The organism is Microcoleus sp. Z1_B2 (genome assembly GCF_036700325.1).
Taxonomy (GTDB): Bacteria; Cyanobacteriota; Cyanobacteriia; order Cyanobacteriales; family Microcoleaceae; genus Microcoleus.
Window position 1 is genome coordinate 1 of the sequence record NZ_JAUBOQ010000013.1, and the last position, 56,556, is coordinate 56,556.

The following is a 56,556-nucleotide window of genomic DNA, read 5'->3' on the forward strand; positions in this document are numbered from 1 at the left end:
AATAGCAGAGATATGCTGACAGCGCCGGGTGGTGTAAAAGATAGAGACTAAGTAACCCTTTAAAAGCCTAATGCCACAGAAAAATCTGATGGTGGGATGTAGGGGTAAAAGGAAAACTATCAAGCGGTATAAATCATCTCGTGATGCGATCTTACTGTATCCATAACCAGGATTACATCATTCAGGAGCCGTGTGCGGTGAAAGTCGCAAGCACGGTTTTGTAGGAGAGATGGTAGGGGACACTCTGCCATCGACTCTCTAACTACCAAAGAAAGTATAATGATAGAAATAGACACTGCGGCACAGATTTACACAGTAGAAAATACAGAAGAATTCGATCGCAGTAATGTCAATCAGCGATTAGATATTTGGCTGTCAAACCAGATACCGGACTTATCCCGATCGCGAATCCAAAGCCTCATATCACAAGGTAACGTCAAAGTCAACGACGAAACCTGCACCTCGAAAAAAATATCAGTAAAAACGGGCGATCGCATCCACCTCACTTTACCCGAAACCGAACCCACAAAGTTGCAGGCCGAAGCAATTCCCCTCGACATCCTCTACGAAGATGACAGCCTAATTATCATCAACAAACCAGCCGGATTAGTCGTCCACCCAGCCGCCGGACACGCAGACGGTACATTAGTCAACGCCCTGTTAGCGCACTGTCCCCTAGCAGAAATAGGCGGAGTTCAGCGGCCGGGAATCGTACACAGATTAGACAAAGATACAACAGGTGCGATCGCGATCGCCAAAACCGACATCGCCCACCAACACCTGCAAGCCCAACTCAAAACCAAAACCGCCCGCCGCGAATATTTAGGCATAGTTTACGGTGCTCCCAACACCGAAACAGGTACAATAGACCTACCCATCGGGCGGCATCCCACAGATCGCAAAAAAATGGCGGTAGTACCAGTAGAAAAAGGCGGTCGCCCCGCAGTTACTCACTGGAAAATCAAAGAAAGAATCGGCAACTATTGCTTAATGCACTATCAATTAGAAACCGGCCGCACCCATCAAATTCGCGTGCATACAGCGGAGATCAAACATCCCATTGTCGGCGACCCGATGTACAGTTCCAACCGTTCTATCGGCGTCAATTTAACCGGACAAGCCCTCCACGCATGGCGGCTGACATTGCAGCATCCCGTAACCGGAGAATTAATAGAGGCGATCGCGCCTTTACCCGATCAATTCAACACTTTGTTGAAAATATTGCGGTTGCGCTCTCACACTTGATATGTTAGGCAGTTAACACTGGTAATTTCTATGTCTAAATTTGAGAAACTTTGCAAAGCTTACGCCGCATCCCGGCAAGCATACCGCGAATCCTGCGAAGCTTGTCAGGATTTTAGTGACATTTTTATCACGCAAATGAGCGATTATTTGGAATGCCCGATTCAAAAGCAAAATCAGAAGTTTGATGACAATGGCATTCTGTATTTTGATGGTGCGATCGATGTTTGCGAAAATCCCGAAAATCCCCAAAATGGCGATCGCGAAACAGTCGAAATATCTTTGAGTGTTAACAAAGTTATTGACAATTTCATTGTCACCGTTTATCCTTGGGGTCACGAATTCAAGATTCTCATTGATGAACCCAGACACTTTGAAGAAGCTTTTGAATACATTTTTGATAGACTCCAATCTGCTTATACTGGCGTAAGTCTGTTACCGTCAGAACCTGATCCTTTACCTTTTTAATGACTAAAGGCCTTACTATAAACATTTTTCCCCCTGCCTTTTTTCTTGATTAAACTTCTTGCCTAAATTTTTGATGTAATAGGCAAACCGCAGATGGAATGAGAATTAAATAACTTCCACAATAACAATTAAAATTGTAAGTTATTTAATTCGCGATCCGATGAAGGCAGATGCACGCAGAGGAACGCAGATACATTTCAAGATAGGAGAGCAAAGAATAGCTTCAATTCAAGTCTAATATTTATCGGTTAAATCCTGTAGATTGCTCGTTGCCGAACTTCCTTTTTTCCCCAAAAATTATGAGCCCTGAGTTTTGGATTCCAAGTTTATCAAAAAACTCAAACCTCAAAACTCAAGACTCAAAACTCTCTCAGCCTAAAAGCCGATCGATTCAGTCGATCGCCCGACACAAATAATCGCATCAGGGCAGCATCAATTACCGGCGACGGGGAACCATCGTGTCGATATTGATATTAGCCAGAGGCACGCGCTGGGGCGGAGTAGCAGGCATGGGCATATTGCGCGCCATACCCAAATAGTTCGACGGATCGCCAGCTTTCGGCTGCTGTTCTTGAGGAACAAAACGGCGGACACTTGTTTGCCAGATGATTTGCGGGAAGCCAAGCTGCGAACGGTGGTATTCGCTGTAGCGGGGCGTCTTCAAGTTGAAAGGAGTTTCCCCTCCAACTCGCTGAGGCAAAATTCGGCGCTGCTGGTAAGGTATTGTGTCATAACCGAACTTATCCAGGTACTCTTCGCTATTGACCAACTCGTCAATAAAGCCTTGAGGCCCCTTATTGGCTACGACGATCGACCAAGCAATCTTTTCGCGCTCGCTGTACACATCCCGACCCAAAATGCGCTGCACGCACATTTCTACAAATCGGTAATTGCTGTTAGTTTGATAATTCCGCTCCAAGAAAGGAGAAGAAGTCGCCAAACCGCGAATAAAGTCCCGCACAGTAATTTGGCCGAACTTGAGTTGCGACTCCAAAGACGTTTGGCGGTTGCTCTTGAGGATTTGGTGTTCGCTGTAAATCTGGCGATATCCAGCCCAAATCAAATTTTCCATGTCTCCAGACGAGAGCACATTTTCAGTTGTGAAAATTCTCGGCTGCTCGTCGCTCCCCACTTCATAACCAGCAACGCGCTGGTTTTGGCTCTTGGGGGCGTAGCTTAATAAAGGAAGCGCCACGTTAAAATCTCCGTTATCTCAAATTTCAGAAATAGTTGACACCGTGAGCTGCCAGCAAAACGGATACAACTAACCAACATACAGATTAGGGGATTCCCGCAATCTAAATCTGATTTTCCTGAATTTTTGCAACAATCTGTAACATTTGTTGACTGTTGTCAGTGGGCAGTTGGCAGTGGGCAGTTGGCAGTTGGCAGTTGGCAGATTTTAGTCAACCGTAAACAGTCAACCATAAACAGTCAACCGTTCACAGTCAAATAAATTACCAACCCAGAGCCGAATAAAACTCGCTGCCGGCCACTTGATCTGCTGCTGCTTCTGATGTTGCATCCGAGTCTGGTTGCACCCGAATTTCGGTACAAAAAGTCGATGTGCTGAAACCGCCAAAGCGCTTTACGGTACTTGTCCGCATCCGCACGTTCGGATTAGCAAACCAGAAACGCTCGATCGAACTCATCGTCTCGTATTCGGTAATCAGCAGCAGCCCATCCTCATCATCCATCTCAAAACGGCCAGCCACCGGCACAATTTCCGCATAGCCCCGTTCGCGCAACATCAAGCCCTGTCGGGGATTTTCAGGATCGGGGACGATCGCGAACACGGTAGACCCTTTATGATTCTCATCATCCTTATCCCACGCCATCGAGCCGTGCCAAGTCACAAAAGCCCCCCCAGCAGCCCGGCTCGGATCGACTTCGTGCATCTTGCAAATCTCGGCCACTCGCGCGTCATCCGCACCCAGCGCCGTTACCTGAATATTTGAATCCCCAATCTCCGCTTGGCGGAAAGCGAGGTGGTGAGTGCTGCGCTGAGAACGCCACTCTCCAGCACTGCTTTGAAAAAACTCCATGGCATCCATACGAACTAGCTCCTTTGGCTTAGGCTTCCCTGTCTTTACGCCTTTTTATGATAAGGCTCCCCCCACTTAGATGTACTTTTGCTACACAAATTAGTCTCAAAATGTCTACTTTGGACATATTGTCAAGGGAATGTTATGATAGTTTACAATGTAGGAGACACAACAAATTCTGCGAAACGTCATTCCGATCAATCTCGCATCAATCTCAGCAAACTGGAGGAGCGATTTATGGATATGTCTACAACCAGCCTCAGCATGGAACAGCAGTTCAAACTGCAAGTGCTACGCGAAGAAGTCAAAAGGTTAAGCCAAGACCAAGCTCAGGAATACTTGCTCGAAGTTATGCGACAAAACATGGTTAAAGAAAACCTGTTAAAGCATTGGATGAAGAATATGTGAACCCTTCGATCATTTCTTCACAAAAATCAGTGGCTTGTATCTGCAAAAAGTGCGATCGACTCACATCTTGCACCATTGTCAAGAACAGGCAAGATGCCTGTTCCACAAAGAGTGAATTTTCTTGTGGAACAGGCATCTTGCCTGTTCCTAAAAAGCTTATTGAGAATGGTGCAACATCTCAGATTGAGCTTTTAATCATAAAATCCAGAATCCCGCTTTCTCCAAGAAAGCGGGATTCTCAATTGACAAAAGTTTTACGCGGGTTTTGTTGTCGCTACGATACTCAGCAAATTACAGCAGATTGCAGGTTTATGAGGTACACGGGGCAATCCCATGCCCCATGCCCCATGCCCCATGCCCCACGCCAGACTGTACCTCCTATTGCTAAAAACTGCTGTAAATGTTTTTAGTTTCAAGCGAGAGAGACGAGAGTTTTTGTAGCGACAAGTTTCAACCTGTCGGGGCTCAACCAAAACGGCCGCTGACATAATCTAAAGTAGACTCTTCCTTTGGACTTTGGAAAATTATCTCAGTCTTATCACACTCCACAAGATAGCCAAACCGCTTCCCATCGTCAGAAAGTTTAGCATTGAAAAAAGCAGTCAGGTCAGAAACCCTAGAAGCCTGCTGCATATTGTGAGTAACGATCACAATCGTATACTTCTCCTTGAGTTCCCGCATCAACTCCTCAATCTTAATCGTAGAAATCGGGTCAAGAGAAGCGCAAGGTTCATCCATTAACACTACATCAGGATTAATCGCGATCGCCCTAGCAATACACAAACGCTGCTGCTGGCCACCCGAAAGAGAAAAACCGCTTTGCTTCAACTTATCCTTCACCTCATCCCACAAATAAGCTTGGCTGAGCGATTTTTCCACCAGCTCATCCATATCTCCCTTATAATTGTTTACCCTCGCCCCGTAAGCAATATTGTCATAAATCGACTTAGGGAAAGGATTCGGCTTTTGAAATACCATCCCAATCTTGCGGCGCACCGCCACAGCATCAATATCAGGATCGTAAAGATTTTGACCGTGGTAATCAATTCTACCCTCTAAACGAAAACCGCTTACTAAATCGTTAAGGCGGTTAAAACACCGCAGAATTGTACTTTTACCGCAGCCAGACGGCCCAATCAAGGCAGTAATGCGATTTTTAGGAATCTCCATTGAAACATTTTTAACCGCGTGAAAAGCGCCGTAAAAAATATTGATATTTTCTGTCCGTAAAACTGTTTCCGTTTGGTGGTCTAAATCCATCATCATACAGCTAACTATCCTCTCAATTTGTACAAATTACCGCTGAACAACGATCTCAATTCCGGTAGATTGCTTATAATATCTTGGTAGGGGCGGGTTTACTGGAACTCGGGTTTCTATTGAATATCTTGGCGAACCCGCCCCTACAATAATTATATTTATTTAACCGAAAATGCTCTGACAACTGTCAACTGACAACTGTCAACTGACTAATAAACTTTTTGGCGAGTAGCCCAGCGAGAAAGAATACTCGTCAGCAAAACCATAAGCACCAAAATCAAAGATGCCGCCCAGGCCAATTCTTTCTGTGCCTTAAAAGGAACCGTTGCAAAGTTGTACACCAAAACCGAAAGACTCGGAGTTGGCTTATCAAATCCTCCCGGCCAAAAAGGCGAATTGAGCGCCGTGAAAATCAAAGGAGCAGTTTCTCCAGCAGCGCGGGCAATTGCCAGAGTCACACCTGTTAAAATAGCCGGAATTGCCGCAGGCAAAACCACCTGCAACACCGTCTGATAATTAGAAGCGCCCACACCAACCGACGCCCATCTAATATCTTGCGGGACGATTTGTAGAGCTTCGTCAGTAGTCCGCACAATCGTAGGCAACATCAGCACAGCCAGCGCCGCACCCCCTGCAATTGCCGAAAAACCTCCCATATTTACCACGAACAAACCGTAGGCAAATACCCCGGCAATAATCGAAGGAACGCCGCTGAGGACATTAGTAGCAAAGCGTACCCAGCGAGCTACTTGGCCGCTGCTGAATTCCGACAAATAAATTGCGGCCAATACACCAAAAGGAACAGCAATTAAAGAAGCAATTCCTACGGTCATTAACGTACCGACAATTGCATTAGCAATACCGCCTCCCGATAGTCCGGGCGGCGGTGGCAGCTTGGTAAACAAGTCTAAATTCAGGCGATTAAAACCTTGTACGGTGACATAGGAAAGCACTGCAAACAAAGGCAGCAGGGTGAGTGCCAGACCAGCTCCAGCCAGTACAGTCATCCCCAGACTAAACAGCGCTTGCGGGCTGTTTTTAACCTTCTTTAAACTGCCTATTTTCGATACCAAAGGATTCTCATCGGAGACGCTATTTGACATAAACTAAAATTATGTAGGAAATCGCGGCCAACTTCTAGTTGTACTTCGCTCTTACTTGAGAAACAATCCACTCTGCCAAAATATTAACAATCAGTGTCATAATAAACAGAATTAGCCCAGTGTACATCAGAGCTGATACTTGCAACCCGGAGGCTTCCGCAAACTGATTTGCCATCAGAGAAGCAATAGTATTTGCCGGAGCTAGCACAGAAAGACTTAACTGATTGGAATTGCCAATTAACAGAGTTGCGGCCATTGTTTCTCCCATCGCGCGACCGAGCCCAAGCATAATTCCGCCGACAATGCCGGAAAAAGCCGCCGGTACGAGCACTCTAAAAATGGTTGTCCAGCGAGTAGCTCCTAAACCGAGAGATGCTTGCCGCAATTCGGGGGGGAGACTTGCCAAAGAGTCGCGGGAGATAGCAGTAATAATGGGCAAAGTCATGACTCCCAAAATTACTCCGGCTGGTAACATTCCCGGGCCCACTGGCGGGGTGCTAAAAATCGGCAGCCATCCCAAAGTGCCGTTGAGAAACTTGCCGAGAGTGGTAATAATGGGAATCAATACAGCAATTCCCCACAAACCGTAGACTACGCTGGGAATGGCAGCTAAAAGTTCTACTAAAAAAACCAAAGCTGTACGCACTGGGAGCGGCAAAAAATCTTCACTCAAGAAGATGGCAGTCCCTACTCCTAATGGTACCGCAATTAGGAGCGCGATCGCCGAACTGACGATCGTCCCGTAAATCATCGGCAGCGCACCGTACTCTTCTTTAACCGGATTCCAGCTACTGCTAAACAGAAATCCCAAACCGTACTCTTGAATCGCAGGTAAAGCCCTGTAACCAACGGTGAGGGCGATTAGCAGCAAAATTACACCTACTCCTATGCCCAAAATCCGCGTGAGCCAGATAAAGCCTTGATCTAAGGATTTTTCTGCCCCAGAGCGCGATCGGCTCTCTGATTGAGCGCTGTGATTATCTGAAATCATAGAAAAAAAAACCAAATATATAGTAGCGGAAAATAGTCTGTTTCGGAAAAAGCTAGAAGGAAGCAGAAAGAAAGACGATAAATAAAATCAAAGAGGGGCGGGTTGATTAATCCCCTGACTTTTCAACAAATATTTCTGGTAAAACCTGACCCTTGTATGTTGAAAGAGGTAAATGGCGATTTACCGTTGGGTGGGGCGGGTTGATCAGATTATTGCTTTTAGGCAATTATTGTCGGTGAACCCGCCCCTACAGAAATATCTCTCTTGCTTTTTTCTTTTCCCTTTTTTCCAACAGTCAACAGTCAACAGTCAACAGTCAACAGTCAACAGTCAACAGTCAACAGTCAACAGTCAACAGTCAACAATTACTATTTGGCAACCTCAATCTTGTAGTCTGGGCTGATGCCGTCAGCGGCCGCGGCTACTTTTTCTTTAACGTTTTGGGGCAGAGGAACGTAGCCCAATTCAGGGCTGACCTTTTGACCTTCATTCAAGCCGTATTCAATCATGGCCTCGATTGCTTTGGCTTTGTTGGGGTCAGCAACTGTTTTGGGGATGAGCATCCAAGTGTAGCTAACAATAGGATAGGACTCTGCCCCTTCCGGATCGGGAATGAACGCCCGCAGATTCTCCGGTAGTACCACTGCTTCAAGGGTTTTGGCCCCCGCTGCGTCGTTGTAGACTACAAAATTGCCGGCTTTATTCTCCAGGGCAGCAAACTTGATATTGTTGTTCTTGGCGTAGCCGTACTCAATGTAGCCTATAGCGCCAACGGTTTGTTGAATAGAAGCTGTCACACCTTCATTCCCCTTGCCACCAATCTTACCGGCAGAAGGCCACTCTACTGTCTTGCCTTCCCCTACTTTTTCTTTCCATTCTGGACTGATGGCGCTGAGGTGTTTTGTGAATACGTCTGTCGTACCACTGCCGTCAGAACGGTGTACAACTGTGATATTTTGGTCTGGCAGTTTAGCGCCTGGGTTAGCTGCTGCAATTTTGGGGTCGTTCCACTTGGTGATGTTCCCCAAGAAGATATCTGTGTAAACGGCTCTTGGCAACTTCAGTTCGGGTACGTCTGGCAGGTTGTAGGCGATCACGATGCTGCCAGCCGACATCGGCAGCAAGAGCACGCCTTTGTCCGCTGGCACCTTCCCAATTTCCTCGTCACTCATGGCGGTGTCGCTGGCTCCAAAGTCTACCGTACCTTTGGTAAACTGTTCGACTCCGGCACCGCTGCCCACTGACTGATAATTGATCTGTAATTTGGGATTGGCTGTGTTGAAATCTTGAAACCAGCGCTGGTACAGGGGTGCTGGGAATGACGCGCCGGCACCCGTCAGGGCTACGTCTGAGGCTAGGGCGAGTTTGGTGTTTGCTGCTGTGCCGGTGGCTGCAACGGGGCTAGCTGCGGTGTCGCCGGGGGTGGGGCTGCTGCCTGTGGTTGTGGTCTCGCCGCCGCAAGCTGCTACACTGAGGGCGATCGCCATAGCGGAAATTGCAGTAGTCAAACGGTTTGGATTAATCAAGTTAAGACGAAAAAGCATAGGTATACAAAAGCTGCGATCGTTATATGGGTGTCCCGCATCAGCATAGCGCGCAAAAGTAAAGGTTAGGTTAAGAATCTTTACACTTAATCCCAATTTAATATTAATTAATATTATTAATGTTATTAATGAACTTGACAATTGTGACGTTATAAGATATATGGCAGAGAAATAGCTACGGAAACAAGCAGTCGATCGCCCGATCGCGAAAAATTCTCCATTAAATTATCACAAGATCGAAGCTTGAGAACCAGAAAACCATACAATGGTGGTTATTTTGATAGTAGTGCTAGGATTAAGAATTTAAAAGCTGCGGGCATTGAAGCTTGCATCTGACAAATACATTCTGAGGAATGCTGTTTGATGATATAGCAACCGCCCTGACGGTGAGGACGTTCTTAATTGCACAAACATAAACGGTCGATTGCAACTTCGGTCTTCCTTCTTTCTTCTGCTATAATGCCTGCTCCTATTGAATTAATCTGGGCTGTTATTGGTTTGCTCCTGACGATAGGAGGCACTTTTTTGCCTGCATCTGTCACAATCCCGATTGGGTTGTGGGACGATCGAGGACTTCAGGCGTACTCTTTAGGTGTTACCTATCAAATTGGAGCCGTTTTGCTAGTAGGCTGCATGGGGGGAAAAAATGCTGCGGCTCTCTCGCAAATTGCCTATTTGGCATTAGGATTAACTTTGTGGCCAGTTTTTTCTCAAGGCGGCGGCATCGGCTATCTCAAAGAAGCGAGTTTTGGGTATTTGCTGGGTTTTGTGCCTGGTGCTTGGGTGTGCGGCTGGGTGGCTTTTAAGGTGGCTTCGCGGCTGGAATCTATGGCTTTTAGCTGTTTGTGCGGTTTGTTCACAGTTCACGCGATCGGCTTAATTTATCTAATTTTTACTTACTGGCTGCCTCCAGCAAAAAAAACACCTTTATTCGATGAGATTCTTAAATATTCGGTTTATCCTCTGCCGGGACAATTGGCGGTAGTTTGTGCGATCGCAGTGTTGTCATTTACTTTGCGCCGCTTGATGTTTTATTGATTGGGTAATTGGGAATTGGGAATTGGTAATCGGGGATTGGTTGTTGTGTCAAATAAGGTTATACTATACATTGCCCAACGAGAGAGTCATCGCGCTGCGGCTGGGATTGCTTTCCTGCACTGCATTCTGCTCATAATGACACGTGAGATTGGAGTAAATTCTCTCATGCCCGATGCCCCATTTTCTATTGCTTAATTCATGCGTTTTAAAAGAAATCCCTTGTTCTGGGTTGCTGCTGTTATCAGTTTAGTTTTAGACCACCTGGCTAAGTTTTGGGTGGTGCAAAATTTTGAATTGACGGTTCCTCCGCAGACGCAGCCGCTGTTACCCGGAGTGTTTCACTTCACTTATGTTGTTAATACCGGTGCGGCTTTTAGTCTGTTCAGCAATGGCGGGGCGATTTGGTTGCGGTGGCTGTCTTTGGCCGTTAGTGTGGGATTGATGGTGCTGGCTTGGTTCGGGCCGCGAATTAACCGCTGGGAACAAGCTGGCTACGGTTTGATTTTGGGGGGAGCACTAGGGAATGGGATCGATCGATTTGTTTCGGGCCATGTTGTAGATTTTATCGATTTTCGGATCATTCGGTTCCCCGTATTTAATCTAGCCGATGTGTTTATTAATGCTGGGATTATCTGTTTGCTGATTGCAACTTTTCACAGTGCACCGCCGACTCCGAAAAGTCAGGACGATCGCGATTCTATTTCAGACTAACTTTCAACAAGTCAATCGATTTTCGATTTTCGATTTTCGATTTTCGATTAACCACCCACGGGCTGTACCGTTCTCAGGTTTATGGGATGCCGAGCTTTTTTTGCTTAGGCTCGCGAATTAAATAACTTACAATTTTAATTGTTCTTGTGGGATGGGCGTCCCGCCCGTCCACTCATGACGGGCGGGACGCCCATCCCACTTTCAAGAGTGGAAGTTATTTAATTCTCATTCCTTATCCGCTGATGAATCCGGCGGCCTCGCAACCAATTGTTTTCGGTCATTTGTCAGTTGTCTGTTACCAGAAGGTACAGGTGTCAACTTCAGGTTAGAGTCATTTATGAGCTATAATTAGATTTTTTATTGCTAAGGCTAAACTTGCCCGCGATCAAAAGCAATTTGGTCACAAACTCCCGGATTTATCCGTGGGATAAATTCCCTAAGCTGTCACGCATTTAAATTGCATATTCAGGGCGGGCGAGACGCCCACCCCACAAGAATTAGATTGTTTTTTGACATTCTATTTAAATGCACAACAGCTTAATCTAAAATCTAAAATCTAAAATCTAAAATCGGATGAATCCTAATCCATTTGCCCAAGAACGCTTACTATTTGCCCCAGCAACCCCCGATGCTGATGCTATCCCGACTATTTTTGCTTTTCCCAACGAGTACACGGTGGGTATTACCAGTCTCGGCTATCAGATAGTGTGGGCCACTTTGGCTGTGCGATCGGATATTGAAGTCAGTCGTTTATTTACTGATATCAGCGAACAACTTCCCCGAAATCCAGAATTACTGGGATTTTCGCTTTCTTGGGAACTAGACTATGTAAATATTCTAAATTTATTGGAATCTCTAGAAATTCCGATTTGGGCGTCACGACGAACTGATAATCATCCGATCGTCTTCGGGGGTGGCCCGGTTTTCACGGCGAATCCAGAACCTTTTGCCGATTTTTTTGATGTGATTTTGCTGGGAGATGGCGAACATCTCATTGACAATTTTATTGATGCTTATAAAGAAGTCCGTAGCGCCGACAGACAAACTAAATTGCGGCATTTAGCCCAAGTTCCGGGAGTTTACGTCCCCAGTTTGTACGAAGTAACTTATCTGGATGCGGCTGAGGGGATTAAATCGATTCATCCTGTCGATTCGGGAATTCCCAGTATGGTTGAAAAACAGACGTACCGCGGCAATACTTTATCTGCTTCCACTGTGGTGACAGAAAAAGCTGCTTGGGAAAATATTTACATGGTGGAAGTGGTTCGTAGTTGTCCAGAAATGTGCCGTTTTTGTTTGGCAAGTTATCTGACTTTGCCGTTTAGAACTGCGAGTTTGGAGGATTCGTTAATTCCGGCGATCGATCGGGGTTTAGCTGTGACTAATCGTTTGGGTTTGTTGGGTGCTTCGGTGACTCAGCACCCGGAATTTGAAGCGTTGCTGGATCATTTGAATCATCCGAAATACGACGGCGTGCGGTTGAGTCTTTCTTCGGTAAGGACGAATACTGTGACAGTTAAGCTAGCCGAAATATTGACAAACAGAGACAGCAAATCTGTGACGATTGCGGTGGAAAGCGGGAGCGATCGCCTCCGCAAAATCGTTAACAAAAAACTCACAAATGACGAAATTATTCAAGCTGCTATCAATGCTAAGGCTGGCGGATTAAAGGGAATTAAACTTTACGGGATGGCGGGAATTCCCGGCGAAGAAATGGAGGATTTAGAGGAGACGGTGGCGATGATGCGGGCGATTAGAAAAGCTGTTCCCGGTTTGCGGTTGACTCTGGGATGCAGCACTTTTGTCCCGAAATCTCACACTCCTTTTCAGTGGTTTGGAGTGAATAAAGATGCGGAGAAGAGGCTGAAGTTTTTAGATAAAGAATTGCGGAAGTTGGGTTTAGAATTTAGACCTGAAAGCTATAACTGGTCGGTGATTCAGGGGTTGTTGTCAAAGGGCGATCGGCGGTTGTCTCGGCTGTTGGAATTAGTGCGGCATTACGGCGATACTTTGGGCAGTTATCGGCGGGCGTTTAAGGAGTTGCGGGGACAGTTGCCGGAGATGAATTTTTATGTTTTTCAAGAGTGGGAATTGGAGCAGGTTTTGCCTTGGAGTCATTTAAAAGGACCGCTACCGGAGGCGACTTTGAAGAAGCATTTGGCTGAGGCGATGAGTCATACAACACGACAGCCAAATCAAGAATGTGAGAATTCACTAAGTCGCGTTTAGTAAATTAGATTATAATAGCCTCATGCGTGTCATTAGCCGAAAACGACTAAAAGAATTTTGGGAAACACACCCCAATGCTGAAACAAGTCTGTTGCTATGGTATCAGCGTAGCTGTGATGCTGAATGGCAAAGTTTAGTAGATATTCGTAAAGTATTTCCTTCGGCTGACTTAGTAGGTAGCTTTACGGTATTTAATATTGGTGGCAATAACTATCGGTTAATTGCTTTTATCGATTATGAATACCAGATAGTGTTTGTCCGCTGTGTTTTAACTCATGCAGAATATAATAAGGAGAACTGGAAAAATGACGACTGGTTTAAAAACTCCTAGTAGCTACTATATTGAGATAATCACAACTTTTCCACCGCGTCCCATTACTTGTGAAGCTGAGTTAATCGCTACACAAAATCGGATTGATTCTATTGTGAGTCGGAGAAATCTCACGCAGGACGATCGGGATTACTTAAACGTGTTGGGTACTCTTGTTTATGATTACGAACAAAAACATGAGCCAATGCCAGTTTTGAAAGGTATCGCACTACTGAAAGCATTGATGGTTGAAGACAATATTCAAGAAAAAGATTTGGTTGATATTTTTGAATCCGAGTCTTGGGTATCTGAGGTGATGAAGGGAAAGCGGGAACTGACGGCGAGTCAAATTCAAAAGTTAGCTAAGTTTTTCCATCTTTCCCCTGTGGCATTTCTTGAGTATAATTAATTGCCAGGATACTGGGATGAGTGACGCACTATAATATAATTATGCCCGAAGTCCAACCGAGAGAAATTCAGCGTTATACGACGCCAGATAACAAAGTGCCTTTCGATCAGTGGTTTGATTCGCTGAGAGATATCAATGCTCAAGCCAAGATTATATCTAGGCTTAACCGAATTGCTGATGGTAATTTAGGAGATTATCGATCCGTGGGGGAAGGCGTATGCGAACTCAAAATCAATTATGGGCCTGGCTACCGCATCTATTTTGGACAAATAGGAATAACAATTGTGATTCTCATCTGCGGAGGCGATAAAAGCACTCAAGACAGAGATATCCGCCAAGCTAAAGAATACTGGACAGATTATAGGAGTTAAGACAATGCCTAAAAGCCTACCTTATCATCCGTTTTTGATTGAATCTCTGAGAAAAAACCCGGCATTGTCAGCCGCCTATATAACGGCGACATTAGAGGAGGAAGAGCCGGAACCTGAACTGCTAAAACGAGCTCTCAGCGATGTAGCAGAAGCTTTGGGTCAACCAAAAATGACTCCTGAACAATATGAATTGCACTTAAAAAAACTGGATGAATTGCTGTCGCAGCAAGGAAGTGATGCGATTTATAATCTGGGAACTTGGCTGAATGCTTTGGGATTGAGACTAACTGTTGCTGTTTGTACTGATACAGAGGATAATACTGCAAATGCTGAAACGCGATCGCAAATAACTGTTTAACTTAATCTACAAAATGCCTAATTTTCGATATTCATCCCTAATTAATGCAACTGTTGAAACAGTCTGGAACTTTCACGAAAGGCCCGACATTCTGCAACTTTTGACTCCGCCTTGGCAACCGGTGAAAATCATTCGCCACGAAGGGGGACTCGATGTGGGTGCTGTATCAGAATTTCGCCTGTTATTGGGGCCGATTCCTGTAAAATGGGTGGCGACTCACACTGAGTGCGAACAATATCGGTTGTTTGTTGATGAACAAACTGAGGGGCCAATGGCACGTTGGGTTCACCGACACGAGTTTACAGCAGAAAATGGCAAGACTAGATTGACAGATGCGATCCTCTTCGAGGGCTTCGCTAACGCATTTTCGATTCCCGGCGGCCCGATTGTCGATTTGCTGTTAGGTTGGTGGGTGGAAATGCGGTTAACAGATATGTTTCGCTACCGCCACGAAGTCACAAAAAGAGAGTGCGAGAAAAATGCAAACAACGGCTGAATATTACTGTGCTTTCTGCGGCGAACCGAGTACAACTTTTGTTGATATCAGCGGTGGTATGGAGCAATCTTATATCGAAGATTGTCAGGTTTGCTGTCGCCCGAATGTTCTGTATGTCAGAATAGATGAAGATACCCTGGATATTGAAATAGATACTGACTATCAAGAATAAGTGACTACAAAAATGTAGGAATTGCTTGGGATTCTGACTTGGTAGAATTCATAAATCTTGAAGCTGCTGCTTCTACGAAAGCCTGAAAAATTCGAGAGTTTACCGAACAGTTTGGCGACATTTCTGGGTGCCATTGAATTGCTATCATCCAAGGGTGATAGCAGTGCTCCATTGCTTCTACCAAAGTGTCAGGTGCATCGGCTACAATTCGCCAATCGGATGTTACCTTTCGCACTGCTTGATGATGCCAGGAAACAACTGTTGTTGAAGTTTTTCCCATAATTTTTGCTAGCCGACTGTTGGGTTCAATTTCAATGGTATGCTCGATCGCGCGCGGGGGAATTCCCGATCCGTGATTAACCTCGTCTCCGTAAGCATCCGGTACGTGAATCACCAAACTGCCGCCGCTGGCTACGTTCAACATTTGCATTCCCCGGCAAATCCCCAACACAGGTATGTCAGCCTTCAAAGCTAGCTTTGCTAAGCTTAATTCAAAATTGTCGCGTTCTGCATTAACCGAGTAAACTGTGCGATCGACATAACCGCCATAAAGTTCTGGGTTGATATCTCCGCCCCCGGAAAAAATCAAACCATCTACTGCATCCAAAATACTAGCCGGATCTAATTGATTGGGAGGCAGTAAAATCGGAATGCCACCAGCCGCCTGAACTGCATCAATATAAGTTCCATTTAAGCGATATTCGCCTGCTGGACAGCGGTTGTATGTTGTGATGCCAACAATAGGAAATTTTTTCATTTGCTAGAGACTGGGAGATAATTATTTACATTCATACTCAGATTTGGCACTATTTGTAATCAGTGTTTCATGGGCGGGCTATAAGCCCAACCCTACTCCCCACAATAAAACTTACTTATTGTGAAACAGGCATCTTGCCTGTTTCTTCTCTGATTACTTGTGATGGATGATCCATAGATTAAACTGAAAATTACCAGCACTGCTGTCTAATTTGTAACAGTTTTAGTATTAGTTTCCGGCAGCGGTTTGCGCGTGCAAAGATAAGCCAACGGCCCGAACAGCGGCACTAATGTTACTGCCCAAAATGCTGTAGAGTTCTGCATTCCTCGGCGCGCCATATCGTCTCCTAATAAGGCAGGAAATAGTAGGCAAAGCATACAAAAATCTAAACTCATTACGTGGATAAAACGGCTGGTTTGCCACTGCTGAATAAAATCAGACCAATCGCCGTTTGTCAAGCCAAAGGCAACTAAACCAACCGCAGCTAATGTTAAGAAAATTCCCGTAAAACGGGAGTCTAATATCTTTAAAAAGATATTTTTATGATCGGCAAATTCTGGATTAGGTTCGCGCAGGGCTAAATAAGGCAGCAAGGCAACGGCGCCGACGCCAAAGGATAAAGTGGCAAATAACCATGCAGGTATTTTCTGGCCCCTGCCGTCAGCAAATAAGACGCAACTGTAGATGAGCGGCCAGACTCCCATGAGGTTGAATAACGCTACAATTAAAGGGTTGATGTCTGCTATTTTGCCTGTGGAAATATTGGTAATTAGTGTGATGGTTTTTTCAGGGCTGTCGGGTGGTGCAAATACAAAGGCGTAGGTGATAAATGCAATCCAAAGCAGCCCAAATCCAATTTTTCTGAACATAGTTAGTTTTTCTGACTTCTGATATTACTATAGCAAGCTTAAAGGGTTTTTGAATAATACTTTTTTTCTTTACCGCAGAGGACGCAGAGAACGCAGAGGAACAGAGGAGAATATTTGAATGTATTGCTATTTGGTATGGCGGGTTTTGGGCAGATTGCTAAATTTTTGCATAAATTGGCGATCGATCCAATCTTTCCAATACCACAACAACCGTGATTCCCACATGAAATTGCCGCGAGATGCGATCGCCCTTTTATTCCCAGTACCAATTAACCCTAGGTACTGTTCCTGCGGTGCAAAGGGTTTCAGCGGTTTTTCTAATAAAAACTGCTGCAAATTCTCAAACAGCGGTTTGCCCTGACGCACGGCAAAAACGCCTGCTTTGGGGCGCGGATAATTAACCATCGCAGCGATATCGCCAGCCCCAAATACGTTGGGGTGAGAGACTGATTGCAGGCAATCGTTGACTTGCATAAAGCCGTTTGAGTCGGCTGCTAAACCGGATTCTCTTATCCAATTGGCTGCCGATGCTTGTGTCACCCAAAATATGCGATCGCACTCTAATTTTAAACCGGATTTACAGGAAATTTGGTAATTGGTAGGGAATTGAGGATTGGTTTCCCTCTCGATTTTTTTTACAGCACAAACTTTTTCCTTTAAATGCAATTGAATGCCGCGACTTATGAGAATTTCTTGAAGGCGGCGACGCACCCGCTGATTGTGTCCCTGCATCAATTCCGCACCGCTGTGAAACAAATGAATTTCTAATTCTTCTTCTTTCTTCCCCCTTCCCTTTTCTCTCTTACGTCTTTCGCTGTACCTTAATATCCATCCGTTAAATCCGTTACACAATCTGTTGCCGAACCCTTCTTCCTTCCCCAATCGAGATTGCATATTTAATGCTAATTCTACGCCGCCGGCACCGCCGCCGACAATGGCTATCCGCAGCAGTTTTTGGAGAGAGTTTTGCCTTTCGGAAATTAACTGATTCCAGCTAGATAAAAACTCCGGTACGGGTTTAGCTGCAATTGCATATTCTGCCGCACCCGGTACAGATAAAGTCGCAGGAGTGCTGCCGATATCCACAGAAAGCACATCAAAATTAATCGGAGGACAAGTTTGACAAATAACTAAATTTTTGTTAAGGTCGATCGCGATCGCCCGATCGACCAATATTTGACACCCGGCAAATTCCGCGAGCGATCGCAAATCAATGTGACATTCATCATAATCGTAAAACCCGGCAACGTGTCCCGGCAGCATCCCGGAATAAGGCGCGTGCAGCACGTCGCTAATCAGAGTCAAACGCACACCGGGCAGCGGGTTGATACCGAACATTTTTAATACGATAGCATGACTGTGACCGCCGCCAATTAACACTAAATGTTTCACAATTACAGATGTTCGATCGAGATGTTCCAGCACCAATATTGTACAGCACTCGCACTCCTGGGGCCGCACTGTCCGGTAAGGAAAGCTGGCAGTGCGTAATTAATGATTTCCCAGCAGTTAGACAGAATCCTGTCACCTACCCTCTGTATCGCAGATTATACTTGGCTCAGTTGCGATCGCAGCACATCAATTCACCCATTTCAGTTAACCGATTCCACATTCAGCGCAAATGGCTGTAGACTGTAGAGCGAGCAAATTTTATCACCAAATTATGCCAGGGTGTGTTTCAATAGCTAACTCACCATTCAAAACTATGACATTACGCATCATTCCGCGCCGTTGGCAGCGATCGATTAAAACTCTTTTCCCGCTTCTGTTTGCCCTCTCATTCATTATAGTATTGCTGGCGAACAACTTCATTCCGGCGATCGCCCAGGAACCCCGCCAGGAAATTCGCGGCGTTTGGATGACGACAAACGACAAAGACATCCTCAGAGATCGTCGCAAACTAGGAGATGCTGTCAGCAAACTAAAACGGTTAAATTTTAACACAATCTATCCCGTAGTCTGGAATTCTGGCTATGCAATGTATCCCAGCAATGTAGCGCAGCAAAAAGACATTCAACCCTTTGTTTACAGAGGGTTAGACGGACAAGATACGATCGCCGATTTAATCGCTCAATCTCACCGCCAAGGCCTGCTAGTAATTCCTTGGTTTGAGTTTGGTTTCATGGCTCCTCCCACCTCAGAATTAGCCTTAAATCATCCCGATTGGCTGACACAAAAACAGGACGGCAGCCAAACATCAATCGGTGCAGGTGGCGAAGTAGTTTGGCTCAATCCCTTTCATCCAGAAGTTCAGCAATTCATTACCAAACTCGTACTAGAAATTACCACTCAATACAACGCCGACGGCATTCAATTTGACGATCACATGAGTTTGCCGTCTGAATTTGGATACGATGACTACACAGTTGCTTTGTATACCAAAGAAACAAAAAAAGCTCCGCCAAAAGATTTTCAAAACCCAGCATGGGTGCGGTGGCGAGCCAATAAAATCACCGCTTTTATGTCGCAGCTAAATCAAGCCGTCAAAGCAGTCAAACCCAATGCAATTTTCTCAATTTCTCCCAATTACTACGAGTTTGCTTACAAACATCACTTACAAGATTGGCTGACTTGGGTGCGTTTGGATATTGCCGACGAGCTAATCGTGCAAGTCTACCGTTCCAATCTAGAATCATTTGTAGACAAGCTTAACCGTCCAGAAATGCAAGAAGCACAGCAAAAAATTCCCACCGGAGTTGGGATTATGACTGGTTTGAGAAATAACCCAGTACCGATTCAGCAAATTAAATCTCAGGTGCGAGCAGTCCAAGAATACGGCTTAGGCGCCGCTTTCTTCTACTACGAAAGCTTGTGGGAATATGCACCCGAACCTCTAGCAGTTCGACTTTCTCAATTTAGTGCTTTCTTCCCGTCTTCTGCATTCCGAACAGCGCTACAAATACCCAGACGCGCGGCGACTTTCCCTCCACCTGCGCCACCAAAACCAGACCCCAAAGCTAAGCCAGAGCAACCTACCAAAAACAGCCCACCTTCGCCATCACCAACCACGTAAAAGAATTAAAGAGTCATCAGTCATTAGTAACTTTGTAGGGTGTGCCATTAGTCCGACAGTCCGACAGGGGTTTAAACCCCTGTCTCATAGCTGAAGTCGTCTAAAGACGACTGTAGCAATTCTATCAAAGCTGTTTTTGTATAGAGTTAGCGCAGAATATATGTGTAACTCTAATTTTCAAAATTGAGATTACTATTTCAGTCGGTTTTAACCGACTTATGCTATTAGACAGGGACTTGAGTCCCTGGCAGCCTGTGGCAGTATGAAACAGCTCTACTGGGGGCTAGGGGATACCGAATTATGTTCCTATAAAATATCCGTATTACCAACAACTACCATCAAAAAATGCCAACTAACCAAAAAATTTTACTTCCAAAAATGGGCTGCGGCACTTGGGCATGGGGCAACAGATTCCTCTGGGGCTACAATGAAAGTATGGACGAGGAATTGCAAGCCGTTTTCAATCTTTGTGTTAGTAACGGTGTCACTTTATTCGATACCGGGGACTCTTACGGAACGGGGAAATTAAACGGACGTAGCGAACAGCTTTTGGGGCTGTTTTCTCAACAATATCAAGGTGCAAATAAAGAGAGTATTTGTATTGCGACAAAACTGGCTGCTTATCCTTGGAGACTGACGCGACAATCAATGATATCGGCTGGCAAAGCCTCTGCGGCGCGCCTCGGAAAAAATGTAGATTTGGTGCAAATGCACTGGTCTACAGCTAATTACGCTCCTTGGCAAGAGGGGGCTCTTTTGGATGGTCTGGCTGACCTTTACGAGCAAGGATTGGTCAAGGGAGTGGGCTTGTCTAATTACGGGCCGAAACGGCTGAAATGGGTGCATCAAAGATTTAGCGATCGCCAAATTCCTATTGTTACTTTACAAGTGCAATATTCGCTACTTTCTACCTATCCAGTGACAGAACTTGGATTGAAAGATGTTTGCGATGAATTGGGGATAAAATTGATTGCTTACAGTCCTCTAGCCTTGGGGTTGCTGACGGGTAAATATTCCGAAAACGGCCCTCTTCCTAAAGGTATTCGAGGTTTGGCGTGCAAGCAGCTACTTCCGGGAATGCGATCGCTTTTGGAATGTTTGCGAGAAATAGCGGCATTCAGAAACAAGACTGTTTCGCAGGTAGCAATCAACTGGTGCATCTGCAAAGAAACTATTCCGATTCCGGGGGCGAAATCTGCGGCACAGGCGAGGGATAATATTGGTGCTTTGGGGTGGGAGTTAGACTCCGGGGAGATTGCCGAATTGGATAAGGCGGCGGCGAGTGTAGATAAAAAAATGGTGCAGAATATCTTTCAAACTCGGTAAAAAGACTCTCGCGTGGGGTGGGGGCGGGTTTATTTAAGCTGTCTGCATTCTTTAAATCTTTTGGTGAACCCGCCCCTACAGTTTTTTGACGGCGGGTGCAAGAGATCGAATTAAATAGATATGATTGCTGTAGGGGCGGGTTTTACAAACTATCATTGCCTAAAATCAATAATCTCATAAACCCGCCCCCACCGAATGACACAATCTTTCATTGATTCACACAAAACTTTTCCACACACCGCACAAACATTTCTACACCCATCCCCAGCGCAGTTTCATCAAAATCAAAACGCGGGTGATGGTGCGGGTAAGCCAAGTTTTTCTCTGGATTTGCCGAACCTAAAAAGAAATAACAACCGGGGACTTCTTGCAAAAAGAACGACATATCCTCGCCGCCCATTGTTTGACATTCCGGCACGATTCCTGCAGGAGTTTCGACAACGGATTCTGCGACGCCGCGCACCAATTCAGCTATTCTCGAATCATTAATAACTGGCGGATAAAGCGCACAATAATCTAATTGGTAATTAGCGCCGTGACTCTGACAAATTCCAGCAATTACTTGCTCGATTCGCTGTGCAAAATAACCTTGATATGCAGGATTGAAATAGCGCACCGTACCACCGATTTGAGCAGTATCGGCAATCACGTTGTGGGTGTGGCCTGCGTGGAATTTGCCGACAGTTACTACCGCTGAGTCGATCGGGTCAATATTCCGCGCGACAATAGCCTGCAAAGCGCTGACAATTTGGGCTGTAACTACGATCGAGTCCACAGTCTGATGTGGCATTGCACCGTGCCCACCTTTGCCAAAAATCGTGCAGTCAAAAACTTCCACAGCCGCCATCAGCGCGCCGCTGCGGACGCCTACAGTGCCCAAAGGTAGATTGTTCCACAAATGCAAACCGACGATCGCATCAACATCAGGATTCTTCAAAACTCCCGCTTCAATCATCGGTTTTGCGCCTCCTGGCCCTTCTTCGGCGGGCTGAAAGATAAATTTTACTTTCCCCGAAAAGCTGTGTTTGTGCTTAGCAAGATAACAGACAGTACCGAGGGCGATCGCAGTGTGGCCGTCGTGGCCGCAAGCGTGCATAATTCCATCATGCTGCGATCGATAATCCACCTCATTTTCTTCTTGAATAGGCAAAGCATCCATATCCGCCCGAATTGCCAAAACCCGCCCCGGTTTGCCGCTGTCTATAGTGGCGACAATACCAGTTTTAGCAATATTAGTTTCATGCTCAATGCCCCATTCCTGCAACTTTTGTGAGATAAACTGCGCCGTTAAATTTTCATCAAAACTCAACTCCGGCCTTTGATGCAAAAGGCGACGCCATTCGACTAGCTGAGGCTGCAAATTTCTAATTTCCAGCCGCAACTGAGATAAATCGACAGAGGTTAAATTCGGTAAAGTAGAAACCATGTTTTATTCTCCTTATAGCAATTTGTAAAACTCTCTCTTTTCTTTCTCTGTGCTCTCTGCGCTCTCTGCGGTTCAAATAAAATCTTAGTTTTTAACCACAGAGGACGCAGAGTACGCAGAGGAAGAGAAGAATGAGAAAGAGAGGTGTTGAGAATAGGGTTATTTAGAAGTCTGAGGAACTAAATTAACCCCTGGCAGTAACTGTTCTAAATCTAAATCTGAAGCAATTTTAGCTAATTTAGCAAGGTCAGTCGGGTCATCTAAATGCGGCAAAATACCCAACACAGGTATTTGAGTCAGCGACTGGATCAAGTCAACGGGCGCTAAATCGGCAATTTCTTGTTCAGAATAAGCTTTAACGCAATTGAGCACAATTCCTCTGAGCTTAAAACCAGTGTGTTTGGCGAGAGCAACATTCGCCACAGCTTGCCCGATCGCCCCCAACTTCACAGGTACTACCAAAACCCCTCTCAGCCGCCAATCCCTAGCAATATCGGCCACCGTCAGTTCCCACGTTACAGGCGATCCCAGCCCTCCCAAAGCTTCCACCAACACAAAATCCTTGCGTTCAGAGAGGCTTTGCCACGCTGTCCAGACCTTTTCGAGTTCGATACGTCTCCCCTCCCGTTCGGCTGCAATTGGTGGTGCTAGAGGCGCATCAAAGTGCAGCGGATTGAGTTCTTCGGGGGATTGGTCGAGGGAAAACAAACGGGTGTAGAGTTCGCGATCGCCCGTTCCTGTTTGCATGAGTTTCATAATTCCCAAACTGCGATCGGGAAAATACATTTGCCAATAAGCAGCCAGAGCGGTGGTCAAAACAGTTTTGCCCGCGTCGGTATCAGTTCCAGCAATTAGCAGCGAGTTCATTGGCAAATAGCTAACAAGTAATTGGCCTCAACCTCAGTCTAGGGGAATTTTGCCAGAAGTTTATAGTTCGGGCGATGGTGCGGGTGTTGGTGCTGGTTCCGGTTCCGGCGCGGGTTCCGGTTCCGGTTCCGGCGACGGTGCAGGAGTTGGTTCCGGTTCCGGCGATGGTTCCGGTGTTGGCGCTGGTTCCGGCGAGGGCGCGGGTGTTGGGGCTGGTTCCGGTGTTGGCGCGGGAGTTGGTGCTGGTGTTGGCGACGGTGTTGGCGACGGCGCGGGTGTTGGTTTGGGTGCGGGCGCCGGTTTGGGCGCAGGTTTGGGCGCTGGAGTCGGCGCTGGAGTCGGCGCTGGGGTCGGAGTTGGCGCTGGGCTTGGTTCTGGGCTTGGTTCTGGTAAAGGTTCTGGGCTTGGTTCAGGCAAAGGTTCTGGGTTCGGTTCTGGTAAAGGTTCTGGGCTTGGTTCCGGCAAAGGTTCTAGGGTTGGTTCCGGCAAAGGTTCTGGGCTTGGTTCTGGCACAGGTTCTGGGCTTGGGGTTGCCAAAGGTTGCGGGGTTGGGGTTGGCAAAGGTAGCGGGTTTGGTACCGGAGTTAGTGTCGGCGTCGGACTTGTAAGTGCTGGCGGTGTCGGAGTGGGTTTGGGGCGCGAATTGTTGAGAAATGAGCCGACTAAAGCCCAGGAACCGAAGCCCGTCAAGATTACTAAGCCGGCCAGCAGTCCGATCGCAGCAATGGGATTGTCCCAAAAAGTGTCGGCAGCAGGCTCAATTAACGGGTCTGGCTGGTTTTTTTGGGGGTGGGAACTCTGGGCGGCGGGCTCTGGCGGCCTGCCCACGGCCACCGTTGCTATTAGCGAAGGGTTTGTCTGCACCACTACTGGCGCGGGCGGTACAGTTGGCTGGCTAGGTTTAGGATTAGTTTGGGCGTCGAGTGCTTGGGCGACTTCGCTGACAGATTGATATCGATCGCCCGGAGATCGGCTCAACATCCGATTTAGCACCAAAGCCAAACCCGTGCTCACCTGCGCTTGCTGCTGCCAATTCCACTGCAGCGTTGTTTGATCGAGCAATTCCTGCGGTTCTTTGCCTGTCAGCAGGACGATCGCCGTTACGGCTAAAGCGTAGAGGTCGCTGCTGGCTGTTGCCCGCCCGCTTTGCAACTGTTCCATCGGTGCGTAGCCGATTTTACCGACTGTTGTCGCGTGGGCTGTTCCTTCGGGAGACTGGACTTTGGTGGCGAGTTCCTTCACCACTCCAAAGTCAATCAGCACCGGCAACTGGTCGTTTTCGCGCCGAATTATATTTTCTGGGGAGATGTCGCGGTGGATGATGCCGCGGGCGTGGATGTGAGCCAGTACCGGCAGCATTTGCCGGATAAATACCAACACTTCGGCTTCGGTGAAGGTGCGACCCTTTGAAGTTCGATCGAGCAACAGTTCGCGGTAAGTCATCCCTTCCACGTAATCCTGCACTAAAAACAAACGCTGGTTCTCTTCAAATATTGCTCGAAACTGGGGAATTTGTGGGTGCCCAATTTGGTAAAGTATTGCCGCCTCTCTTTGAAACAATTCCTTCGATTTTTCCAAAACGTATGGCCCGCTTTGCACCGGAATCAATTCCTTCAGGGCGCAGCGTTCTTGAAACCGTCCCAAATCTTCTACTAAATAAGTCCGGCCAAATCCTCCTTGACCTAAAATATTCACCAAGCGGTAGCGGTTTTGTAGGAGAGTTCCAATAGCAATAGGTGGCTGCATAAGTTTAAGTAGAAACTGTTAAAAAATAGACGATCGCTCACAGACTTAGTAATGCTAGGTCTTTAATGCTCTTGAGCATACTTCACTATCTGTAGTCCCCAGTCCCGACCAAAGTTAGTATTTTACATTTTTTATGACATTCTTGGACGCAATGATGGTCAGAAACCGGGTTTTTTCACGAAAACACAGAGGTTGCCACCTGCAGATCCGATCAAAAACCCGGTTTCTGCGTCAATATCTCAAGGGAGAAATGCACGATTTTTCGTAGAAACCGGGTTTTTTGGCCTTAGCCCTAATAAATTGTCGCCCCCGACCTAAGCCCTACATCTCTATAAAGCTTGAGATTATTTATGGGAGATGTCTACTGACTACTGACTACTGACTACTGACTACTGACTACTGACTACTGACTAAGCTTTGCTTTCACCATGTCTTGAATTCTGTTACCGTCTGCTTTGCCCTTAAGCTGCTGCATAGCCTTGCCCATCACCTTGCCCATATCTTTTGCAGAAGTAGCGCCAACCGAAGCAATCACTTCGTCAACGACTTGACTCACCTCTTCGTCTGACATCTGCGCCGGCAAATACTCTTCAACAATTGCCAACTCCGCCTCCTCTTGTGCCACTAAATCTTCGCGGCCACCTTTGCGGTATTGTTCGATCGAATCCCGGCGCTGTTTGGCTATTTGCATCAAAATTTCCATTTCTTGAGCTTCTGTCAGCGTTTCTTGCCCGGAGGGACGGAGGCTGACTTCTTTTTCGAGAATAAATTTCTTGATGCCGCGAACTGTTTCCAAGCGAACTTTGTCCTTGGACTTCATAGCTGCTTTGATTTCTGCGTCAATGCGTTCTCTTAAGCTCATCGATTTCTACCTTGCTTTGCCCGATATCAAAAATCTGAAGTGTGCTTCCGATTCTTAACTTTTTTTACAGTATTTTTCCAGTTTATTGCCTGTTGGTGGCATTTTTATCGCCTTGAACCCGGATGCCTTCGGCTTTCGACGGAATTTGGGGGTGAGACTGCAAGTGCAGCCTCACCCCCAAATTGACTCACCCTAGAACTTTTAGACGCAGGGGCACAAGTGCGATCGTACTTCTGCCAGTACAGAGTTCGCTAGAACTCACATCTTGCACCATTCTCGCTTAACAGGCTGGACGACCTGTTCCACAAAGAGTAGATTTTCTTGTGGAACAGGCCGTCCAGCCTGTTCCTAAAAAGCTTATTGACAATGGTGCAACATTTCAGCTAGAACCCACATTCCACACCCTGGGGTGTCACACAGCATAATTACGCAGAAAACTCTATCTTTAAAGTAATAAATTATGCCTTTTAAAAGTAATTTATCCGTTAATATACGGTATTTTAGTATAATTTATAGTTTTATTGCTGGATCAAAATAAGTAAAAACCGATTGTGACCGTTGAAGGTGTCGAATGTGGGCTAGAAACCCGGTTTCTCGGACATATTTCTGCAAGTCCTATTCAATTCGCCTAACTTAACACTTGTGGTCGCCTCGAATGTTAAATCTCTTAAAAAATTGGCTGAATATTTCTAGTTTCAGATGGTAAGATAGCGATGGAATAAACGTCCTGCAAGAGGCCTGCTGTGATCCGTTCTGCTACTTTACCGCTTCCGCTTCCCGAGCCGCCAATTTCCGCCCATGACCGTCTGCGGCTGTTTTCCGGTTCTGCTAATATTCCCCTCGCCCAAGAGGTGGCTCGCTATCTGGGGATCGATTTGGGGCCGATGGTTCGCAAGCGGTTTGCTGATGGGGAACTCTACGTTCAAATTCAAGAATCGATTCGGGGTTGCGATGTTTACTTGATTCAGCCAACTTGCTGTCCGGTAAACGATCGCCTGATGGAATTGTTAATTATGATCGATGCTTGTCGCCGCGCTTCGGCTAGACAAATTACTGCTGTCATTCCCTATTACGGATATGCTAGGGCTGACCGCAAAACGGCCGGAAGAGAGTCGATTACGGCAAAATTAGTGGCTAATTTGATTACGGAAGCTGGGGCAGGTCGCATTTTGGCGATGGATTTGCACTCGGCTCAAATTCAAGGTTATTTTGACATTCCTTTCGATCACGTTTACGGTTCGCCGGTGCTTTTGGATTATCTGGCGAGCAAGCAATTGACGGATATTGTTGTGGTTTCGCCGGATGTTGGCGGAGTCGCTAGGGCGAGAGCTTTTGCCAAAAAGCTTGGTGATGCTCCCCTGGCAATTATTGACAAGCGCCGCCAAGCTCACAACGTGGCAGAAGTGATGAACCTCATCGGTGATGTCAGGGGCAAAACTGCTGTTTTGGTGGACGACATGATCGATACTGCCGGCACGATTTCTGAGGGCGCGAGATTGTTGCGCCACGAGGGTGCGAGGCAGGTTTATGCTTGTGCTACTCATGCGGTGTTTTCGCCTCCAGCCATCGAGCGTTTGTCTAGCGGGGTTTTGGAAGAGGTAATTGTTACGAATACAATTCCTGTGCCGGAAGAGAACCGTTTTAAGCAGTTGACGGTGCTTTCGGTAGCCAATTTGCTCGGAGAAACTATTTGGCGGATTCACGAAGATAGTTCTGTTAGCAGTATGTTCCGCTAGAGGGCAAAGACACTTTTTGAATGTTTGTTTTAGGGTGCGTTAACAAGAGTGTAACGCACCGTTTTTTTGCCCAATAGTGCGATCGTTTCCCCCAAGTAATCAGCCCAGGCTCATCTAAATTTTACTCTCAAGTCCCATCAAATTCTTGTGAGTGGGCGTCCCGCCCGCCCGGAAAATACAATTTAGAGGTCGAACAGCTTATCAAGTTCCTCGGTAAAATAACGGTTATAAGTTTGTACTGAGGACTAACGCCCTCATAAAATTCGCTCGGACTTGAGTTTTCGCTACGAACCAAGGTGACGATCGCTGATCGATCGCACTTGGTACCACCGGAACAAGAGATGGTAAAATTCTATCTTGTTGTTGGAAGAGGGCGACTTTTTTATATTCTAGATAAGTCTCATCACAATAAGGAGCCAATAGGGAAAAATCATGAAACATTCACTTGTACGAACAGTGGCCGCACTGGCAGGTTCAGCAATTTTAACACTTGGCGCGATCGGTTCGGCTAAAGCATTTACTTTTGACGAAACCGAAATTAACCAAGACCGAGTAATTGTCATCGCCCAACCCCGCCCTTCCGGCGGCTACCAATTGCTAATTGTAGAACAGGTATCTAACACGCGACAATGCTGGAGCGAAAGTGGCTCTAATCCCGTGAAAGTCGATCCATTATTAGTTAGTTTTGATTTCACCGGTATTTGTGGCCGTGCAACAGACAGCAACGGCTTTTCAATTCGCATGGCAGGCACCGATTTAGCATTAAAATACGCCCTGACTTTGGAAATTGTTGATGGCGATGTTCTACTAATTGGAACTCCCGTAGATTACCAAGGTAAATCGGTGGTAATAGGCCGCACAAATGGCGATGCTAACGAATTTATGAAAATCACTCTCGATCCTGCTTGGCGCTTGAGCAAAAGAGCTTATCAAGGCCGCACATTAGGTCACTTTTATTTCACTACCAATCAAGCCGCACCGGAAGAAATTGGCAATACCGGAGGCAATACCGAAGCAATACCGCAGCCAATACCAATACCAATACCAACACCGCAGCCAACACCGCAGCCAATACCGCAGGAAATACCAATACCGCAGCCAATACCGCAGGAAATACCAATACCGTAGGCAATACTGCCTTTTCTACAATTTGGAGATAGCTACCGATGATATCTACGCTTCCGAAATTAAAGAAGCTGTGAACCTGGGGTTTGTAGCCGGGTTTTCTCAAGATAATACCTTTCGACCACAACTTGCTGTTACCAGAGAGCAATTGGTATCTTTAGTTTGGGAATTCTTGAAATGAATACAAGGTGCTAATATCACATTTCCTAGCTATGTTTCTATCCCTCCCTATAGCGACGTTCCTATTTCCCACTGGAGTGCCGGAAAAGTTCTATTTGCGCGGGACAACAAGATAGTTAGCGGCTATCAAGATGGAACTTTTAAACCTACCCAGCCCGTCACTCGCGCTGAATTGATGGGGGTGCGCCGTCGAGAGGCGGAATTCGGTTTTTCGGCGGGAATGCAGCCAAATTTAGTTGCTAAAGAGCCGTCTAAAACTTTTTTAGAATAACGGCTCATTAATGTCTGAACATATTGACGATATTGAGCTAGTTTGTCCATTGCACAATTACCTCATTTGTTTGTTAATACTTATATTATGTTGTAATCTTTTCAAGAACGGGCTCTCCGGCCCGTTCCACAAAACTTGATTTTATTGTGGAATGGGCCGGAGAGCCCGTTCCTAAACAAGTAATTGAGAAGGGTGCAAGATATCAGTTAATCAGGACTAAAGTCCTGATTACAAACCAGTTCGTAATCAGGACTTTAGATTTCATCATATCGTTTACTTGGGTTTCTTCTTAGATAGCTTTTTAGGAGTTTTCGGAACCGGGATTGTCTCTAATTCTTGCTGTGCGATATCTGAGGTTGAGTTACAAAAGTCATTCAAAGAAAGTTTTTGTTGCGATTCAAGTTCGTTTAGCAAGTTTGAAGCAGTTTCTAATATTTGTTTTCCCTGTCGGACTTGAATAGTAGTTTTATTTTCGATCGCATCTAGCAACACAAAAACCGAGACTGTTTGCCAAATATCTAAATCGTCGCCGACGACATCGCAAGCAGAGACAATTTTGCCGTTTTGTGGGGCGTGAATTCCTAAGCCGGAATCTTGAATTAACGGCTGGATTTCTGCTAGACTTAAATTCGCAAGGTCAGTAATTTTATGTTCGAGCGAAACTAAATCTGCTAAATCGGGTAAGTTGACCGATTCTGCGGCTAAAGCATCGAATTTAAAGGTAAGAGTTTGATTCAGCGGATCGGAAATGGCATAAAGTGATTGAATTTGCGATCGACTAACCGCACCTTTCTCGAAAAAATTTCTCCCTTGTGGGGCGATCGCAATTTTTCCATTTTCAGCCACCTCCAAGCTTTCCAAACTAACCAGAGTCGCCGCCGTAGTCTTCACAAAAATCTCGTCCAACCCCAGCAAATCCGCCAATTCCTTCAAAGTTGGTGCAGGTTCAAACTCAACACCCGCCCGCAAAATGAACTCTTCCAACACGTTAAACTCGCGCGGTTCGCTAACCGCCACCTCCAGCGGAGTTTGGCGGATTGCGAAGCGGAATTGACGCGCCGCCAACACTGACAAACCCGGATTTTGTTGCTCAATTTGTTCGGCTAGCGAACTTAAATTCGAGTCTATTGGTTTAGTTGAGGACGCTAGAAACATCTACAAAACCTCCGCAGTGACGCACCGTTTTTGAAACTTCCTGATACATTTTCCCCACTGTACCTGTTTGTTGGGTAAATAAATCGTGGCAGCCGACAACTACCAGCAATTCTTGAGCGCGGGAAAATGCCACATTCACCCGTTCCGGTTCCTTAGCAAATCCAATATCGCCCCTAACATTATTGCACACTGTGCTGACAATAATTACAGGTCTTTCCATGCCTTGAAATATGTCAACCGTACCAGTACGGATGCTCAAAGCTGGGAATCTTTCGCCTTCGATTCTGTCTTTAATTGCATTTAATTGAGCAGCATAAAAAGTGATAATTCCGATTTCTTTCGGTGGTTCACCGTCGGCAACTTTGGGCTGCCAAGCTATCTCCATTTGTTCGCACAAACGCTCGATCGCATCAATCTCCTTGACATTCAACCGCGAAGTCCCCTGCTTTTCCTCTTCAAACCCTTGTCCTATCGGCGTTTTCACCCACAGAATGTGATTATTTTCTTGAATAATTTTACCTGCGAGGTTGTGGGCGCGTTTGGTGTCAGCTTCCTGAATGCCACAGTTGAGTTTTTGCTGGTAAAACTGATTGATTGCGCCCATGATTTGTGGGTGCATTCGGTATTGAGTTGTCAGCATTTTTTTGATGCTGTCGCTGGCAGTTTCAAACAAAACTTTGAACAGCGATTCTTTGATAAAGTTAAGTTCGTCTCCTGTACAGCCGATGTCTTCGGCAATATCGTCGATCGTACTTTGATTAAACATCGGCGGCAATTGCCTGTGATCGCCCACTAATACTAACTTTCTGCCTTTCAAAGCGGGAATTAACAACTCTGGCGGAGTGCATTTGCTAACTTCGTCAATGATAACTGCATCAAAGCTGGGAAAGTTTTTAGTAAAATCGAAACTAGCAGCTTGCACGCAAGTAATGCCGATTACGTTAGCATTGTCAATATAAATTTGCTTTAAATCGTTGCGGTCTTTTTCTGATGGATTGCGGAGTTTTTGAATCCAATCTGTCACAAACGTTTGAGAGCGATTTAGTGCGGTTTCTTCTTGTTCTAATTTACGTTGCCAAGTTTTGAATAAACGCTTAATTTTGTTCAAAAAAGCTACGGTGAATAATCCTGTATTCGGAACTTCTGGCTGATATTGAGTCGGGATAGTTTGCCATGCTGACTCCCACCAATTTCTCTCAACAAGTAATGCTGCTGTTGGTTGCTGCTGTTGCAGTTGAGCATTAATTTCGCTCAATTCTGCTTGTAGTTGAGCGAGTTGCTGCTGCGAAGTTGCAGCCGCAATTCGCAGGGGGGATAAATGCTCGTCAAGAGTGTTTTTGATTGTCTCCAAAACACCAAAAGGATCTAAGTCAGCAATGGATTTTTCAAGCTGAATCGTGCTGGCTTTCCAAGCCTCAACTTGCTTGACAAACTGCTGCGGTTGCTCCCAAATATTCGATTTTTGGGCGAGATATTGTTCGGATAAAATTCGCAATTTTTCAGGTACGTTTGGCTGTTGGACAATTGCTTGCAACAAAGTAGTAACTTCGCTAATTTTTAAGTTTGCCTCTTGCTGCGCTGTTTCTACCTGAAGTTTAGCGGCGGATATTTGCTGCTGGCTCAAGGTTTGACCGATTTTATCTAATAATTGTTGCTGTTTTATAAGCTGCTGTTCGGTTTCGGTTTTCAGGGGAACCACGCACTGACGGGCATTTGCTAGGATACTGTGCAGCAATTCTTTGACTAGGCGATCGAACGTAGCCTGGATATTATTTGGCTGCAAGGATTGACTGTAAAATTGTTGAATGCTAGCTAAGAAAGTCGCTGCTTTTTCGATGATAAATTTGCGCTGACTTTGGCTGACTTGGGAGTAGCTGGCGAAGTCTTTAGCTAGTTGCTGCCACTGTGTACGATCGCCCGCAGAGAGCACGATCGGCGTTTGACTCAAATTTAGGTGCAGAAACTCGCTAAACCGAAATTGTTGCCCTTGTATATCCTTAAAACCTGCGCTTTCTTCGTGGGATATCGCCTTTTGCAACCGATCCAAATCGGGCAAATTGATTTTGCATTTGGGCGGCACGATCGGCAATTTGAGCGATCGGGCAATTTTCAGCAATCCTGCGGGCAATTCTACCATATCATCCGTCAGCATTGCGCCCGTTTCCCAGCAAGTTTTCACGACTTCATATAGTCCCGTATCCGCCGTCTCAATCCACTGTGCAACGGCGACGACAACGGCTGCAATTTCCGCTTTTCGCAGTTCCAAATTCTTGATTTTCTGTTCGAAATTGTGGCGGTGCGTCTGATTTTGCCGATCGCCCAATTCGAGTTGATTCACAGCCTCAGACATCTGCCGCGACACCCGCAACGACTCCGCAACCGCCGACATAGCGTGACAAACATCATCCGCGCGATCGAATGCCGTCTTAAATTCCGATATTTGCGCTGCTACAGTTTCCTGCAGCCAAACCGCAATCCCAAACGCGCCGCAAGCAGGGCGATCGAACCCTATTTGAATAGCATTGCTAGCAGCAATCCGAACCTTTGCCATAAAGTTTTCTACTAAAACATTGCCTTCTGAATAAGGTTTTAGTCGGGGCATAAACTCAGCCACTTCTGGAGATTGCCAGTTGACATTAGGCGCCTCCAGCAGATTTTCTAACCCACTAACTAGAGGTTCAATCTCGCTTTTTTCGGTTAAAATTAGTTCATAATTGGTTGCTTGCTGGTGGCACTTTTCCTCAATATCTGCTTTACTGTCGTGCAGGTGTTTTAGTTCATTAAAAAAATCTCTCTCTGCGGCACAGTAGGCGGTAAATCGCTCGGATTCTGCCACCAACTGCCGCAAAGATTTGACATTAGTCAGGCGCTGCGAGAGCTTTTGTTCGCAGTCTGTCGCCGTATTTTGCAGCCAAGTGCCGATCGCATTTTCCTCCAAAAACGGCTGCCCTTCTTCCTGCACCTTATGAGCTTTTCCCTTTCGCAAAGCCCGAATCGCCGGATTGTGAACTAACCGACTCAAAGCATTGTCTACAGCCAAATTTGCTTGGGAAGCAATGAGCGTTTTGCCACCCTGACGGGCAATTTGATAGCAAATTTCCGCAATCACAGTCGTTTTGCCCGTTCCCGGCGGGCCTTGAATCAAAATTAAATCCCGCGCCGAAAGCACAGTTTCTACGGCAGCAAGTTGGTCCTCATTAGCATTGCGATTTAATAAGTTTTCCCGATCCAATTTAATCAGTTTTTCGGGCTTTCTCGCCTGAGAAGAGTCGAATAAAAACTCACTCAAATAGGGATTTTGAGCGCGCCCATCTGTCAGCATTTTTAAAGCTTTTTTCTTTCGTTCGATCTGACTAATATCGCCCGCAGCCTCAAAATACAAGAATCCTTGTTTGGGCATTTGATATCTGCCGCCCGCCATGCGAGCTCCTAAATCAACATCTAACTTAATGCGTAATTTACTATGTTCAAAGTCAATTTCGGCGATGCTACCCAATGTCTCTCCGTCGCGGCTGCTTCTGCTTCCGGGCGGCGAATCAAACAGGATAATTTCTTCATTTCTGGCTTTTTTCAGCCTGTCGCGAAAGTCGCCCACTTGTAAGGGATTTTCCTCGTAGCCGTCAAGAGTTGCGGAATTACGATCGATTTCAAAAGTGACGATTTTGAAGCCGGAACCGTAATTGTGTCCTCGGAAAGGTACACAAAATTGACGCGCTTCCGCAATGCGTTTTTCTACATTTAAAAAAGTATGCCAAACCTTTAGTTGTTCGGTAGTCGGTATGTGCCTGTCGTCCCAAAATGGCATTTGTTGGACGCGGGCGATCGACTTTACAGGAATTGGCGATCTACTGTTAGCCAAAAGTCGCAACTGAACCGGCAAAGAATACCCATCTTTCCTCCCTCTGGGAAGCGCCACCAAACCAGCATCCAGCAGTTTTAAACCGCCGATTCCGTCTTCACAGCGTACAGTTGCTAACAACCGCAAAGTGCGATCTGCTTTTTGCAACAATTGAGGTAATTCAAAATCATCTCCATCCGTAGCAAGCAGCAATTCCCAGATTTCTTCTTCGGAAAATCTCTCATTTACCTTTTGGCGACGCACGTAGAAAAGATTGTGGGATTTGCCAGCTATCTCCGACATCAGAATTTCCGCACGTTCTTTGCATTCCCAATCGCAATATTTCCCTAAAGCAGCTTCTCCTTCTATATCCCGAATAAACTTATTAATTGTGCGATCGCCACTAAATTTATATCCCCAATCTTCTGTTACTAAAGATGGCATATTTTGATTTTAGATTTTAGATTTTAGATTTTAGATTGGATTTAAGATTAGCACATCGGAACTTGTGCCGACAGAACCGCGACATCCCAAAAAAAATTAAGGTGTGCATTGCACACCCTACGACCATCGCAAATTACCGTACAGGCAACGGGCGATCGAATTAAACAGTTGAGAATCAAAAGGGCGAACGATGGGACTTGAACCCACGAATGGTGGTACCACAAACCACTGCCTTAACCACTTGGCTACGCTCGCCGTATCAGTTTTAACTATAGCATCATATCTCAGCACAAGTCTAGGGGTAAGGCAAAAATATTTTGAAATATTTCTGAGCGTCCCTGAACCGGACAGATCGATGGTGCCTCAAATTCCAAGCACAGTAGGAGTTTAGCACAATTTTCGCTCTGTGCGATCGGGGTGAGCGATCGGCCTGTGCGAGCCTCTTCGAGGGCTTCGCCAACGGCAATTATCCCGCCCCCAGCACTCAATCGATTTTAGATTTTAGATTTTAGATTTTAGATTTTAGAATTGAAGCATTGACTTGCGCGAGATAAATTCGGGGGCTCCTTTATCGGATACAGGTTTTTTATGTCTCCACGGATGAACCACGTGGCGGGTATCCTGGATGCTTTCGGTCATGGGGCCCGGGTTCGGCAGCTCTGGCAGCGTCCCGATTCGATCCCGCGCATTAAAATAGCCTTATCAGCCCAGGCGCATCTACAGTCCAGCTTGATAAAACTCACCTCTGACACCATTTTTAAGAACAGGCTTTCCGGCCTGTTCCACAAAGAATGAATTTCTTTTAGGGTGGGCTCTTCTAGCCCGCCCCTAAAAGCCTGATTGAGAATGGTGCAACATCTCAGATGAAATGCTTGTGGGGTGTCCCGCCCGCCCAAAAAATACAACGCCAGAAGCGGGACAGTTATCAACCCTCTCTCTTCTGTCTCTTCTCTCTTCCCTATTCCTTCGCGCCGCTTCGCGTCTTCGCGGTTCGTTTAAAAAAAAGTCTTCTGTGCAATCTAAAATCTAAAATCTAAAATCTAAAATCGATATGAGCTACTGTATCAAACCAGAATGTCAAAATCCTCAAAACTCCCACACCGCCAAATTTTGCTTAAACTGCGGCTTTAACCTGTTGCTGAGACAGCGATATCGCCCGATTGAACTTTTAGGTAGAGGCGGATTTGGTAAAACTTTCCTAGCAATTGATGAAGACATCCCATCTCATCCCCGCTGTGCAGTCAAGCAATTTTATTTTTACGACCGCGACCCCGAAATTTTCAACAAAGCCGTTGAATTATTTCGCCAAGAAGCAGTCCGTTTAGACGAACTCGGAAAACACCCGCAAATCCCCACATTATTAGCGGGATTTGAACAAGAAGGTCATATTTATTTAGTTCAAGAGTTTATAGACGGGCCGACTCTTAAACAAGAATTAGACAATAGTGTCTACGATGAAAATCAAATTTGGCAACTGCTGCAAGACTTATTGCCCGTGCTGCAATTTATCCACGACAAGCGCGTCATTCACCGCGACATCAAACCCGAAAATATTATCCGCCGCCAGTCGGACAACAAACTCGTATTGATCGATTTCGGCATTGCCAAACTGCTGACTGATTCAGCGATACTCCGTTCAGCAACGCTCATCGGCAGTCAAGATTATGTAGCCCCCGAACAAATGCGCGGCAAAGTATTTCCTGCTAGCGACCTTTACAGTTTAGGGGTTACTTGCATTCGCCTCATGACGCAAGTTCCTCCCTTGGATATGTACGACTGCAACCACGAGCGCTGGTGGTGGCGCGAGTTTCTCCCCAAAGCCACGAGTATTAGCGACGAGTTAGGCGAAATTTTAGATAAATTGCTGCAAACTCGTCTCACTCAGCGGTACAGTTTTGCTACGGAAGTTTTGGACGATATCAAAGCAGCTTTAGATATTCGCCATCAAAATTTGCTTTCGCCCCAAAAGCCGATCGCTCCTGCTCTTAATAATAGCGACAACTCTGCCGATATCAACGCGCTACCAACTTCTGATTCTCGGATTTTACCCACAAATGCCGTCGCCAATTCCGCAGAAACTTTTTCCTTATCTGTTACTTCAAATCTCGATCCGACCATGATTTCGGCACGGGGAGTTGATTATACCAAACTGCGTGATTTTTTGTCAAACAAAAAATGGAAAGAAGCCGATCGCGAAACTTGGGGCTTGATGTGTCAGTCTCTTTCTCAGCCACCGGGTACTCAGCTAGAAATTAGCCAAATTTACCAGCTACCCTGCGAAGATTTGCAAACAGTCGATCGCCTTTGGTTGCACTACAGTCAAGGTCGGTTTGGCTTCAGCGTCCAAAAGGAGATTTATGAAAGCGTTAAGGGAGACTATATCAGATTTTGCGATCGGGTCAACTGGCAAACCTACAATTCTGCTACTACTTTAGGGCCGATTAAATTTAGTCAGCAAGCACCAATCGGACACCTCCCCTCTCGCAGTTGGGTTGGCGGCATTCAGTGGCTGCGACACCTCGATGCCCTATCAGCAAAATTAACCGAGTGCGACAATAATCCTGCTCCTAAATTGTAATTCGGTCTACCGACTCACTAAGTATAATTTCATATTTAAACTCTACCGGAAAGCAGAGAAATTTGTTGAGCTAGATGTATCCATCGACCGAGGCTCGGTGCGATCGATTGTCGCACAATGGATTCAGAAGGTGAACACAGCTACAAGTCTGCGATCCTGAGACTGTAGCAACAGAATTAAAGAGAGGTATCTATCCATGTTTTTTCACAAAAAACAACTAATGGCTGCGGTGACTGTAGACGAAGCCAACCCCCGTTTTGCCCAATTGCTGCTAGAACAGTTTGGCGGAGCAACCGGAGAACTGACAGCAGCTTTGCAATACTGGGTGCAGTCCTTTCACTGTGAAGATGCAGGGATTAAGGATATGCTCCAAGATATTGCAATAGAAGAATTCAGCCACTTAGAAATGGTGGGCCAACTTATCGAAATGCACACCAAAAACGTTGACCAAACAGAAGCTTACAAAAGCACTTTATTTGCGGTGCGCGGTGTAGGCCCGCACTTGTTGGACAGCCAAGGTCAAGCTTGGACGGCAGCTTATGTCAACGAAGGCGGGGAGGTAGTGCGCGATTTGCGCGCTAATATCGGTGCGGAAGCAGGAGCTCGCCAAACCTACGAAGAGTTGATTAAACTAGCGCCGGATATGGGAACGAAAAAGACGTTGCAGTTTCTGTTGACTCGCGAAATTTCTCACACTCAAATGTTCATGAAAGCGCTGGAATCGCTGGGTAAACTCACCGATCCGATGTTCGGCAATATTCCACCAGATTCCACTGTGGATCTCTACTTTAACTTATCCACAAATGGCAAGGATGAACGCGGCCCTTGGAACTCGGAACCTACTTTCAAATACATTGCAGATCCCGCTCCCAAAGCTTAATTTGAGATTTGTTTAGCGTGTGGGGCTTAGAAGATTTAAGCCCTGTATTAACTAATTTTTAAGCCGCGCACCTTCTTTTGTAAGGTGGGCGGCTTAGAAGATTTAAGCCCAGTGCGTAGGTTGGGTTGAGGAACGAAACCCAACATTTTCTCTACAATTTTCCTTAACTGAACCTTATTGATTTTTAAGCCACGCACCCTAGGATATCGAACTTTTGTGTTGAGTATTTTTCAAGTCACGCGCCCAACGGTGTTATAATTATTTGAAATTCGGCTCGAACATTAACATCAAATCTATATTGAAATTGCGATCGACCTATTTATTAGTTTCTCACGGCAGCCGTGACCCCAGACCCCAACTAGCTTTGGAAAACCTAGGTCAACTGCTGTCTCAAAATTTGGCTGACTCGTTCCCAGCAGTAGCAACCGCCACCTTAGAACTCGGCCCCGCACCGCTGCACGAACAAATTTGCAGTTTTGGCGAACGTACCCTGTCCCTGGGACTGACAGAATTGCAAATCCTGCCTGTATTTTTATTGCCTGGTGTTCACGTCGCCGAAGACATACCGGCAGAGGTCGAAATTGCCCAACAAACTTTTGGTGACAAGCTAAAAATTGAATTGCGCCCGCATTTAGGTTCCCAGGAAGCAGGCTTAACAAAATTGGTAAAAAGTCAGATGGAAGAGGTGACTTTTCTCCCCAATCTGCTATTGCCAAAATGGATTTTATTATCTCACGGCAGCCGTCGCCCCGGAGGTAACTCGATTGTTGAGGAAATCGCCAGCCAACTCGGTGCGCTGACAGCTTATTGGTCGGTAAAGCCGAGTTTGTCAGAGCAAATTGAGAGTTTGGTTCGTGGTGGACAGCAGCAAATAGGGATTGTGCCATACTTCTTATTTAATGGAGGAATTACAGATGCGATCGCCAAAAATGTCGCACAGCTAAAGCAGCAATTTCCTGCGGCGGAACTTCATCTCGCGAATCCTCTAGGCGCAAGTGTACAATTAGCAGACTTAATTGGGAATTTAATTCAAAAATGAACCCCAGAGGCACAGAAGAGGTAAAGGAAGCAAGAAAGATGTCTTTAGGAAAAGTGTATTTAGTAGGTGCGGGGCCCGGAGATCCGGGTTTGATGACCTTGAAGGGAAAAGCTTTGTTAGAGTGTGCGGATGTGGTGATTTATGACGCTTTAGTCAGCCCTCAAATTTTGGCAGCAATCAACCCCCAAGCAGAACGAATTGATGCCGGAAAACGCAAAGGGCGTCACTCGTTAATGCAGGACGAAACCACTCAGTTAATGATAGAAAAAGCTGGAGATAATGCGATCGTAGTTCGTCTCAAAGGCGGCGATCCGTTTATCTTCGGTCGGGGCGGCGAAGAAATGGAAGAGTTGGTAAAAGCTGGAGTGTCAGTAGAAGTCGTCCCCGGCGTAACTTCTGGGATTGCGGCCCCTGCTTATGCGGGAATTCCTTTAACACATCGATCGTACAGTTCCTCTGTCACCTTTGTCACCGGTCACGAATCAGCGGGAAAATATCGACCGGAGGTAAATTGGCAGGCGATCGCCCGTGGCTCCGAAACCATTGTAGTATACATGGGAATCCACAATTTGCCTTACATTATCGGCCAGTTAACAGATGCAGGATTGAGTGCAGAAACGCCCATAGCGTTAGTGCGCTGGGGAACGCGGCCGGAACAAGAAGAATTGATCGGGACTTTGGGTACAATTGTAGAGCAAGTTGAGGCGATCGGATTTGCAGCACCTGCGATCGCGGTCATCGGAAACGTCGTCAATTTGCACTCGATATTGTCGGGCTGTCGGCCTGTTTCTCAGACTGTAGAATAAGCGGGGAAATTGCCCCTAAATCCTCGTAGGGTGCGCCGGGCCGCGCACCTTACTGCTAAATCTATTTTTGGCGATTAGTTATGCTCGCCAACAACTAAGGATCGCGAATTAAATAACTTACAATTTTAATTGTTATTGTGGGATGGGCGTCTCGCCCGTCCAAAAAGGACGGGCGGGACGCCCATCCAACTTTCAAGAGTGGAAGTTATTTAATTCTCATTCCTAACAACCAACCACTAACTAATGACTAATGACTAATGACTAATGACTAATGACTAATGACTCAACGCGCCACCTGCCGCATATATTCCCCCCACAACTGAGCGGCATTTGAACTACCTCCCCCAGTCGGAGAATTATCATCATTTCCCAACCAAACTCCTGTCACCAGTTGCTGACTCGGAATATAACCGACAAACCACAAATCTCTATTATCATTAGTCGTGCCTGTTTTTCCAGCTTCTCCCAACCCCAAAGCAGCACTGCTACCCGTACCTCCCCGCACCACACCTTGCAGCATATCAGTCATCGTATCCGCTACGGCCTCCGAAACTAACTGCCGATTGGCAATGCCATCTTTTTGATACTCATAAATCACCCGGCAACTGTTAAAATCATTTCGATCTTTGCAATCGCTGCTGTCAATAATTCGCTTGATTACGTGGGGACGATTGCCCAAACCCCGATTGGCCAAAACCCCGAATGCACCCGTTAATTGCAACACATTAACTTCACTTTCACCTAATACTAAACCAGGGTTAGAACGCAGTTCAGAAGTAATTCCCAAACGTCTGGCCATTCCCACTACATTGTCTAAACCGACATCTTGTGCAATTCTCAAAGCAACTGCATTTTCCGACTGTGCTAAACCCCGATACATATCAGCATTACCGCTGGTTCTTTCGCAGCCGCTGTAACTTTGTCCGCCCCAAGAAAGGGGAGCGCAAGAATAAGTTTTATCGGGTGAGATTCCCTGTTCCAGGGCGGCTGCATAGCTGAAAATCTTAAATGTAGAACCGGGCTGTCTCAAAGCTTGGGTAGCCCGATTAAACTGACTTTTTAAGTAATCTACGCCCCCAACTAAAGCTAAGACTTCCCCGGTTGTACTATTGAGAGTTACCACGGCTCCTTGAGAAAAACCTGCACTGGCTCCCGCATTTTCTACAGCATTTCTGAGGGAAGTTTCCGCCAACTTTTGCAGGCCGGGATTCAAACCTGTTTCTACAATAAAATTGCCTTCTCTGGCTAACTGCTCCCCCAGCAAAAACTCCAATTCGTCAAATACATAACTGTAGAAATAAGGAGCGATCGTACTTTGCAGATATTGGCGGGCTTTAGGATTGATCTCAATTCGCGATCGCCTCGCCCGATCGGCTTCTTCCTGAGAAATCGTCCCCAGGGCCCGCATCCGTTCGATCACTCGATCGCGGTACTGCACCGCCAACTGATAATTTTGAATCGGATTAAAACTGTTGGGAGCAGGCAAAATCCCTGCCAAAGTCGCCGCCTCTGACAAAGTTAAATCCCTGGCAGACTTCCCAAAATAAAACCGAGCCGCATCCTCAAAACCGTAAAGATCGATCCCCAAAAACACCCGATTTAAATAAGTCAGCAACAGCTCATCTTTGCTGTAATAATTCTCCAGTTTCAACGCCACTACAGCTTCCCGTAACTTGCGTCCCGCCGAATCTTGAGTGCCCACATAATCTCGAAACAAGCTCCTCGCTAACTGCTGCGTCACAGTGCTGCCGCCTTCGCGAATTCCTCCCCCGCGAACATTAGTCAAAAGCGCGCGCAAAACTCCGATCGGATCTACTCCCAAATGCCAATTGTAGCGACTGTCTTCCGAAGCAAGTACCGCCTTGGATAAATAAGGCGAAAAATCCTGCAATTGCTTTAATTCTAAGTGAGCGTTATTCTGAGGAGGACGCAGCGGAGTTTGCCCATCGCGGGCGTAAACAATCACGGGGCCATTGATACTTCTTGGCAGAGGCCGCACTTGAAACTTTGTCGATTCCATGCCTACCAACACGGCAATCAAAGCGGTGATTCCGCTGACGCCATAAAAGCTGTAACGCACAAGTTGCACATACCAAGGCGGCGGATATACGAATTGAATTCTGACAGCGGCGGCTAGTTCCGGCGGCCCTAAAGTGAACACGTCTCCGTGACGCAGGGACATACTTTTAACTCGCCTTTTGCCATTGTAAATGCCGTTTGTGGAGTCTTCATCTTTGATGACAAAAGGAGTCCGTCGCCGAGTATCGCGCGACAGGGATAAGTGCACGTGACTGACAACGGGATTGCGAACTACAATATCTGAAGATTTGGACGATCGACCTAACAAATATCGATCGCCCAACAGCGGATAAACCTCAGCTTTAGCTGCACCCGCATCCTGCACCCACAGTTCGGGTACTTTGGCGTTCGGTTTCAGCGCTAGCTGGTTAAAATTAACCTTGGCAATAGTCTGGACTGCTTGGGTAATAGCACCCAAGACGGTTTGAGGTTTGCGGGGCGGCTGCGGTGGGGTCATATTTCGCTGTGCACTACGATCGAGCGATCGGCTCTTGCACCATTCTACTCGCAACTTTTGGCTAATTTCACGATCGGCTCACACTCTCTTAGCGATCGTCGGCTAATGGCGATCGATTTTGGGGTGATTGGTGAACCCGCAAGGCGAGCATTTCCTTGAGCAAATCTCCACCCAGCCACAACAAATCCCGATCTCACCAGGAAATTAAATTATCATAAACTTGCCCCAAAATTAATACTTTCGATAACATTTATAGCGGTTCTCAAGCGTGGTGAGGTATGGGGTGAGTCCTATGCCCTATGCCCTAGGCCCGCGAGAGCACCTCATGTTACTGAGGATCGCGAATTAAATAACTTACAATTTTAATTGTTATTGTGGAAGTTATTTAATTTTCATTCCTGAGAAAGGCTATACCAGATTTACCAACACAATTCGCATAATTAAAACCCCCCTTTTTCAAGGGGGGTTAACAGCCGAAAATCAGCTTGATTCTACTTACATCGAAGAACCCAAACCAGCATAAGCACCGTAGAAGAAAAGACTCACAATGGTGAGAACACCGAGGCCTGCAACAGTAGCTACCAGCCACAAAGGAATTCTGCCACTTTCACTAAACATAGCCATCACCTCACTAATTTACAGCTCAACAAATTCGATGGAACTATCGAAAGCCAACTCAGACACCAGTTAATTAAAGAAATAACTGGAGAACAAAATACCCAAAACAAAAATCAGTAACAAACCCAAATACAAAGAAGTCCGGTTTAACTCAACAGGCTGCTCGTTGGGATTAGGAACGCGCTCAGGCATTGTAAACTCCTATCGTTGAATAAATTGCATTGCTGCGATCGCGCCCAAAAAGAAAATTGTTGGGACACCTAAAGTATGAACGGCCAACCAGCGCACCGTAAAAATCGGATACGAAATTGGCTCATTATTGGGGGTTCTACTCGTCATTTTTCCAAATCCTTGTTAAATTACTTGGCAATGAACTGATCTACTTGTTTCTTAGCTTCAAAGCGATCCGAGATAATCGGCACTTCTTCCCGCTGCGGTGTGAAATATTGGTTAGGGCGAGGAGTTCCGAAAGCATCGTAAGCCAAACCCGTTTGCACAAACAGCCATCCAGCAATAAACAAAGCCGGAATGGTGATGCTGTGAATTACCCAATAACGGATACTTGTAATAATGTCCCCAAACGGACGTTCTCCAGTTGTACCAGCCATTTAGAATCCTCCTTTCAACAACAAATTGACAGACAATCTCTCTTACTATTCTACTATCAAGCAGCTTGCGCTGAACCTTGATATTTAAGTAGAGTACCGCTCGCGCCGATCACAAATCCGCGATCGGGGCCCATAAAGACAATCCTGTAAAAATTAGCCGGAACATCTTCAACTTCGCGGTCTTTTAGCCAAGTTTTCCCGCCGTCCAAACTGCACAGCAAATTGCCTCCGCCGCCGGCTACCCAAACTTCATTATCAGTCCGGTAAGCCATGTCCAGCAAACCCCAACTCGCCTTGCGATCGGGAAAAAACGGTTTTCCCCAACCTTCAGGATTGGACGGGTCGCTAAACTGAATCTGACCGCCGCGGGCAAGCATCCACAAACGCCCGTCCTTGGTAAAGCCCATATTTTGCAGGCGGCGAGAACTATTGCGGTTGTGAGGTTCCCAAGCTTCTTGTCCGGGTTTCCACACCGAGTAGAAATTGCCCTTCGAGGAAACTGCAACATACTGCCCGTCTTCAGAACGGTTGATATTGCGAACTACCCCAAAAGAATCCTGCACAACAGCTTTCCAATTTTTGCCGCCGTCGGAAGTCCGGTAAATCGCCCCGACATCGGTCGTCATCTCGGCGGAATTCGGGCCCAAAGCTGCGATCGTACTCGGAGAACCGGGCAACTGAGAGCTCAAAGCAATCCGCGTCCAAGACTTGCCCTCATCGTTCGTGTGGAGCAAAACTGAAGGCTGGCCGACAATCCAGCCTTCGGAACCGGAAAAACTCACCGACGCAAAACGCGACCTCGGATCGTCGATATCCAGTGCTATAGGCTTCCAGCTAGTACCGCCGTCAAGGGTTTCGAGCAGAGTCGCCTCAGAACCCACAACCCAGCCGTGCTGAGGATTGCCGGTAAAAGCAATATCCTGCAAATTAGCTTCCGTCGGTAAGGAAATCACTTGCCAGGGGTTGTAACTCACAGAACCGATGGTGCTGCAACTCGTACAGATGAGCGCAGCGGCCAATAACATTACAATTCGTTGCCAAAATCTCACAATCGTTTTACTGCAAACCATACATACTAAGTAACAACAAGAAACCAACGACCAAGCCGCCAAAAATCAGCAAACTTTTCTGACCTTCGGTCATGCCGTTGACACCGACACCGTAGCGCTGATTTGCCTTAAATCCCGATACCCCTTCCATCTGACCGAGATTTTGAAACATCGATTTGCGCGCCCCGCAAACGGGACACACCCAAGTCGGGGTGACATCTGTAAAAGCAGTGCCAGGGGCAATTGCATTTTTAGGATCGCCCTTTTTAGGATTGTAGACGTAGCCGCAGGCTCGGCACTCGTGCCGATCGAGGGTATTAGTCTCCGTGGCTCGATCGCTCATAAATCCAAAATTATGGGTCAGCTAATCGTGAAGTACCTCAACTAAACTTCGTTCGAGTTGGGGCTTCCAACTAAAACTCATATGAGGACGGTCTTATTCGTCTTCGAGGTTTCCCGTCTCAACCGCCGATGCCACGTTAGGGACACCACTTGGGTGTTCGACACTTAAGTCGAGGATGGTCTTACTTAGCGTCCACAGGCAGCCGCCCGTCTTCCACAGGCAGTTACAATATTAAAATATACATTAAAAATTATTGCAGAAGATGGAGGATTAATCTCAACTAACTCGTAATTTTAGCTACCCAAAATCTATATAATGTAACAGACAAGTTACAGAACCCTTTCACCTAGGCAGTAATTATTCATCGTGTTTGCACTCAGCGGCTACGAGTATTTCTTAGGCTTCCTGTTAATTTCCAGCCTAGTCCCTATCCTCGCCCTCACGGCGTCTAAGGTTCTGCGGCCCAAAAGTCGTCCCTACGACCGACGCACTACCTACGAATCCGGCGTCGAGCCGATCGGCGGAGCCTGGATTCAGTTCAACATCAGATATTATATGTTCGCCCTGGTCTTCGTCATCTTCGACGTAGAGACCGTCTTCCTCTATCCTTGGGCGGTTGCTTTCAACCAGCTAGGACTGTTGGCTTTCATCGAAGCCTTGTTTTTTATCACGATCCTCGTTATTGCTCTTGTCTATGCATGGCGCAAAGGAGCCTTGGAATGGTCTTAAGTTCTGACAAATCACAAAAACCTCTAATTGTCAACCCCGCTATTCGCCCTGAAGTCACATCCGAATTATCAGAGAACGTCATCCTAACTACGGTTGATGACCTCTACAATTGGGCGAGACTTTCGAGCCTGTGGCCCCTGCTTTACGGTACCGCTTGCTGCTTCATCGAATTTGCAGCTTTGATCGGATCGCGCTTCGACTTCGACAGATTCGGCTTAGTACCCCGATCGAGTCCCCGACAAGCCGACTTGATCATCACCGCCGGCACAATTACCATGAAGTACGCCCCCATCTTGGTGCGGCTGTACGAACAAATGCCCGAACCCAAATACGTCATCGCGATGGGCGCCTGCACCATCACCGGCGGAATGTTCAGCGTAGACTCCCCCACAGCAGTCAGAGGCGTTGACAAACTGATTCCCGTAGACGTGTACATCCCCGGCTGTCCCCCCCGCCCAGAAGCGATTATTGACGCAATTATCAAACTGCGGAAAAAAATCGCCAACGATTCTATGCAAGAACGGGCCAATTTGCTGCCAACCCACCGCTACTACACCAGACCCCACAAGATGAAAGTAGTAGACGACATCTTGGATGGCAAATATTTGTCAATTCCCGGCCGGATGGCGCCACCGAAAGAATTGACCGAAGCAATGGGAATGCCAGTACCGCCAGCCCTGCTTGCAGGACAAAAACAGGAGGTAAACCGTGGCTGAACAAGAATCTGCAATTGTTGAAGCCGGGAAGGTTTCCCAGTGGTTGACTCAGAATGGCTTTGAACACGAAGCTTTAGCGGCCGATAATTTGGGCGTGGAGATATTAAAGGTCGATCGAGACTTCTTAATTCCGATGTCAACAGCACTGTATGCCTACGGGTTTAATTATATGCAGTGCCAGTGCGCCTACGACCAAGGGCCGGGAGAAGATTTAGTCAGCGTCTACCACTTGGCTAAGCTGACAGATAATGCTTCCCATCCCGAAGAAGTCCGCGTCAAAGTATTCATTCCCCGCGAAGATCCCAGAGTGCCATCAGTCTACTGGATTTGGAAAGCAGCCGACTTTCAAGAGCGGGAATCCTACGATATGTACGGCATAGTCTATGAAGGACATCCGAATCTGAAACGGATTTTGATGAACGAAGATTGGGTAGGCTGGCCGCTGCGGAAAGATTACATTTCCCCTGATTTCTACGAATTGCAAGACGCTTATTAATAGAGTTTTGCGAGGGCGGGTTTAGAGCATAAAATTGGACTTTTGCGGTCAAGTTTTATGCGAAACCCGCCCTCTATTTTTTAAATTAACTGGTTCCGATTTTCTATGCTCATTCCAAATGCAGAGAATGCAGTTGTTGATATTCGTAAACTTCGTGACTACTGCCTCAATCCTGAACACGACGATGGTAAACACAAAGCGCGGCTTTTTTCATCAATTCTTGGGATGACGCCTGACAATGCTGAGGAATTGCGCCAAATTTTGGTTGAAGTTATTCAAACTCACGAAGCTCAGTTAGGGAGGCGGGATGGGTTCGGGCAACGCTACACGCTAGATTTCACGATTGAATGGCAAAATAGAAGTGCAACCCTTCGGAGTGGCTGGATTATTGAGCATGATTCCGAGATTCCGAGATTAACAACCTGCTATCCTCTGTAATGTCTGGAGGTAATAAAAGTGGCAAAGAATACAATTAAATTACTCGATGTCGTTGCCTTGACAGTTGATGTTCCTGAATACAATCTCTGGCGCGGACAAGTAGGGACTGTGGTGGAACTGTTGGCTGATGGTGCAGCGTTTGAGGTTGAATTTAGCGATCGCAACGGACGCACTTATGAATCTGTTGGGCTGTATCCAGAGCAAATCATGGTGTTGTATTTTGAGCCAGCATCACCTGATATCAAACCAGAAATGGTTACAACATAAGTCGCACAATAACTTGTGGACTTTATAAAAAATTGGATTTCAGGTTGATAAGTGAAATAGCTAATAAACCTGCGATCTTTGATGATATCGTTTAATTGGTCAGCCAATTAAATAATCTGGTGGTTCATCAAAATGACAACTCTGACCGTAGAAATTCTTTGTTCTGAGGCGGCAATATTTTCAGCCGCCGAGTCTCAACACCCAGAACAACTGCTTTACGGCATCACAGACGGAAAGGCTGTTGGGACATATTTGGAGCAAAAGTTCAGACTCTATCTTAAGCAAAAGTATGAATTTATAGATGGCAATTCAGCAAGCGGCATCGATTTCCCAGGAATATTGGTTGACGTGAAGGTAACAAGCATTAGGCAACCGCAGTCGTCATGTCCTTTTAAATCTGCAAGGCAAAAGATTTTTGGACTGGGATATTCACTGATTATCTTTGTTTACGAAAAGACAGACAACAGTACGATACGAACTGCAACCCTGAATATTTTGCATACAATTTACGTAAGTGCCGAAAGAACAGCAGATTTTCAAATGACCCGTGGAATTCGCAATATTTTAGACAATGAAGGCAATAAAGATGATTTGCTTGCTTTCATGTTTGACAAAAATTTACCTGTTGACGAAATTGAAGCAGGTAACATTGCAGACGAAATACTGAGAAACCCACCAGTGCAAGGTTTTTTGACGATTTCTAATGCGTTGCAATGGCGACTTCAGTATGGAAGAGTCATTGAGCGTGCTGGACAACAGGAAGGGGTTATCGCAGTTTATCAATCTAACCGATGAGTTCCAACGATCGCCAAACAAAACTAGAATATGGGGATTTTCAGACACCGCTGGAATTAGCCGAGATGGTGTGTCGGAAATTGATAGAACTTGATGTTAACCCCAAAGTCATCATTGAGCCAACTTGCGGCATAGGTAATTTCATTAAAGCTGCTGCAAATTCGTTTCCATCCGCCAGCAAGATTATCGGGGTTGAAATCAATCAAAGTTATTTAATAGAATTAAAAGCTAAGCATGAATTATTACAGGATGAAAGATGTGAGGTTAATCACGGAGATTTTTTTGAGTTTGACTGGACATCATTAATCAGCCAATTTAACCATAGGGTGCTGGTACTTGGCAACTTTCCTTGGGTAACAAACTCACAACAAGGAACTATTGCTAGTGAAAACTTGCCCAAAAAAAGTAATTTTCAAAAGCACACTGGCTTAGATGCACTAACAGGTAAAAGTAACTTTGATATCTCAGAATGGATGCTGATCCATGCGATACAATGGTTGCAAAATCGTGATGCCACTCTGGCAATGCTTTGCAAGACTTCCGTGGCGAGAAAGTTATTGAGTTACATTCATTCAAAAAAACTTAATCTCGCTAGCTGTGCAACTTACAAAATAGATGCTAAAAAGTATTTTGGTGCAAATGTGGATGCCTGTTTGTTATACTGCAAGTTTGACGCTCATTCGCAAAACTACTTCTGCGATGTATTTAGCAGTTTAGAAAGTTCAGGCTGTCACCGCATTGGATATCACAACACTCTCCTGGTTAAGGATATAGACTCTTTCAATAAATTGATTAATTTATATGCTGTAAATTCAGGAACGAAATGGCGATCGGGCGTCAAGCATGACTGCTCGAATGTGATGGAGTTTCGGAAAATTGATAATTTGTTTGTCAATGGATTTGGGGAATCTGTCGAGCTTGAGGAAACTTATCTATTTCCGCTACTTAAAGGATCGGATGTTGCTCAAAATCGCATTAATGCTACAGATCGATATATCTTAGTTACTCAAAAATTTATCGGTGAATCAACCGAAAATATCAAAACTATAGCCCCTAAAACCGGACGTTATCTAGAGAAGTGCGGGCAATATCTAGATAATCGCAAAAGCAAAATTTACCAAAATAACCCTCGCTTTTCGATTTTTGGAGTAGGCGATTATAGCTTCCAACCTTGGAAAATTGCGATTTGCGGGCTTTATAAAAAATTGGATTTTAGGTTAATCGGTGAAATAGCTAATAAACCTGCAATTTTCGATGATACTGTTTACTTTCTCAGCTTTGACAGCGAGAGAGTTGCACGTCAAACTTTTGAGCTTTTGAATTCACCGACGGCAATTAACTTTTATTCAGCACTCGTATTTTGGGATGAAAAGCGCCCGATTAAATCCAGCATTTTAAATTGTCTGAATCTAGCAAGGCTGGCAGAGTTGGAATTTGTAACCGCTGATGCACGCAGATAAACGCAGATGGATAGAGATATAATTTCTATTATCGGTAATTCTGAAAACCTATGACTCAAGCTTTACCCAAACTCGTAAACTTCGAGGAATTTGTGGAGTGGCTGCCTGAAAACTCGGCGGTACGCTACGAACTGCATAATGGAGATATTGTTGAGATGGCACAACCAGTAGGCGAACATGAGGAAGTTAAAGGCTTTCTTACAATCAAAGTTTCCGTTGCAATCGATCGTCTGGGATTGCCCTACAGTATCCCCAACCAAGTGATAGTTAGACCTCCTGAAAAAGATTCTGGTTATTTCCCCGATGTGTTGGTGCTGAATCGCGCAAATTTGGCACAAGAAACTTTGTGGCAAAAACAATCTATCCTCAGTTTTGGTGCATCGATACCGTTGGTAATTGAGGTTGTGTCAAGTAATTGGCGCGATGATTACTATTTGAAATATGCTGATTATGAGGAGATGGGTATCCCTGAATATTGGATTGTGGATTATGCTGCGTTGGGTGGACGCAATTTTATTGGCAATCCCAAACAACCGACAATTTCTGTGTGTAACTTGGTTGATGGTGAATATCAAGTCCTCAAGTTTCGAGAGAACGATCGCATTGTGTCGCAAACTTTTCCTGATTTGAACCTCACAGCAAATCAGATTTTTCAAGCTGGTTTAGTGTAAGCGGATCTCTCGTAAATTTGGATTTTTTAACCGCTGATGCACGCAGATAAACGCAGATGAGTACACAGGAATTACTTATCAAAAGCAAAGAAACCGGGTTTTTGATTTCGCAAAGAACCCGGTTTCTGACTACTCGTGCCTCAGCCTTATAAACGTAAAATATCGTTTATAAGGCTGAATGATTAAACGGCAGAGAAGACGGAGGACACAGAGTCAATCGATTTTAGATTTTAGATTTTAGATTTTAGATTTTCGATTGACTTGCGCGAGATAAATGCGGGGGCTTGAGGATTTTCGATTTTCGATTGTGGATTGATTCCACGGATAAATCCGGGGGCTTGTACCCTCAAGAAATTCGTAGTCAGAGATTGAGAGAGATGAATAATTTCGATGCCAATGGATTTGAGATCGGAACATTTTTCATAGCAATCCGCGATAGCGAATAAACACCAAAAGCACCGCCCACGATCCTAATGCGACTTTGACTGCAACCAGGATATTAAGCAAGGGGAGAATGCCACCGCTGAAAAGTGTGCCTAACTCTCCGTGGGGTAACTCATATCCTGACAGAGTGATAACGGACAATACAATGAAAACAAGTACCGAAACCTTCTCCAAAGTCGCGGCGTGCCACTGCTTGTAGATTTCTTGCATCCACTGCGGTGATGAGGTAATCGCCACCAAGCCGATCGCAGTTCCCCCCGCTACACCCGCCGCAAAACCACCCCCTGGACTTAAATGCCCGCGAATTGCTAGTTCGATACCCACCAACGCGGCAATCGTCGCTCCCAATCGCGCCAAAATAATCGATGGTTGATCGGTAAACTGATATATGGCGCAGGACGGACTTTCATTGGCTAGCATAAAACTTGCACCCATGATGGCGATCGTAAATACCACGACTTCAAAGATCGTGTCGTACAGCCGATTTCGAAAAATGATACCGGAAACCGCATTGGATACTCCACTATCTTGAACAACCAATTCGACGATCGAACTTTGCTGCGATAAGTCCATTACTGGATTGGCTATTAGCAGCATTTTGACAAACAGCGCTATCCCTGATAAAAAGTAAACCCACTTCATCAATGTTTGTCCTCTGCGTCTGGTGTATTTACATAGGTTAGGGTTGTCCCTGGTGATGAAAGTTCGGTTTGCATGATGTCGTAGACACGCCGAACTCTGATTGCGGTGTTATAAAGTTGCCCTTCGCCGCTGTGTTCTAGTTGATCTTCTGGCGTACAAGCTGCATGAACTTCTTTTTCCCTCAGCCCCCGCTGCAATGCCTGTGTAGTTGCATAGGGAACGAGTTCCAGGCGCATATGGCGTTTCTGAAAAACTGTGCGGATGTCATCTATCAGTTGCTTAAAATCACCTGCGGTTTTGTCGTTTGGTATAGCATCGCCCTCTGTCCCCTCTTCGATTACACCCAGACGCAGCACGAAGGATGAACGCACCGTCACTGCATAAAGTGTAATCGCGAGTAGAGTACCCATCAAGGCTTCGGTCAAGCCCACATCCCCCGCGCCTAAAATTGTATACACCAAGGCGGCGATCGCTCCCAATACCCCCCGCAGTAGCAATGCGTGGTATGGATTGACCTGAAATACCACCATACCAGCAGCTAAGGGTAGCAGAGCGACGAGGACATAAATGTAGCTATTATCGTTCATAGTTACTCCCTGTTTTGGAACAATGGGCCAACACATATCCCAGCATTGTGTTCCAGGTTGCTAAGCAAATGATCGCCAGAATCAGCAGGGGCCATTTACTGGGTATTTGCAGCAGCAATCCGACGACGATCAACATTGACCCAAGCGTGTCTGCTACCGAAAGACTGTGCAGTTTATACAAAACCGATCGCTTCCCAAGTAGGTAAGAAGTACCCCAAAACCAGAAAAAAATCCCTATACCGATGCAGGTATAGCTCAATACATCTATTACGATCATGGTTCACTGATACGTTTGATTATATGTGCCAACAACATCAATCCAGCTTCACCCACACTGAGGATAATCGCCGCCACCACACCGATCATCCAATCATCGCGCCAGACGGATATGACGAGAGCGATGATTGCCGTTTTCGTCGAGATACTGGCAAACGCCAACATTGTTTGCCAGATATCATGATCTTTCCATACCTCATACATGGGTATGAGCAGAGCCAAAATCATCGCAATTAGAATCAAGTTGTTCAAGTTGTTCAATTGTGTGTACTCCTGATTTTTCTTACTTAATATTGGGGCGGGCTCGCGTCCCCAACCCCTTACACCCCACAAGAAACTCTTGAGAATAGTGCAAGTTAATAGACCTCTGCCATCATTGTGGAACAGGGTTCCTGCCTGTTCTTGACGGGCTGTTTCGCGGGTCGGGGCGGGTTTATTTAACCTGTCTGCAATCTTTAAAGCTATTGGTGAACCCGCCCCTACAGATTCTTGAGAATTATCCAATATCGAGCGTGTAAATAAACTCGGATATGTCAGAAAATGTAAAGTATCGTAACCCCTGCGATAGAGCACTTTTACTAACTGCGGACATACTTACCTATTTTATCGCCGTTCTACTTATTTATTTCTCCCTTCTCTGCCTTCTCTGAGTTCTCTGCGGTTAAATAATTCCGAAAAAACTTCAGCTAATTACTCGAAGTCCGCCGCACTCGGTGTACTTCGTAAAAACCCTCTTCGTGATATTTCACAACAATCGTCTTGGGAGTAAAAGTGATCACGAAGACATCTAGGAATATCAGCAAGGGCGATCGATGGTTTGGCACTTTTTCCATGATCACATCTTCGTGTCTGTGGGGACGGAAGATGAGTTCAAAAGCTTCTATATAAGCTATCGGAATCGCCATGAAGATTTTACCAAACACCCCCAACCATTCCCTCAAAGGTTCCGGGGGTGTGTAGCTGCGCGGCAACAGGAAAGCAATGATGAAGCCGATCGCAATATTTGCCAAACTAAAATCGGCAGTAAGTAGAAACCAGATCGTCAGTCTTAATATTAGCTGTCCAATCATTGTGGTAATGCCATCCAGAATAGTAGGAGCGAAATCAAGCTCATAAAACCGACCAAATGATCGAATTGTTCAAGCATACGTGGCAGTTTGATTGCCGTGCGTTGAAAAATTAGAAAATAGGCTAACCAACCAACACCGATGATGGCTATCGCCTTAAGCATATTTTCCAGCGTATAAGCCTGAACATCAAAAGCATTGGCTGCAATCAGCCCACCTAGCAACAGCAACACTGCAGGCCAAAAACCGGGTTTTGATTTTGCTTCTCCACCACGGGGCAGAAAGATGAATTTAGCAAATAGGATAGCAGTTCCTACTGCTGCCACATTCATGGCGATCGCATAAGGGGGTGTCAAATTCTTCAAAGTCAACATCTTTGCCCCAAAGCCAACCAAAAAAGGAAAGCCTGAGATCGAAAGGCTACCCACGACTAAGGCAATCCAGAGCTTAGTATTAATCTGCTTTTGTCGCAATACCTTAAAGTCGCGGCTGGGTAAAGAGCCCGCAATCAGGAATAGCGCCGATTTGACCAAGCCGTGGGCGAGGGCATAAAAGCCTGCCGCTTCCGGGGCTACGAGAATCCAACCTAACTGCGAAACCGTGCTGAACGCCAGCAGCCGCTTGGTATCCTTTTCAAAGAGGCCATAGAAGACGCCCATCAACGCCGCCCCCACTCCGAAAATTTGGACGATGGGTGCCACCTCCTCCACCATCAGCGCGCACCGCACGAGGGGATATACCCCCGCTTTAACCACAATCCCTGACAGCAAAGCCGACACTGGCGTTTCTGATTCCGAGTGAGTTAGCGGTAGCCATAGCCCCGATACAAACACACCTCCCTTAACCAAGAGTGCCATAAAGATCAGAGCTGTCGCCTCTGGGGGCGCTGCACCCAAGCCGGCAAAACTAAACGAATTACTTGCCTTATAAACCAGCACGGCACCGACTAGATAAAACAGCATTGCCGTGTTGCTAATAAATAGATAGCGCAAAGCTACCCAAATCGATCGATCCGTGCGAGGATAGGCAATCAAGAGAAACGCCGCAATCCCGCTGACCTCTAACCCCACATATAAACTGATAAAGTCACTAGAGGCAAAGGCCGCATTCAGGCTGCCGTGTACCATCAGAATTTGTGCATAAAAAAATGCCGTCTTCTCTGTGGGCCAACAGTAGATAATCACCGCTGCCGTGACTAAGGCATTGGTTAAGATGAAATAGCCGCTCAAGCGATCGACTAACAACGTGACACTGAAATTATCCAGTAACTGCAGCGTCACCGCTGACGGCATAGCAAAAAGCTGGAACGCATAGGCAGCGGACGCGAGCGCTCCGAATATTGCCAGATACTTGGCAAACTTCGGAATCAAATAAATACTAAACCCGACAAAAAACGGGAGTCCAATCCAGGCTAGCGTCAGGGTATTCATGGGGTATTATTCATCTCGATTTCGTTACTTTCTAATGTCGGATTATCTCGTGCCAGCTTCATCACACTTACCAGCATTAAAGCCTGAATCGAAAAGCCGATCACGATCGCCGTTAAGATCACCGCCTGGGGAACCGGATCGGCGTAAGCGACAACATTTTTCCCCTTTGAAATAATTGGTGTCAGCAAGCCTTCTCGCGATGCCACCACCACGTAATAGGCGATAACCCCTGTACTCATGACATCCATACAGACGATTTTCATGAGCAGGTTCTTTTTAAAGATGATACCAAAAAATCCGCAAAATACTGTTGCCAATACCAATGCTTCTAACATGGAAATTGCGTGTTGGATAAGGGGTTTTTGTTATTATATTTGAATTGGCGTATATTATTTCTAATGGGACTTAGAAATTTTCTAGCCCCTAAACTAGCTGAAACGCACTCTAGGTAAGGGAAAGAGTTTTCGGCTCCGTCAATCGATTTTAGATTTTAGATTTTAGATTTTAGATTTTAGATTTACTTGCGCGAGATAAATGCGGGGGCAATAAGTGATTTTCGATTTTCGATTTGGGATTGATTTGCGCGAGATAAATCACGTGGCGGGTACCACATGAAGAAATTTTTGGTCAGATCCCAAACCCTTGCCAGTTCTGGACTGTACCCAATTCAACCTCAAACCCTTTACCTGTCGCTGTTTGCAGCCATTTTGGACGTGACTTTTGTCTAAGTCTCGTTAGCGAATCTGTGGCCGACAACGAAGTCCGATCGTCCATCAAACCCGGTTTCAGAGCACTCGTGCGTCCAAGAGTGTTCAATTTCACTGGAGCGAACCTCACTAAGTTCAATCATTCCGCAAAGCTGCGATCGGATCTAAGCGAGCCGCATTCCGAGCCGGTAACACTCCAGCCAATAAGCCTACAGTAAAGGATAGCCCAAAACCAGCCGCGATCGACCATACAGAAACCACAAACGGAAATTTGAATGCTGTCGAGGCCCCAAAGGCGATCGCAACTCCCAACCCAATACCCGCCGTTCCCCCCACCGTGGAAACTAAAATAGATTCCGCCATAAATTGAATGAGAATTGCTGCATTAGTAGCGCCTACGGCTTTGCGAATCCCGATTTCCTTAGTCCGTTCCACAACAGACACCAACATAATATTAGCAATACCGATGCCGCCAACCACCAAAGAAATTCCGGCGATCGAACCCACCATCACCGTAAATAAACCTATCACATTGCTGAAAGTATTAACTATCTCAGCTTGATTTACAACTCTAAAATCATCCGGTTGTGGCGGATAAATATTG

Annotated in this window: 63 protein-coding genes, 1 tRNA gene and 1 pseudogene (1 of these 65 only partly in view); 31 read left to right on the forward strand and 34 right to left on the reverse strand. The window is 46.0% G+C overall.

The features are described 5' to 3' along the window. The first annotated feature begins 279 nt into the window (after positions 1–279). Positions 280–1,245, forward strand: coding sequence for an RluA family pseudouridine synthase (locus QT984_RS09510; RefSeq protein WP_333052211.1), 966 nt, complete (start codon positions 280–282; stop codon positions 1,243–1,245). A gap of 30 nt (positions 1,246–1,275) precedes the next feature. Next, complete coding sequence (locus QT984_RS09515; protein WP_333373839.1) at positions 1,276–1,710, forward strand: hypothetical protein; 435 nt, start codon at positions 1,276–1,278, stop codon at positions 1,708–1,710. A gap of 436 nt (positions 1,711–2,146) precedes the next feature. Here QT984_RS09515 and QT984_RS09520 read toward each other — a convergent pair whose 3' ends face one another. After that, positions 2,147–2,905, reverse strand: coding sequence for a phycobilisome rod-core linker polypeptide (locus tag QT984_RS09520; RefSeq protein ID WP_333052205.1), 759 nt, complete (start codon positions 2,903–2,905; stop codon positions 2,147–2,149). A 262-nt stretch (positions 2,906–3,167) separates the two neighbouring features. Then, positions 3,168–3,764, reverse strand: coding sequence for a phycobiliprotein lyase (locus tag QT984_RS09525; RefSeq protein WP_333251096.1), 597 nt, complete (start codon positions 3,762–3,764; stop codon positions 3,168–3,170). Between the two features lie 228 nt (positions 3,765–3,992). Here QT984_RS09525 and QT984_RS09530 point away from each other — a divergent pair, with 228 nt between their 5' ends. Further along, positions 3,993–4,163: an NblA/ycf18 family protein gene (locus tag QT984_RS09530; protein WP_333296272.1), complete on the forward strand. Its 171-nt coding sequence runs from the start codon at positions 3,993–3,995 to the stop codon at positions 4,161–4,163. A gap of 465 nt (positions 4,164–4,628) precedes the next feature. On the opposite strand, the gene pstB is transcribed toward QT984_RS09530, so the two are convergent. The 4 genes from pstB to pstS all read right to left on the reverse strand — a co-directional run bounded on the left by pstB (position 4,629) and on the right by pstS (position 9,061). After that, entirely contained in the window at positions 4,629–5,429 is an 801-nt protein-coding gene (gene pstB, locus QT984_RS09535) for a phosphate ABC transporter ATP-binding protein PstB (protein WP_333373841.1), read from the reverse strand. Between the two features lie 203 nt (positions 5,430–5,632). Next, a complete protein-coding gene (gene pstA, locus QT984_RS09540; protein WP_333373843.1) occupies positions 5,633–6,526 on the reverse strand; it encodes a phosphate ABC transporter permease PstA in 894 nt (297 codons plus the stop codon). A 34-nt stretch (positions 6,527–6,560) separates the two neighbouring features. After that, positions 6,561–7,517: a phosphate ABC transporter permease subunit PstC gene (gene pstC / locus QT984_RS09545; protein WP_333373844.1), complete on the reverse strand. Its 957-nt coding sequence runs from the start codon at positions 7,515–7,517 to the stop codon at positions 6,561–6,563. Positions 7,518–7,885: 368 nt separating this feature from the next. Then, positions 7,886–9,061, reverse strand: a complete 1,176-nt coding sequence (gene pstS / locus QT984_RS09550; RefSeq protein ID WP_333373846.1) for a phosphate ABC transporter substrate-binding protein PstS — start codon at positions 9,059–9,061, stop codon at positions 7,886–7,888. 459 nt (positions 9,062–9,520) lie between these two features. Between pstS and QT984_RS09555 the strand changes: the two genes are divergently transcribed. From QT984_RS09555 to QT984_RS09595, 9 genes are all read left to right on the forward strand, one after another. Further along, entirely contained in the window at positions 9,521–10,099 is a 579-nt protein-coding gene (locus QT984_RS09555) for a biotin transporter BioY (protein ID WP_006635529.1), read from the forward strand. A 198-nt stretch (positions 10,100–10,297) separates the two neighbouring features. Beyond that, positions 10,298–10,810 (forward strand): signal peptidase II, encoded by a 513-nt coding sequence (lspA, locus tag QT984_RS09560; RefSeq protein ID WP_333052190.1) that lies wholly within the window; start codon positions 10,298–10,300, stop codon positions 10,808–10,810. Between the two features lie 573 nt (positions 10,811–11,383). Further along, positions 11,384–13,039, forward strand: coding sequence for a radical SAM protein (locus QT984_RS09565; protein WP_333052188.1), 1,656 nt, complete (start codon positions 11,384–11,386; stop codon positions 13,037–13,039). A 22-nt stretch (positions 13,040–13,061) separates the two neighbouring features. Then, a complete protein-coding gene (locus QT984_RS09570; RefSeq protein ID WP_333052186.1) occupies positions 13,062–13,370 on the forward strand; it encodes a type II toxin-antitoxin system HigB family toxin in 309 nt (102 codons plus the stop codon). Continuing rightward, entirely contained in the window at positions 13,345–13,758 is a 414-nt protein-coding gene (locus QT984_RS09575) for a transcriptional regulator (RefSeq protein ID WP_333052185.1), read from the forward strand. The genes QT984_RS09570 and QT984_RS09575 overlap by 26 nt, the downstream gene beginning before the upstream one ends. A gap of 41 nt (positions 13,759–13,799) precedes the next feature. Then, on the forward strand, positions 13,800–14,129 hold the full coding sequence (locus QT984_RS09580) for a type II toxin-antitoxin system RelE/ParE family toxin (RefSeq protein WP_333052183.1): 330 nt from the start codon (positions 13,800–13,802) through the stop codon (positions 14,127–14,129). A 4-nt stretch (positions 14,130–14,133) separates the two neighbouring features. Continuing rightward, a complete protein-coding gene (locus QT984_RS09585) occupies positions 14,134–14,487 on the forward strand; it encodes a transcriptional regulator (RefSeq protein ID WP_333052181.1) in 354 nt (117 codons plus the stop codon). Positions 14,488–14,500: 13 nt separating this feature from the next. Beyond that, positions 14,501–14,983 (forward strand): SRPBCC family protein, encoded by a 483-nt coding sequence (locus QT984_RS09590; RefSeq protein WP_333207782.1) that lies wholly within the window; start codon positions 14,501–14,503, stop codon positions 14,981–14,983. Then, a complete protein-coding gene (locus tag QT984_RS09595; protein WP_006635525.1) occupies positions 14,967–15,155 on the forward strand; it encodes a CPXCG motif-containing cysteine-rich protein in 189 nt (62 codons plus the stop codon). Before QT984_RS09590 ends, QT984_RS09595 begins: the two co-directional genes overlap by 17 nt. A 4-nt stretch (positions 15,156–15,159) precedes the next feature. Here QT984_RS09595 and QT984_RS09600 read toward each other — a convergent pair whose 3' ends face one another. The 3 genes from QT984_RS09600 to QT984_RS09610 form a co-directional block, all read right to left on the reverse strand. Then, positions 15,160–15,912, reverse strand: a complete 753-nt coding sequence (locus QT984_RS09600; protein ID WP_333052175.1) for a gamma-glutamyl-gamma-aminobutyrate hydrolase family protein — start codon at positions 15,910–15,912, stop codon at positions 15,160–15,162. 206 nt (positions 15,913–16,118) lie between these two features. Further along, on the reverse strand, positions 16,119–16,781 hold the full coding sequence (locus QT984_RS09605; protein ID WP_333052174.1) for a DUF2834 domain-containing protein: 663 nt from the start codon (positions 16,779–16,781) through the stop codon (positions 16,119–16,121). A 126-nt stretch (positions 16,782–16,907) separates the two neighbouring features. Then, a complete protein-coding gene (locus QT984_RS09610) occupies positions 16,908–18,173 on the reverse strand; it encodes an FAD-dependent oxidoreductase (protein ID WP_333052171.1) in 1,266 nt (421 codons plus the stop codon). Between the two features lie 8 nt (positions 18,174–18,181). Between QT984_RS09610 and QT984_RS09615 the strand changes: the two genes are divergently transcribed. The 3 genes from QT984_RS09615 to QT984_RS09625 all read left to right on the forward strand — a co-directional run bounded on the left by QT984_RS09615 (position 18,182) and on the right by QT984_RS09625 (position 21,120). After that, entirely contained in the window at positions 18,182–18,412 is a 231-nt protein-coding gene (locus QT984_RS09615; RefSeq protein WP_333052169.1) for a hypothetical protein, read from the forward strand. Continuing rightward, a complete protein-coding gene (locus tag QT984_RS09620) occupies positions 18,403–19,794 on the forward strand; it encodes a glycoside hydrolase family 10 protein (RefSeq protein ID WP_333052166.1) in 1,392 nt (463 codons plus the stop codon). Before QT984_RS09615 ends, QT984_RS09620 begins: the two co-directional genes overlap by 10 nt. Positions 19,795–20,139: 345 nt before the next feature. Next, on the forward strand, positions 20,140–21,120 hold the full coding sequence (locus QT984_RS09625) for an aldo/keto reductase (RefSeq protein ID WP_333052163.1): 981 nt from the start codon (positions 20,140–20,142) through the stop codon (positions 21,118–21,120). Positions 21,121–21,328: 208 nt separating this feature from the next. Here the strand turns inward: QT984_RS09625 and QT984_RS09630 are convergent, their stop codons facing one another. The 4 genes from QT984_RS09630 to QT984_RS09645 form a co-directional block, all read right to left on the reverse strand. Then, on the reverse strand, positions 21,329–22,546 hold the full coding sequence (locus QT984_RS09630; RefSeq protein ID WP_333052161.1) for a M20 family metallopeptidase: 1,218 nt from the start codon (positions 22,544–22,546) through the stop codon (positions 21,329–21,331). Positions 22,547–22,705: 159 nt separating this feature from the next. Further along, positions 22,706–23,413 carry a dethiobiotin synthase gene (bioD, locus tag QT984_RS09635; RefSeq protein WP_333207779.1) on the reverse strand — a complete coding sequence of 236 codons (708 nt, stop codon included), beginning with the start codon at positions 23,411–23,413 and terminating at the stop codon, positions 22,706–22,708. 60 nt (positions 23,414–23,473) lie between these two features. Beyond that, entirely contained in the window at positions 23,474–25,159 is a 1,686-nt protein-coding gene (locus QT984_RS09640) for a serine/threonine-protein kinase (protein WP_333274488.1), read from the reverse strand. Positions 25,160–25,562: 403 nt separating this feature from the next. Beyond that, complete coding sequence (locus QT984_RS09645) at positions 25,563–26,021, reverse strand: GatB/YqeY domain-containing protein (protein WP_333052152.1); 459 nt, start codon at positions 26,019–26,021, stop codon at positions 25,563–25,565. A gap of 743 nt (positions 26,022–26,764) precedes the next feature. Here QT984_RS09645 and QT984_RS09650 point away from each other — a divergent pair. Then, entirely contained in the window at positions 26,765–27,757 is a 993-nt protein-coding gene (locus tag QT984_RS09650) for a ribose-phosphate pyrophosphokinase (RefSeq protein ID WP_333207776.1), read from the forward strand. 225 nt (positions 27,758–27,982) lie between these two features. Here the strand turns inward: QT984_RS09650 and QT984_RS09655 are convergent, their stop codons facing one another. Further along, positions 27,983–28,198, reverse strand: a complete 216-nt coding sequence (locus QT984_RS09655; RefSeq protein WP_333373850.1) for a hypothetical protein — start codon at positions 28,196–28,198, stop codon at positions 27,983–27,985. Here QT984_RS09655 and QT984_RS09660 point away from each other — a divergent pair. The 3 genes and pseudogenes from QT984_RS09660 to QT984_RS09670 all read left to right on the forward strand — a co-directional run. Next, entirely contained in the window at positions 28,190–28,885 is a 696-nt protein-coding gene (locus QT984_RS09660) for a DUF3747 domain-containing protein (RefSeq protein WP_333052146.1), read from the forward strand. The genes QT984_RS09655 and QT984_RS09660 overlap by 9 nt on opposite strands. Positions 28,886–28,907: 22 nt before the next feature. Continuing rightward, positions 28,908–29,063, forward strand: a complete 156-nt coding sequence (locus QT984_RS09665) for an S-layer homology domain-containing protein (RefSeq protein ID WP_333052143.1) — start codon at positions 28,908–28,910, stop codon at positions 29,061–29,063. 63 nt (positions 29,064–29,126) lie between these two features. After that, positions 29,127–29,177: pseudogene (locus QT984_RS09670) on the forward strand (hypothetical protein); the annotation flags it as partial. A gap of 11 nt (positions 29,178–29,188) precedes the next feature. On the opposite strand, the gene QT984_RS09675 reads toward QT984_RS09670, so the two are convergent. From QT984_RS09675 to QT984_RS09695, 5 genes are all read right to left on the reverse strand, one after another. Beyond that, entirely contained in the window at positions 29,189–29,383 is a 195-nt protein-coding gene (locus QT984_RS09675) for a hypothetical protein (RefSeq protein WP_333052140.1), read from the reverse strand. A gap of 223 nt (positions 29,384–29,606) precedes the next feature. Beyond that, entirely contained in the window at positions 29,607–30,488 is an 882-nt protein-coding gene (locus tag QT984_RS09680; RefSeq protein WP_333207774.1) for a hypothetical protein, read from the reverse strand. After that, positions 30,466–34,770 (reverse strand): AAA domain-containing protein, encoded by a 4,305-nt coding sequence (locus QT984_RS09685; protein ID WP_333373852.1) that lies wholly within the window; start codon positions 34,768–34,770, stop codon positions 30,466–30,468. Before QT984_RS09685 ends, QT984_RS09680 begins: the two co-directional genes overlap by 23 nt. 182 nt (positions 34,771–34,952) lie before the next feature. After that, a tRNA-His gene (locus QT984_RS09690) sits at positions 34,953–35,025 on the reverse strand. A gap of 29 nt (positions 35,026–35,054) precedes the next feature. After that, positions 35,055–35,258, reverse strand: a complete 204-nt coding sequence (locus tag QT984_RS09695) for a hypothetical protein (RefSeq protein ID WP_333052131.1) — start codon at positions 35,256–35,258, stop codon at positions 35,055–35,057. 563 nt (positions 35,259–35,821) lie between these two features. Here QT984_RS09695 and QT984_RS09700 point away from each other — a divergent pair. The 4 genes from QT984_RS09700 to cobA all read left to right on the forward strand — a co-directional run bounded on the left by QT984_RS09700 (position 35,822) and on the right by cobA (position 40,073). Beyond that, positions 35,822–37,348: a serine/threonine-protein kinase gene (locus QT984_RS09700; RefSeq protein ID WP_333207772.1), complete on the forward strand. Its 1,527-nt coding sequence runs from the start codon at positions 35,822–35,824 to the stop codon at positions 37,346–37,348. A gap of 196 nt (positions 37,349–37,544) precedes the next feature. Further along, positions 37,545–38,228: a manganese catalase family protein gene (locus QT984_RS09705; protein ID WP_333052129.1), complete on the forward strand. Its 684-nt coding sequence runs from the start codon at positions 37,545–37,547 to the stop codon at positions 38,226–38,228. A 304-nt stretch (positions 38,229–38,532) separates the two neighbouring features. Continuing rightward, positions 38,533–39,267 (forward strand): sirohydrochlorin chelatase, encoded by a 735-nt coding sequence (locus QT984_RS09710; protein WP_333207770.1) that lies wholly within the window; start codon positions 38,533–38,535, stop codon positions 39,265–39,267. Further along, the gene (gene cobA, locus QT984_RS09715) at positions 39,264–40,073 is read left to right on the forward strand and encodes a uroporphyrinogen-III C-methyltransferase (RefSeq protein ID WP_333207769.1); all 810 of its coding nucleotides are present in this window, start codon (positions 39,264–39,266) and stop codon (positions 40,071–40,073) included. Before QT984_RS09710 ends, cobA begins: the two co-directional genes overlap by 4 nt. A 283-nt stretch (positions 40,074–40,356) precedes the next feature. On the opposite strand, the gene QT984_RS09720 is transcribed toward cobA, so the two are convergent. From QT984_RS09720 to QT984_RS09750, 7 genes are all read right to left on the reverse strand, one after another. Next, positions 40,357–42,609: a transglycosylase domain-containing protein gene (locus QT984_RS09720; protein WP_333263403.1), complete on the reverse strand. Its 2,253-nt coding sequence runs from the start codon at positions 42,607–42,609 to the stop codon at positions 40,357–40,359. Positions 42,610–43,104: 495 nt separating this feature from the next. Then, complete coding sequence (locus tag QT984_RS09725) at positions 43,105–43,227, reverse strand: photosystem II reaction center protein J (RefSeq protein ID WP_333109398.1); 123 nt, start codon at positions 43,225–43,227, stop codon at positions 43,105–43,107. Positions 43,228–43,296: 69 nt separating this feature from the next. Continuing rightward, a complete protein-coding gene (locus QT984_RS09730; RefSeq protein WP_015176850.1) occupies positions 43,297–43,419 on the reverse strand; it encodes a photosystem II reaction center protein L in 123 nt (40 codons plus the stop codon). Positions 43,420–43,428: 9 nt separating this feature from the next. Further along, the gene (psbF, locus tag QT984_RS09735; protein WP_006635504.1) at positions 43,429–43,566 is read right to left on the reverse strand and encodes a cytochrome b559 subunit beta; all 138 of its coding nucleotides are present in this window, start codon (positions 43,564–43,566) and stop codon (positions 43,429–43,431) included. A 20-nt stretch (positions 43,567–43,586) separates the two neighbouring features. Then, a complete protein-coding gene (psbE, locus tag QT984_RS09740; RefSeq protein WP_006635503.1) occupies positions 43,587–43,835 on the reverse strand; it encodes a cytochrome b559 subunit alpha in 249 nt (82 codons plus the stop codon). 56 nt (positions 43,836–43,891) lie between these two features. Further along, positions 43,892–44,905 (reverse strand): photosynthesis system II assembly factor Ycf48, encoded by a 1,014-nt coding sequence (locus QT984_RS09745; protein WP_333042721.1) that lies wholly within the window; start codon positions 44,903–44,905, stop codon positions 43,892–43,894. After that, a complete protein-coding gene (locus QT984_RS09750; RefSeq protein ID WP_333052113.1) occupies positions 44,892–45,227 on the reverse strand; it encodes a rubredoxin in 336 nt (111 codons plus the stop codon). Before QT984_RS09750 ends, QT984_RS09745 begins: the two co-directional genes overlap by 14 nt. Positions 45,228–45,593: 366 nt before the next feature. Between QT984_RS09750 and ndhC the strand changes: the two genes are divergently transcribed. The 8 genes from ndhC (at position 45,594) to QT984_RS09790 (ending at position 50,799) form a co-directional block, all read left to right on the forward strand. Beyond that, complete coding sequence (ndhC, locus tag QT984_RS09755) at positions 45,594–45,956, forward strand: photosynthetic/respiratory NAD(P)H-quinone oxidoreductase subunit C (protein ID WP_006635500.1); 363 nt, start codon at positions 45,594–45,596, stop codon at positions 45,954–45,956. Beyond that, positions 45,947–46,672 (forward strand): photosynthetic/respiratory NAD(P)H-quinone oxidoreductase subunit K, encoded by a 726-nt coding sequence (gene ndhK, locus QT984_RS09760; protein ID WP_333373854.1) that lies wholly within the window; start codon positions 45,947–45,949, stop codon positions 46,670–46,672. The genes ndhC and ndhK overlap by 10 nt, the downstream gene beginning before the upstream one ends. After that, positions 46,665–47,168 carry an NAD(P)H-quinone oxidoreductase subunit J gene (locus tag QT984_RS09765; RefSeq protein ID WP_333033861.1) on the forward strand — a complete coding sequence of 168 codons (504 nt, stop codon included), beginning with the start codon at positions 46,665–46,667 and terminating at the stop codon, positions 47,166–47,168. The genes ndhK and QT984_RS09765 overlap by 8 nt, the downstream gene beginning before the upstream one ends. A gap of 105 nt (positions 47,169–47,273) precedes the next feature. Continuing rightward, positions 47,274–47,606, forward strand: coding sequence for a DUF6883 domain-containing protein (locus QT984_RS09770; protein WP_333052107.1), 333 nt, complete (start codon positions 47,274–47,276; stop codon positions 47,604–47,606). Positions 47,607–47,624: 18 nt separating this feature from the next. Continuing rightward, positions 47,625–47,873 carry a DUF4926 domain-containing protein gene (locus QT984_RS09775; protein WP_333052104.1) on the forward strand — a complete coding sequence of 83 codons (249 nt, stop codon included), beginning with the start codon at positions 47,625–47,627 and terminating at the stop codon, positions 47,871–47,873. A 132-nt stretch (positions 47,874–48,005) separates the two neighbouring features. After that, positions 48,006–48,668 carry a restriction endonuclease gene (locus QT984_RS09780; RefSeq protein ID WP_333231551.1) on the forward strand — a complete coding sequence of 221 codons (663 nt, stop codon included), beginning with the start codon at positions 48,006–48,008 and terminating at the stop codon, positions 48,666–48,668. Further along, the gene (locus QT984_RS09785; RefSeq protein WP_333207764.1) at positions 48,665–50,128 is read left to right on the forward strand and encodes a class I SAM-dependent methyltransferase; all 1,464 of its coding nucleotides are present in this window, start codon (positions 48,665–48,667) and stop codon (positions 50,126–50,128) included. The genes QT984_RS09780 and QT984_RS09785 overlap by 4 nt, the downstream gene beginning before the upstream one ends. Positions 50,129–50,178: 50 nt before the next feature. Then, positions 50,179–50,799 (forward strand): Uma2 family endonuclease, encoded by a 621-nt coding sequence (locus QT984_RS09790; RefSeq protein ID WP_333052100.1) that lies wholly within the window; start codon positions 50,179–50,181, stop codon positions 50,797–50,799. Between the two features lie 420 nt (positions 50,800–51,219). Here QT984_RS09790 and QT984_RS09795 read toward each other — a convergent pair whose 3' ends face one another. From QT984_RS09795 to QT984_RS09830, 8 genes are all read right to left on the reverse strand, one after another. Continuing rightward, positions 51,220–51,885 (reverse strand): Na(+)/H(+) antiporter subunit B, encoded by a 666-nt coding sequence (locus QT984_RS09795; protein WP_333373857.1) that lies wholly within the window; start codon positions 51,883–51,885, stop codon positions 51,220–51,222. Beyond that, entirely contained in the window at positions 51,885–52,472 is a 588-nt protein-coding gene (locus QT984_RS09800) for a DUF4040 domain-containing protein (protein ID WP_333373859.1), read from the reverse strand. Before QT984_RS09800 ends, QT984_RS09795 begins: the two co-directional genes overlap by 1 nt. After that, complete coding sequence (locus QT984_RS09805) at positions 52,462–52,749, reverse strand: monovalent cation/H(+) antiporter subunit G (protein ID WP_333160889.1); 288 nt, start codon at positions 52,747–52,749, stop codon at positions 52,462–52,464. The genes QT984_RS09800 and QT984_RS09805 overlap by 11 nt, the downstream gene beginning before the upstream one ends. After that, positions 52,746–52,976 (reverse strand): hypothetical protein, encoded by a 231-nt coding sequence (locus tag QT984_RS09810; protein WP_333160917.1) that lies wholly within the window; start codon positions 52,974–52,976, stop codon positions 52,746–52,748. Before QT984_RS09810 ends, QT984_RS09805 begins: the two co-directional genes overlap by 4 nt. Positions 52,977–53,434: 458 nt before the next feature. After that, on the reverse strand, positions 53,435–53,818 hold the full coding sequence (locus QT984_RS09815; protein ID WP_333231558.1) for a Na+/H+ antiporter subunit E: 384 nt from the start codon (positions 53,816–53,818) through the stop codon (positions 53,435–53,437). Continuing rightward, a complete protein-coding gene (locus QT984_RS09820; RefSeq protein WP_333052089.1) occupies positions 53,815–55,245 on the reverse strand; it encodes a cation:proton antiporter in 1,431 nt (476 codons plus the stop codon). The genes QT984_RS09815 and QT984_RS09820 overlap by 4 nt, the downstream gene beginning before the upstream one ends. After that, positions 55,242–55,580 (reverse strand): NADH-quinone oxidoreductase subunit K, encoded by a 339-nt coding sequence (locus tag QT984_RS09825; protein WP_333052085.1) that lies wholly within the window; start codon positions 55,578–55,580, stop codon positions 55,242–55,244. Before QT984_RS09825 ends, QT984_RS09820 begins: the two co-directional genes overlap by 4 nt. Positions 55,581–56,087: 507 nt before the next feature. Beyond that, positions 56,088–56,556 carry the end of an ABC transporter permease gene (locus QT984_RS09830; RefSeq protein WP_333052082.1) on the reverse strand. 797 nt of this gene lie beyond the right edge of the window, so only the last 469 of its 1,266 coding nucleotides appear in the window; its start codon lies beyond the right edge, outside the window; the stop codon is at positions 56,088–56,090.

Excerpts from the sequence above, each read along its gene's own strand:
- QT984_RS09680 (WP_333207774.1), bottom strand. The coding sequence starts at position 30,488 with ATGTTTCTAGCGTCCTCAACTAAACCAATAGACTCGAATTTAAGTTCG.
- QT984_RS09785 (WP_333207764.1), top strand. The coding sequence starts at position 48,665 with ATGAGTTCCAACGATCGCCAAACAAAACTAGAATATGGGGATTTTCAG.
- QT984_RS09820 (WP_333052089.1), bottom strand. The coding sequence starts at position 55,245 with ATGAATACCCTGACGCTAGCCTGGATTGGACTCCCGTTTTTTGTCGGG.
- QT984_RS09795 (WP_333373857.1), bottom strand. The coding sequence starts at position 51,885 with ATGAAGTGGGTTTACTTTTTATCAGGGATAGCGCTGTTTGTCAAAATG.
- QT984_RS09640 (WP_333274488.1), bottom strand. The coding sequence starts at position 25,159 with ATGCAGCCACCTATTGCTATTGGAACTCTCCTACAAAACCGCTACCGC.
- QT984_RS09565 (WP_333052188.1), top strand. The coding sequence starts at position 11,384 with ATGAATCCTAATCCATTTGCCCAAGAACGCTTACTATTTGCCCCAGCA.
- QT984_RS09580 (WP_333052183.1), top strand. The coding sequence starts at position 13,800 with ATGCCCGAAGTCCAACCGAGAGAAATTCAGCGTTATACGACGCCAGAT.
- QT984_RS09570 (WP_333052186.1), top strand. The coding sequence starts at position 13,062 with ATGCGTGTCATTAGCCGAAAACGACTAAAAGAATTTTGGGAAACACAC.
- QT984_RS09805 (WP_333160889.1), bottom strand. The coding sequence starts at position 52,749 with ATGATCGTAATAGATGTATTGAGCTATACCTGCATCGGTATAGGGATT.
- QT984_RS09725 (WP_333109398.1), bottom strand. The coding sequence starts at position 43,227 with ATGTTTAGTGAAAGTGGCAGAATTCCTTTGTGGCTGGTAGCTACTGTT.
- QT984_RS09625 (WP_333052163.1), top strand. The coding sequence starts at position 20,140 with ATGCCAACTAACCAAAAAATTTTACTTCCAAAAATGGGCTGCGGCACT.
- QT984_RS09645 (WP_333052152.1), bottom strand. The coding sequence starts at position 26,021 with ATGAGCTTAAGAGAACGCATTGACGCAGAAATCAAAGCAGCTATGAAG.
- QT984_RS09605 (WP_333052174.1), bottom strand. The coding sequence starts at position 16,781 with ATGTTCAGAAAAATTGGATTTGGGCTGCTTTGGATTGCATTTATCACC.
- QT984_RS09810 (WP_333160917.1), bottom strand. The coding sequence starts at position 52,976 with ATGATTTTGGCTCTGCTCATACCCATGTATGAGGTATGGAAAGATCAT.
- QT984_RS09655 (WP_333373850.1), bottom strand. The coding sequence starts at position 28,198 with ATGTTTCATGATTTTTCCCTATTGGCTCCTTATTGTGATGAGACTTAT.
- pstB (WP_333373841.1), bottom strand. The coding sequence starts at position 5,429 with ATGATGATGGATTTAGACCACCAAACGGAAACAGTTTTACGGACAGAA.
- QT984_RS09525 (WP_333251096.1), bottom strand. The coding sequence starts at position 3,764 with ATGGATGCCATGGAGTTTTTTCAAAGCAGTGCTGGAGAGTGGCGTTCT.
- QT984_RS09630 (WP_333052161.1), bottom strand. The coding sequence starts at position 22,546 with ATGGTTTCTACTTTACCGAATTTAACCTCTGTCGATTTATCTCAGTTG.
- QT984_RS09800 (WP_333373859.1), bottom strand. The coding sequence starts at position 52,472 with ATGAACGATAATAGCTACATTTATGTCCTCGTCGCTCTGCTACCCTTA.
- QT984_RS09620 (WP_333052166.1), top strand. The coding sequence starts at position 18,403 with ATGGCTGTAGACTGTAGAGCGAGCAAATTTTATCACCAAATTATGCCA.
- pstA (WP_333373843.1), bottom strand. The coding sequence starts at position 6,526 with ATGTCAAATAGCGTCTCCGATGAGAATCCTTTGGTATCGAAAATAGGC.
- QT984_RS09555 (WP_006635529.1), top strand. The coding sequence starts at position 9,521 with ATGCCTGCTCCTATTGAATTAATCTGGGCTGTTATTGGTTTGCTCCTG.
- QT984_RS09825 (WP_333052085.1), bottom strand. The coding sequence starts at position 55,580 with ATGTTAGAAGCATTGGTATTGGCAACAGTATTTTGCGGATTTTTTGGT.
- QT984_RS09590 (WP_333207782.1), top strand. The coding sequence starts at position 14,501 with ATGCCTAATTTTCGATATTCATCCCTAATTAATGCAACTGTTGAAACA.
- QT984_RS09675 (WP_333052140.1), bottom strand. The coding sequence starts at position 29,383 with ATGGACAAACTAGCTCAATATCGTCAATATGTTCAGACATTAATGAGC.
- QT984_RS09615 (WP_333052169.1), top strand. The coding sequence starts at position 18,182 with ATGTTCGATCGAGATGTTCCAGCACCAATATTGTACAGCACTCGCACT.
- QT984_RS09515 (WP_333373839.1), top strand. The coding sequence starts at position 1,276 with ATGTCTAAATTTGAGAAACTTTGCAAAGCTTACGCCGCATCCCGGCAA.
- QT984_RS09660 (WP_333052146.1), top strand. The coding sequence starts at position 28,190 with ATGAAACATTCACTTGTACGAACAGTGGCCGCACTGGCAGGTTCAGCA.
- pstC (WP_333373844.1), bottom strand. The coding sequence starts at position 7,517 with ATGATTTCAGATAATCACAGCGCTCAATCAGAGAGCCGATCGCGCTCT.
- QT984_RS09790 (WP_333052100.1), top strand. The coding sequence starts at position 50,179 with ATGACTCAAGCTTTACCCAAACTCGTAAACTTCGAGGAATTTGTGGAG.
- QT984_RS09600 (WP_333052175.1), bottom strand. The coding sequence starts at position 15,912 with ATGAAAAAATTTCCTATTGTTGGCATCACAACATACAACCGCTGTCCA.
- QT984_RS09745 (WP_333042721.1), bottom strand. The coding sequence starts at position 44,905 with ATGGTTTGCAGTAAAACGATTGTGAGATTTTGGCAACGAATTGTAATG.
- psbF (WP_006635504.1), bottom strand. The coding sequence starts at position 43,566 with ATGACGAGTAGAACCCCCAATAATGAGCCAATTTCGTATCCGATTTTT.
- QT984_RS09510 (WP_333052211.1), top strand. The coding sequence starts at position 280 with ATGATAGAAATAGACACTGCGGCACAGATTTACACAGTAGAAAATACA.
- QT984_RS09700 (WP_333207772.1), top strand. The coding sequence starts at position 35,822 with ATGAGCTACTGTATCAAACCAGAATGTCAAAATCCTCAAAACTCCCAC.
- QT984_RS09815 (WP_333231558.1), bottom strand. The coding sequence starts at position 53,818 with ATGATTGGACAGCTAATATTAAGACTGACGATCTGGTTTCTACTTACT.
- cobA (WP_333207769.1), top strand. The coding sequence starts at position 39,264 with ATGAACCCCAGAGGCACAGAAGAGGTAAAGGAAGCAAGAAAGATGTCT.
- QT984_RS09780 (WP_333231551.1), top strand. The coding sequence starts at position 48,006 with ATGACAACTCTGACCGTAGAAATTCTTTGTTCTGAGGCGGCAATATTT.
- bioD (WP_333207779.1), bottom strand. The coding sequence starts at position 23,413 with ATGAACTCGCTGCTAATTGCTGGAACTGATACCGACGCGGGCAAAACT.
- ndhK (WP_333373854.1), top strand. The coding sequence starts at position 45,947 with ATGGTCTTAAGTTCTGACAAATCACAAAAACCTCTAATTGTCAACCCC.
- QT984_RS09685 (WP_333373852.1), bottom strand. The coding sequence starts at position 34,770 with ATGCCATCTTTAGTAACAGAAGATTGGGGATATAAATTTAGTGGCGAT.
- QT984_RS09750 (WP_333052113.1), bottom strand. The coding sequence starts at position 45,227 with ATGAGCGATCGAGCCACGGAGACTAATACCCTCGATCGGCACGAGTGC.
- lspA (WP_333052190.1), top strand. The coding sequence starts at position 10,298 with ATGCGTTTTAAAAGAAATCCCTTGTTCTGGGTTGCTGCTGTTATCAGT.
- QT984_RS09575 (WP_333052185.1), top strand. The coding sequence starts at position 13,345 with ATGACGACTGGTTTAAAAACTCCTAGTAGCTACTATATTGAGATAATC.
- QT984_RS09705 (WP_333052129.1), top strand. The coding sequence starts at position 37,545 with ATGTTTTTTCACAAAAAACAACTAATGGCTGCGGTGACTGTAGACGAA.
- QT984_RS09530 (WP_333296272.1), top strand. The coding sequence starts at position 3,993 with ATGGATATGTCTACAACCAGCCTCAGCATGGAACAGCAGTTCAAACTG.
- QT984_RS09730 (WP_015176850.1), bottom strand. The coding sequence starts at position 43,419 with ATGCCTGAGCGCGTTCCTAATCCCAACGAGCAGCCTGTTGAGTTAAAC.
- QT984_RS09720 (WP_333263403.1), bottom strand. The coding sequence starts at position 42,609 with ATGACCCCACCGCAGCCGCCCCGCAAACCTCAAACCGTCTTGGGTGCT.
- psbE (WP_006635503.1), bottom strand. The coding sequence starts at position 43,835 with ATGGCTGGTACAACTGGAGAACGTCCGTTTGGGGACATTATTACAAGT.
- QT984_RS09595 (WP_006635525.1), top strand. The coding sequence starts at position 14,967 with ATGCAAACAACGGCTGAATATTACTGTGCTTTCTGCGGCGAACCGAGT.
- QT984_RS09770 (WP_333052107.1), top strand. The coding sequence starts at position 47,274 with ATGCTCATTCCAAATGCAGAGAATGCAGTTGTTGATATTCGTAAACTT.
- pstS (WP_333373846.1), bottom strand. The coding sequence starts at position 9,061 with ATGCTTTTTCGTCTTAACTTGATTAATCCAAACCGTTTGACTACTGCA.
- QT984_RS09585 (WP_333052181.1), top strand. The coding sequence starts at position 14,134 with ATGCCTAAAAGCCTACCTTATCATCCGTTTTTGATTGAATCTCTGAGA.